This window comes from Acinetobacter sp. WU_MDCI_Abxe161 (assembly GCF_025514355.1).
Taxonomy (GTDB): Bacteria; Pseudomonadota; Gammaproteobacteria; order Pseudomonadales; family Moraxellaceae; genus Acinetobacter; species Acinetobacter pittii_E.
The window spans coordinates 1-52,287 of sequence record NZ_JAHPTU010000018.1 but is presented as its reverse complement, the minus strand read 5'-3'; the positions used below and the strand labels follow the sequence as shown (position 1 = coordinate 52,287).

Here is a 52,287-nt window from a genome sequence, read left to right as displayed (position 1 = left end):
CAACCCATTGCAGATTTTAAGACTGGTCAATGGTGAGATGACCAAAGCAGCGATCTAAAAATGAAAAAGAGACCACTCGTTGGTCTCTTTTTTACTTCTACATTTAAGGTTTTGTAGGGAGCAAATTCCCCAAATTAATCTAGTTTATAATTGATATTTTTTAAAAATAAATCGACCGCATATTCCACCCAAACACTAATTTCATCGGCTGATATTAAATACTCAGGATGAGTCAAACACTTTAGATGGGCATCACTTCTTAACAGTGATAAAAATATATTTGCTGCAACTTCGGAAGAAGAAGTTAATTTAATTTCTCCTTGTTTCACAGACTTTTCAAGATAGCCCGCAATAATATTCGCCAGTCGTTGTGGACCCACTTCAAAGAATTTTTCAGATAACTCGGGAAATCTAACCGCTTCTGCAATACAAACTCTAAAAAAAGCCAATCCTGAATGTGACAATATAAAACAAAGATAAGTTTTTCCAATCTCGGTTAAAGCTGAGCGTAAGTTTTTAGCTTGTGTCTCGACTAAAATAATTTGCTCTTGCATGTTGGTACATTGACGTTCAATGACGGCAGCAAACATCGCTTCTTTATTTTTAAAACAACCATACATGGTTGCTTTGGAAACCCCTGCTTCCTTTTGAATCATGTCTGTGGTTGTACCACTAAAACCGTGAATCAAAAAAAACTTTGTTGCTGCATCAAGAATTTTTTGATCTTTCTCATTCGTTTTAGTGCAATCAGACATACGAACCTACAAACATATTTAGCAATTTCATTCTTAGTGTAACTCATCGGAAAGTTCAAAATCGAGAATTGACGTAAATTTAATAAGATAGTACAGTACCGATCGGTACAGTTGAGTTCAATAACTGCTATTGCAGTAAGCTCATTTTAAAATTTAAGGTAAAAGATGAATATACGACCACTCATCGGTTTGGCAGGTGCAATATTCGCAGCAATGACTGTTGAATTTAACAACCGAATCACCAGCATTACCTTGGTCGATATTCGTGGCGCGATGGGAATTAGTGTCGACTCTGGTTATTGGGTCAGCAGTATTTACGCAAGTGCCATGATTATTGGCATGATCCTATCTACCAGTTGGGCCGTTATTTTTTCTATGCGCAGAGTTCTTCTTTTTGCGATAGGACTTTGCCTCTTCTCTAGCGTTTTAATTCCTTTTAGCCTTAACATCGAAATATTTTATATATTGCGTGGCCTGCAAGGGCTCTCTAATGGTTTAACCATTCCTTTACTCATGGCCTGTGCACTTAGATTTTTAGGACCTGACATTCGGCTATGGGGCCTCGCTTGCTATGCGTTAACTGCGACTTTTTTTCCGAACTTAAGTGCCGCGCTCTCTGCCTTTTATTTAGATGTGATTGGCTGGAAAATGATATTTTTCCAAACCATTCCCTTTTGTGCGCTGAGCGCTGCTCTGGTTTATTTTGGTATTCCACAAGACCCATTAAATTATTCAAGAATAAAAACTTACGATTGGACTGGCGCCATTTTAGCGATTATTAGCTTAGCGAGCCTGAGCACCATGTTATTGCATGGCAATCATTTAGACTGGTTCCATTCTCAATTAATTTGTGTATTGGCCTTAATTAGTGCAATTACTTTACCTTGGTTTTTTATACATGAATGGCGTTATCCGTCACCCTTAATTAAGCCGCAAATGCTCGAAATACGAAATTTTGCATATGCTGTTTTCGCTCTCTTTTGCTTTGTCATTATTGGTATGTCCACCAGCACATTGCCACTAAATTACCTGAGTGCTGTGCATGGCTATAAACCGACCCAGACCATGTGGATTGGCTTACAAATTGCGGCATTGCAATTTATCTATATTCCTATTGTTGTGAAGCTTTTAAATCAAGCTTGGGTGGATAGTCGCTATGTACACGGTTTTGGTTTACTTCTGGTCATCGCTGGTTGCCTAGGTGCAAGTCAACTTGATACCACATGGAATCAAGACCAATTTTATTTTTGGCATGCAATCTCATGTTTGGGGCAAACCTGTGTAGTGCTCTCGCTCTTAATGATGGGTACAAACAGTGTTCACCCCACCATGGCAATTTATGCATCACCGATGATTAACACTCCGCGTGCGATTAGCGGTGTACTGGGTGTTTGTATTTTAGACTGGATCAATCGAGTACGCGGTGAATACCATTCAACACGGCTGATTGAAAATACCGCCCAACATGTTTTCCAAAATATTCAAGGTCCTGTTATTAATCCACTTACTCCACCAGTGCTCACTGCAAATGGCGCAGATCGTGTTTCAGGTGGTTTATCTGCTCTAAATTCTGCGATTCAAGCGCAACAATCTGTTTTAGTCATTAGCGATCAATATCTTATCTTAGCTGGTCTTACCGCTATTTTATTCATTGTAATGTTGATTTTGCCAGTTCGAACTTATCCGCCACGTATTGCTCTCATTAAGTTAATGAATAGTCATAACTCAGGAAAATCTTTATGAGTACTCTCGAAGCCCAAGATACCACTAACATCGAACCACCCAAGTTAACAAAGGTGCAACATCTCAAAAAGCATTGGGTTATGGTTATTGCATTCATTATTGTCTTAGCATCTATTTTATGGGTTTTAAAACTTATATTTTTACCCTCTTCAGTTGTTAAAACTGACGATGCACGGGTAGATGTCGAGTACTCAACCATTGCCCCTAAAGTATCTGGCAATATTGAAGAGATTTATATTAAAGATCATCAGACCGTAAAAAAAGGCCAACTTTTAGCGCGAATTGATGCACGTGATTATCAAGCTGCTTTGGCAGAAGCTGAATCTAATTATGCAAAAGCACAAGCAGATCTGAATGAAGCAATGCTGGCGGTAGAAAGACAACCGACAGTTATTAGAGAAACTGAAGCACAGCTTAGAAAAGTAGAAGCCGGAATTAAACTTACCAAAGACAACACGGCGCGTTATGAGCAATTGCAGGCACTTGGTGCTGAATCTAGATTGATTACGCAACAGTCAAAAACCACATTGACTGAACAATATGCTGACTTAGATAGCAGTAAAGAAAAAGTGATCGATGCACAGTATCAGCTCAACCAATATAAGATTCAGGTGCAAGCCAAACAAGCTGCTTTGAAACAAGCTCAAGCAGCACTTGATAAAGCAAAACTGAATCTGAGCTATACAGAAGTTCGTGCCCCTATTGATGGCATGATTGGTCAAAAATCTGCAAACGTGGGTAACTTTGTAGGTGCTGGGAATCCTTTAATGGTAATTGTGCCTTTAGACCAAGTCTATGTAGAAGCAAACTTCCGTGAAATTGAGTTAAAACAAATTAAAATCGGACAACCTGTTACTGTCTATGTAGATGCTTATAACGTTGAATTAAAAGGTGTGGTAGATAGTTTTTCACCATCGACTGGTGCATTTTTCTCTCCAATCTCTGCAACCAATGCGACTGGTAATTTTACCAAGATTGTTCAGCGTCTTCCTTTACGAATTAAGCTTATTGAAAATCAAAAAGACGTTAAATTATTGCGTCCCGGCTTATCCGTTTTAGTATCTATTGATACGACTCAGAAATAGATCGTTTAAATCTTGGGACATGCGAGAAAAAGAGACCATTTACGGTCTCTTTTTTAATTTAATCTAGATTCATGGCAACCGCTCTGGTTGCTTTACGCTTTCGCGTGACGAACAACCCACAAACAATCACAAGCGAAGTTACCCCTAAAGATAAAGTAGTTTCATAACTGTATGCTGGCGAGAAGAACATATAAGCCAATACACTTAGAATAATAATAATCACAAACCAAGTGAGCCATGGAAATAGCCACATTTTAAATGGAATTTCTGCTCCTGCAGCTTCCAGTTTATGTCGTAAACGCAGTTGAGAGAATGCAATGACTAAATACACAAGCAAAGCAATTGACCCTGTACTTGAGAGCAATAACCCAAATACTTTTCCCGGGAATACGTAATTGATAATACAACAAATCAAACCAATAAAAGTTGAAGAGAACACCGCAATTGCAGGTACGCCTGCATAATTGACTTTAGTTACTGCTTGAGGTGCTTCACTACGGGTACCCAAACGGAATAACATTCGAGATGATGTATAAATTGCGGCATTCATACAACTTGCCACAGCAATGAACACGACTGTATCAATGATGAGTTTAGTACCTGGTACGTTCAAGCTCATTAAAACGTATTGGAATGTTCCGTATTTTTGTAGGTCTGGCGAACGCCAATCAACAAGTGAAACGGCAATAAACATTGAGACCACAAAGAAAAGAATAATGCGGTACAACACGAGGTTCGTTGCCCGTCTAATTTTCTGTTTAGGGTTTGATGACTCTGCTGCTGCAATCGAGACAATTTCTACGCCAAAAAATGAGAATGCAGTAATTAAAATTGCCGATAAAATTCCTCCCATACCGTGTGGCATAAAACCGGCATTATTGTATAAATTGGCAACCCCACTTACATTTTTAGCTAATGGCCAAAAACCTGAAATTGCTAAAATACCAATAATAATGAAGCCAATAATGGCTACCACTTTGACTAAGGAAAACCAGAACTCAAACTCACCAAAACTTTTGGTACTAAAAAAATTAGCTAAGCTTAGAAATACAATAAAACAAAATGCGTAGATAGAAACAGAAACGTTCGGAAACCATGAATGTAAAATTTCAGCACCTGCAATAGCTTCTACCGGAATTGCGAGCACCCAAAACCACCAATATAACCAACCTATTGTGAAACCTGCCCACGGGCCAATTGCTTTACGGGCATAAGTAGAAAATGAACCAGTGTCCGGCTCTAAAACGGCCATTTCACCCAACATTCGCATCACCAGAAATACCATAATACTGGTAATTAAATAAGCGAGAATAACCGCTGGGCCTGCCTTGGCAATGGCAGAAGATGAACCGACAAATAAACCTGCGCCAATAACACCGCCAATACTAATCATTGTGATATGGCGATTTGAAAGTCCTTCGCCTAATTTTTTTGTTCTATCATTATTCATATTTCAATCCTTAAAAATATATCCATATAAAAATCTATTACATGTTTGAAAATCCTACGGTAATGAAAAAGGGAAAACTAATGTCTTCCCCTTATTGCAATAATTAATTTAGAGTTGGCATTGAAAATTGTTTTGCTTCACGGACTTGCGCAGATGGCCAGCGTTGCGTAATGGTTTTACGGCGTGTGTAAAAACGGACACCATCTGGACCATACGCATGTAAATCACCAAACAATGAACGTTTCCAACCACCAAAGCTATGGTAAGCAACAGGCACAGGTAAAGGAACATTAATACCCACCATACCGACTTGAATGTGACTGCTAAAATAGCGTGCTGCCTCACCGTCACGGGTATAAATGCAAGTACCGTTGCCATATTCATGGTCATTAATCAGTTGCATGGCTTCTTGCATAGTATTTACACGCATAACTTGCAGTACAGGTCCAAAAATCTCTTGTTGGTAACTGGTCATAGCTGGTGTGACTTGGTCAATTAAAGTAGGCCCAACAAAGAAACCTTTTTCGTAGCCTGCCGGTTTTGCATCACGGCCATCTACCACAATTTTTGCGCCTTGTTGTTCTGCACTTTGAATATAAGCCTGCACTTTGTCTTTATGTGCTTGGGTAATGAGTGGACCAAAGTCGTTGCTTGCATCTGCATAATTGCCGAACTTCAATTTTTTCATTTCTTGAGTCAGCTTATCAATCACGACATCGGCAACTTCATCTCCAATAGCAACCGCAACCGAAAGTGCCATACAACGCTCGCCTGAAGAACCAAACGCTGCGCCTAGCAATGAAGTTACTACGTTATCAATATCAGCATCCGGCATAATAATCGCGTGGTTTTTCGCACCGCCTAATGCTTGGCAACGTTTACCCGTTGAAGTTGCTGTACGGTAAATATATTCAGCAATTGGTGTTGACCCCACAAAGCTGACTGCCTGAATGCGCGGATGATGCAATAAGGCATCTACCGCTTCTTTATCCCCATTCACCACATTAAATACGCCGTCGGGTAAACCTGCCTGTTTTAATAGTTCTGCAAGGTATAAAACCACAGAAGGTGCTTTTTCAGAAGGTTTTAGAATAAAGCAGTTACCGCAGACTAAGGCCATTGGGAACATCCACAACGCCACCATGGCTGGGAAGTTAAATGGTGTAATACCAGCCACAACACCTAGTGGTTGGAACTCGCTCCATGAATCGATATCAGGGCCGACATTTTTTGAATATTCCCCTTTTAAAAGCTCTGGCGCGCCGCAAGCATATTCAACGTTTTCAATACCGCGTTGAAGTTCACCTTGAGCATCATGAGAAATTTTACCATGCTCTTGTCCAATCAAAGCACAAATCTTTTCGGCATTTTGTTCTAATAATTGTTTGAACTTAAACATGACACGTGCACGTTTAATGACCGGCGTATCTCGCCATGCAGGAAATGCTTGTTCGGCTGCCTGAACAGCTTCATTTACCGTCTGTGCATCTGCAATTTCGACTTCTTTACTAATTTCACCCGTCGCAGGATTGTAAACTGGCTGTCTTCTTGCCGTTTTAGATACAATTCTTCCTTGAATGAAATGCCCTAGCACTTTTTTGGCTTGTTCGCTATGCGTACTATTTTCAGTTGAAACTTCGTCATAGCTAAAATTTTCTAGGCCATTTGTCATTGTTGTTACTCCTTACTACAATTGGTTTTCATATCAAACTGTATTTTTGATTTGGTTTTTAAAGAGCATCTATAGAACCTACCGATGCTCATAAATGGTCTATAAGCCTTAATTCACTTGGTGCAGTGCATCGCCCACAGCATTCATTAAGCGGTCAATATCAGCCTCAGTGCTGTTAAACATTGGCCCGAACTGAAGGGTGTCGCCTCCAAAGCGAACATAGAACCCTTCTTTCCAGAGTTTCATACCGAGTTCGAAGCCTCGAATGGTGGCATCACCATCACGCGGAGCTAACTGTAGGGCACCAATCAAACCACAGTTACGAATATCTAAAATGTGCGGTGCGCCTTTTAAGCCATGTAGCATTTTTTCAAAACTTGGTGCCAACGCTGCAGATTGAGCGAATAGGTTTTTCTTTTCTAAAATTTCAAGCGCAGCTAAGGCGGCAGCACAAGCAACAGGATGTGCCGAATAGGTATAGCCGTGGGTAAATTCAATGGCATGTTCCGGTAAGTCTTGCTGCATAAAGGCAGAGTAAATTTCATGGCTTGCTACCACCCCACCTAAAGGAATGGCACCATTGGTTACTTGTTTCGCAAAGTTCAAAATATCAGGTGTAACCCCAAAATATTCTGCTGCGGTCCAAGTTCCTAAACGGCCAAAACCTGTAATTACCTCATCAAAAATTAACAAGATGTCATGCTGATCACAGATTTCTCTTAAACGCTGTAAATAGCCAGTTGGCGGTACAATACAACCTGCTGATCCGGAAATAGGTTCAATAATCACGGCGGCAATATTTGAAGCATCATGTAGTTCAATTAACTTAAGCATTTCATTGGCAAGCTCTACCCCACCTGTTTCTGCACAGCCTTTGGTAAAAGTTAAATTTGGCTGCAAGGTATGCGGCAAATGGTCTACATCCATAAGTTGACCAAACATTTTACGGTTGCCGCCAATCCCACCTAGACTTGTTCCCGCAACGTTTACGCCATGGTAGCCACGGGCACGACCAATCAATTTGGTTTTACTTGGTTTACCTTTAATACGCCAATACGCACGTGCCATTTTGATAGCGGTATCTGCCGACTCTGAACCTGAGTTGGTAAAGAAAACGTGTTGTAGTTTTTCAGGCATATGCTGAACAATTTTATCTGCCAGTTTAAAAGACAACGGATGGCCGAACTGAAAAGCTGGTGAGTAGTCGAGTTGACCTAACTGAGCACTTACCGCTTGCTGAATTTCAGGCAAGGTATGACCTGCACCACAAGTCCATAGCCCTGAGAGTGAATCGAATATTTCACGGCCGGAATCATCAATCAGGTACGATCCTTTTGCGCCCACAATCATGCGCGGGTCTTTAGCAAAGTTACGATTTGCAGAGAAAGGCATCCAGTGTGCCTGATAATTTATATGCATATTATTATTGGCTTGAATCGCTTCCGAAGTATGCTCAGAGCCGCTGAATTTATCCGTATCAAACATAACCATTCCTGTTTATTTTCAAATTATGGTTTGAGTGTACATAGCGTGATAAGTTTGATAAATTCAAATTATCTTGAGTTTAGATTTAAAAAAACAAAACTAAATGAAACCGAAAAAATTAAATCAAGTTACTGATTTTGATATAAAACTTCTTAAAATTTTTAAAACAGTTTGTGACTGTCATAGCTTTACATCTGCCGAAAGCATTCTTGGTATTAGCCGCTCTGCAATTAGTTTGCATATGAGTGATTTAGAAAATCGTTTGGGTATTCGGCTATGCCAACGTGGTCGCGCTGGCTTTGCCCTCACCGATGAAGGACGGGAAATTTTAGAATATATCGAAGTTCTCACTGCTTCTATCGAAGATTTTCGCTCTAAAGTTAATCAAATGCACAACCGCCTTAAGGGCGAGTTTAATATTGGGATTATTAATAACCTTGTAACGATGCCAAGAGGCTATATCACCAACACGTTGACACAACTCGCCGAAGAACATTCTGAAGTAATTATTAACATTAGTATGAGTACTCTGTCAGATATTGAGTGCCGTGTGCTCGATAACCGTTTGCATGCAGGCGTTATTCCCCTTGTTACGCCTTTGTCCGGTTTGGACTATTTTGATTTATATAGTGAAAGTTCGTTTTTATATTGCGGCAAAAACCATCCCTTGTTTGGCAAATGTAGCAAGATGGATTTAGATGAATTAAAAAAATGGCAAGCTGTACTCCCTAATTATGCGATTACATCGGAAGCGGCAAAGTTGCACCAGCTTTTAGACTGTAAAGCGACAGCAAGCGACCGTGAAGGAATTGCGTTTCTAATTTTAACAGGAAAATTCTTAGGTTTTTTACCCGACCACTATGCAAAGAAATGGGTTGAAGATGGTTTTATGCAAGCTGTTTCAAAGGAAAAAATGCATTACAGCACACCCATTTGCTTAATTACTCATAAAGGCAAAAACCACAATAATATTTTAAAAACTTTTATGGAGATGCTTGAGAAACGGATCGTTGGGAGTTAAAAAAAGAGACCATTAAATGGTCTCTTTTTTTAGTCTATTACTAAACAACTTAATAAATAAAGGTATTTGAAACTATTAAGTTCTCTAAGGTATCATGCTTATCAGTAAGCAAAATTAATTCTTGCGAATGATACGTAGATTGACTAGCCCCATCTCTATCAACTGAAATAATTAGCCCCGCCTCAGTATCTTTTACCGAAATATAATCTTGAAGATTTCCACTTTCATTTATAAGCAATTGAGACAAATCAATTTTATCATCCTCTACGAGATTAAAATCAGTCCACTCACTCTTAACATTTCCACCTAAATTATCTGTATTATCGAGAATATTAAAAACCACAGTATCTGCACCATCTCCGAGAATATAAGAGAAAGTTTGATTTGCTATGCTTGTCTCAATTACGTCATTACCAGTTGTACCCAGTACAGTTTTGGCAATATATTGCTCAATTTGTGCCTTATCCCAGACTGTTCCATCGTCAAATACAATAGATGATAATTGTCCCTCACCAAAATGAATGCTGGCAGTTGAATCATTGAACGTAATAACTCTATCCGCACTAGCCTGTTTTAAAATAATTTCATCAGCTGAAACTGATTTTAAATAAAGTATATTTTGTTCATTGTTATTATCTAGGATATGAACATAACTTAATGACCCTAGTAATGCTTTATCTACAATATAGGTATCATTACCAGCTTCGCCAATTAATCCTGTATATACATTCGCGGAATTGCCACCATAAATGAGTGTATCATTCCCTGAACCACCGTATAGATGATCAGAACCCGTATTCGATATTAATGTGTCATCGCCACTACTACCATACAGATAGTCATTCTGCACACCACCTTGGATCGTATCATTGCCTTCTAAACCATAAATTACGGAATAATTAGCATCTGCCTGTAAACGATCATCAGCCTCTGTACCCAATAATTTACCAATAATATTGGCTTCAATTTGTGCCTTATCCCAGACTGTTCCATCGTCAAATATAATAGATGATAATTGTCCCTCACCAAAATGAATGCTGGCAGTTGAATCATTGAACGTAATAACTCTATCCGCACTAGCCTGTTTTAAAATAATTTCATCAGCTGAAACTGATTTTAAATAAAGTATATTTTGTTCATTGTTATTATCTAGGATATGAACATAACTTAATGACCCTAGTAATGCTTTATCTACAATATAGGTATCATTACCAGTTTCACCAATTAATCCTGTATATACATTCGCGGAATTGCCACCATAAATGAGTGTATCATTCCCTGAACCACCGTATAAATGATCAGAACCCGTATTCGATATTAATGTGTCATCGCCACTACCACCATATAGATAGTCATTTCCTGTAGATCCTTTAATAATTTGAGTAAATGTAGGGTCTGTTGGCTTGTAAGTTCCTGATACAGTATTAATTATAGTAGTTAGTGGTTGAGAACTATTCCCAGCTTGATCTGTAGCAGTTACCCTATATTCTACATTTAACCAATCGAATTTTTCCTCAATATTTACGTGAACCCAAGCACCATTAATTTTTTGCTCAACAGCATAACTATCACTTGGCGCATTAAAAATAATTTTATCTGTACTCACATCATAATTAAACAAATTAGCCAATATAGGTGCCGTAGTATCGGGTGCATTTATATTAATTGAACTTTCATTACCTTTAGCATCCGCAGCAATTACTTTTAATACTTCACCATCTTCGTAAACTATATTCAAAATTACATTGTAATACCCAGATGCATCAGCTATTGCCGAACCGATTACATCACCTGCAGTATTTTTAACAATTATTGTGGCATTTGCTTCAGTTGTACCTTGTACTGATTGCCCTTCAGCCCATCCACCTTGAATAGTTGGTTGATGCAAAATTGGTGGCGTACTATCTGGTGCAATAACCTCTTTCGCTTCAGTTTTATTATCCGATTGATCTGCTGCCGTTACGCTTAAGCTTTCGCCATTTAAGTAAGCTTTATCAAGAGTAATAGAATAATTTCCTGCCTCATCTGCATTAGCTGTGCCTACAACTTTTGTTTCGTAATGGTCTACTTCTAAAATAGTTTTTGGCACTTCTTGCGTTACATTTACATTTATAACGGGGACCATTGAACTAGAATAATTTACTGTCAAAGTATAGGTTCCAGATGCTAATACTGAACCTTGTGCTAGATCAATACTGTAATTTCCGTTTCCAGCTTGAGAGATACTACCAGTTAGACTTGTATTTAAACTCGCACCAGAAAGAGTTGAGCTATAACTACCAGAAAGTGAATTAGTCGAAGAGCTCAAATTTAAAGAAACATGTGCATTTGTACCTGTAACTTCGAAAGAATATGTTTTCGATAAATAATTTGACTGTACTGTCTCATTCAAAACAGATTGGGTTTCTAAAACAGTTACTTCTTTATAAATAGCAGTTACTTGTTCTACTGTCACTCTTGCACCTACTTCGGTCACACCCGCAACCACTTTACCTGCAGCATCTATAATTGCAGTTAAACTTGATGGTGCCGTGGTATCCAGTGCATTAATGGTTTTCGGCGCTGTAGCATTACCAGATTGATCTGATGCTGTAGCACTTAAGCTTTCTCCATTTAAATATGCTTTATCTAGGGTAACTGAATATTTACCTGTGGAATCAGCAGTAGCTGTACCGATTATGGTTCCTGCAGTATTTTTAATTGTTACAACAGCATTCGCTTCGGTCACACCCGTAACCACTTTACCTGCTGTATCAATCGTTGCAGTTAAGCTTGAAGGTGCCGTGGTATCTGGTGCAACAATGGTTTTCGGCGCTGTAGCATTACCAGATTTGTCCGCAGCCATTGCACTTAAGCTTTCACCATTTACATAAGCCTTATCTAGGGTAATCGAGTATTTACCTGTGGCATCTGCAGTAGCTGTACCAACGACAGTTCCTACAGCATTCTTAACTGTTACAACAGCATTCGCTTCAGTTACACCTGCAACCACTTTACCTGCAGTATCAATCGTTGCAGTCAGACTTGAAGGTGCTGTAGTGTCTGGTGCAACTATTGTTTTTGGTGCGGTAGCATTACCAGATTTGTCCGCAGCCGTTGCACTTAAGCTTTCACCATTTACATAAGCCTTATCTAGCGTAATTGAGTATTTACCTGTGGCATCTGCAGTACCTGTACCAACGACAGTTCCTACAGCATTCTTAACTGTTACAACAGTATTCGCTTCGGTCACACCTGCAACCACTTTACCTGCTGTATCAATCGTTGCAGTTAAGCTTGAAGGTGCCGTGGTATCTGGTGCAACAATGGTTTTCGGCGCTGTAGCATTACCAGATTTGTCCGCAGCCATTGCACTTAAGCTTTCACCATTTACATAAGCCTTATCTAGGGTAATCGAGTATTTACCTGTGGCATCAGCTGTGCCTGTACCAACGACAGCTCCTACAGCATTCTTAACTGTTACAACAGCATTGGCTTCAGTTACACCTGCAACCACTTTACCTGCCGTATCAATCGTTGCAGTTAAGCTTGAAGGTGCAGTAGTGTCTGGTGCAACAATGGTTTTCGGCGCTGTGGCATTACCAGATTTGTCCGCAGCCGTTGCACTTAAGCTTTCACCATTTAAATATGCTTTATCTAGGGTAACTGAATATTTACCTGTGGCATCAGCAGTAGCTGTACCGATTATGGTTCCTACAGCATTCTTAACTGTTACAACAGCATTCGGTTCGGTCACACCCGCAACTACTTTACCGGCAGTATCAATCGTTGCAGTCAGACTTGATGGTGCCGTGGTATCTGGTGCAATAATTATTTTCGCGGCTGTAGCATTACCCGATTTGTCCACTGCAGTGGCACTTAAGCTTTCACCATTTAAATAAGCCTTATCTAGCGTAATTGAATATTTACCAGTGGCATCTGCTGTAGCTGTACCAACGCCAGTTCCTACAGCATTCTTAACTGTTACAACAGCATTTGCTTCAGTTACACCAGCAACAACTTTACCTGCGGTATCAATCGTTGCAGTCAGACTTGATGGTGCAGTTTTATCATCAGCCAAAATTGTTTGAATTGTTGATTTATTACCAGCTAAATCTTCGGCAGAAATAGTAAGTTTTTCACCATTTAAATAAGCTTTATCTAGTATGATTGTATATTTTCCATCATTATCAGACTTTGAAGTTCCAATAATTTTTCCATATGAATCTTTGACGGTGACAGTTGAATTAGCCTCTGTCAAACCTGTAATAGTTTTACCGTTAGAAGAAATAGCATGTACTAAATTAGGGGCTGTAATATCAGAAGCAACAATCTCTTGTTTCAAGGTACTATTGCCAGCAGCATCTTGAGCAGAAACTTTTAGTGTTTCACCATTAATATAGGCTTTATCCAAATTAATTAAGTATGCCCCATCTGCTCCAGCTTTGGCAGAACCGATTACTTTACCAACTGAGTTTTCAACTATAACAGTTGCTCCAGCTTCTGTTAAACCACTTACCGTTTTACCATCTTTAGACAATATTTTAGTTAAACTCGCTGGAGGAGTCTGATCAGAAGGTGTTGAAATATCACTGCTGCTACTTGATGCCGCTACCGCAATACCACCAAGTGCAATCGCAGCACCACCCCATAACATTGCTTGTGAATCCCATAAACTCTTTTCTTTTAGAACCTCTTCCTTTTCAGCTTCCTCATCAGCCTCAGAATTATTTTCTACTTGTTGCCTAGAAACTTGCTCCACAGGTTGAGTATTAGGAGCAACACTATATGATTCAGCTTGAATTACCTCACCACTCTTAAGAGTAATTTCAAAACCATTTCCCGTATCTTTTACGCTTTTAATATTACTTGCATCTAAAGTAATTTTTTGACCATTTTTAATAAAAGTAAGTATATTTTGCATTTTTGTAAAACACCTATTTATAACGCAAAAAATTTACCACAAAAAATAATAAAAACCATAAAAATTCATAATAATAATTTTATTATTTGATATATTTTCTATTAACTCTACAACTATATAGCATACGCTTTTGCTTAATTACTCACAAAGGCAAAAACCACAATATTATTTTAAAAACTTTTATGGAAATGCTTGAGAAGCGGGTGCTTAACAGCTAAAACGATCTGAATTTTATTATCAATTAACTTAAAGACAAAAAACTTCCCGAAGGAAGTTTTAAGAAAAACCTAGTCATGCATGCAATTATTTTAAGTTTTAGCAATTCCCTTTTTTTGCTTGTCCAGGAGGACAGAAACGGCCATGACTACCACCATCATGATAACCACCATCAATCAAGCGACCATCTGGATCGATCACAACGCTTCCTTCACGTGTATGAACAGCTCAAGCTGTTAAATTCAATCCACTTAATACAGTCAAAATCAATAAAATATTTTTCATAATTCACTCCCTTTTCTATTTAAAAATAGAATGGGCTGAAGCTTTTTACAACTAAGGATTTGTTATCAATACCTTATAAATACCAGCAAAGTATAGGCATTCAAGGAATAGCCGATGCTTGATTTATGGAGTAATGACTCGCTTCCTAACGTTAGTGAACCAACTTTTGAAGCTTAATGGGGAAATCTCTATTAAGCTGCATAAAAAATTAATTAATTGTTATTTCATAATGAAAATTATCGGCTAGACCATAAGACTCACGGTATTCGACTGCTACACCTTCAAGATTCTTTGCAATACGGCATACCTTAACTAAAGGGTCTTCAAGATTATTATTTAGATAGCTGTCTTTAATATTTTTCTCAAAAGTTAACCGTTCTGTCGCAGAAGAAACAAACTGACCGCAGTGCTGATAATAAAATGGATAAAGCAAGTTACCAAAATCAGCGATTGGAATTTCTTCCAGATTTTTAAATAAGCGTTCAGGCAGCCAGATTCTCTCGCTTAAAACAACGACTTCTTCATGTTTTCGGACACGCTCGATATAAAGTAACTTTTCAGTAAGCCCAAGTCCCAGCTCGGCATTTACTTCCGATATTGCATCACACACTTCTACTTTTTTGATTTGGCCTTGAGGCTGAATGAACTCGCCTTTTTTATTGCGTAATCTAAAAAAACGAATAAGCGAATTTTCAAAATTAGGTTGTTTTAGGAAAGTTCCTTTTCCTTGCTGTTTAACTAATAAGCCGTCTTCAACCAGTCCTTCAACCGCCTTTCTAACGGTTCCTACCGATACGCTATACATTTGCGCAAGTTCTTGTTCACTTGGAATAGGCTCTTCAACTGTCCATTTTGACTGAATCAGTAGTTTTTGAAGTTCCCAACGGACCTTTTCATATCTTGGCAATTTAAAATTTTTAAATGCAGTCTCATCAAGCATTTGTGTTAAACATTATGAAATCGATTTGACAATATTAGCATAGTTCTGTGTAATACAAAAAACCAAACATATACATGTTTAGATGTTTATATATTTATCAAGGAAGATAATATGACTGCATTGATGCTAATGGCTTTAGCCGTATCGATAGGTTTAGGTTATAAAACGAAAATTAATATCGGATTTTTTACGATAGCGTTTGCCTACCTGATTGGTTGCTTTGGCATGGGACTTAAACCGTCCGAAGTTATTGAATTATGGCCTGTCAAAATTTTCTTTATTATTTTATCTGTCACTCTGTTTTATAACTTTGCTTTGGCAAATGGCGCATTAGAAAAGCTTGCCAGCCATCTTTTATATAAGTGCCGTAAGTTTCCTCAGTTTTTACCTCTAGCAATTTTTTTCGCAGCAACCATTATTGCAGGCCTCGGCGCAGGTTTTTATACGGTGCTTGCTTTTATGGCACCGATTACCCTGCTGCTGTGTAAAAAAACCAATATGAATATGATTATTGGTGGGATGGCTGCAAATTACGGCGCTTTAGCGGGCGCAAATTTTATGACATCGCAGAGTGGCATTATTTTTCGAAGCTTAATGGAAAATACAGGCATTAGCTCACAAACAGCTTTTTCATATAGCAGTGGCATTTTTATTTTAACTTTAATTATTCCAATTGCAGTGTTGGGCATTTATACCCTCTGGAATAGAAAAAGTAATTCTATTGTGATTGAAGATCAAAAGCCTGAGCCATTCGACAAAAAACAGAAACAATCTATCTTCCTTATTATTTTAATGATGTCGATTGTTTTAGTTTTTCCAATCTTGCACCTTGTATTTCCAGATGTAAAAACCATCAGCTTTTTAAACTCCAAAATTGATATTGCCTTCCTTGCTATTACCTTCTCGCTCATTAGTTTACTTATGAAACTTGCTGATGAGAAAAAGGTCATCGCACTTGTGCCTTGGGGAACACTGATCATGATTTGCGGTGTTGGCATGCTCATCGCATTAGGTGTGAAACTTGGCATTATTACGACCCTATCTGAATGGTTAGCAAACAATGTTCCTGTGTGGGTCATTCCAGTATTGTTATGTCTGATCAGTGCCATTATGTCTGTATTTTCAAGCACTCTAGGCGTAGTTGCTCCTACCTTATTCCCAATTGTTCCAGCACTTGCACTTACATCTGGGCTAAATCCGCTAGTGCTGTTTATTTGTATTGTGGTTGGCGCTCAGTCTACGGCGATTTCACCTTTCTCGTCTGGCGGTAGTCTCATTATGGCTTCAGCGCCAGCAGATATCGACAAAACCAAATTCTTTAATCAACTGTTATTTAAAGCAATTCCTGTAGGAGTCATTGCTGCTTTAATCGCTATTTTCGCTTTAAAATTCGTAATGTGAGATGAAAATGAACTGTATAGATACACATGCACATGTTTTTTCGACTCAGGACCACAGTATCGAAACAGCACGGTACGCACCTGATTACGATGCAACTGTACAAAGCTTTGTCTCTCATCTTGATCAACACAATTTCACGCATGGCGTTTTAGTCCAACCCAGCTTTTTGGGTACAAATAACCAAACAATGTTAAATGCAATTCAGCAATACCCTGACCGTTTAAAAGGGATCGCCGTTGTTCAACATACGACGACTTTTGATGAGCTATTGCAACTTAAAGAACAAGGCATCGTCGGTATTCGCTTAAATCTATTCGGTCTTAACCCACCTTCGCTAAATATGCCTGAATGGCAAAAGTTTTTACGAAATGTGGAAAGTCTCAACTGGCAAGTTGAATTGCACGCTCCACCAAAATATCTGGTCCAGCTTTTACCACAACTGGGTGACTATAGTTTTAATGTCGTGATTGACCATTTTGGCCGGGTTGACCCAGTTAAAGGGATTGAAGATCCAGATTATCAGAAGTTTCTAAGCTTACTTAACGTAAAACAGCATTGGATTAAGGTGTCTGGTTTCTACCGTTTAGGTACTACGCCTAACAACATAAATATAGCCCAGAAGGCATATAACATTTTCAAAGAAAAAGGTTTTTTACAAAAACTCATTTGGGGAAGCGATTGGCCGCATACCCAACATGAATCTTCAATAACTTATGAGGACGCATTTAAAACTTTTAAACAGATTGTGTTTGATAAACACGAGCAATGTTTAATTTTAAATCAGAACCCGACCGAGCTGTTTGATTTCTCACGTACATAAGGAGTATGTATGAAAAATGATATATCTATATCGGAAGTAGAAAAGTCAACGATCCGTAAACTTTCTTTTCGTATTCTTCCCTTTCTCATTCTTTGTTATTTCATCGCTTATATTGATCGGGTGAATATTGGATTCGCCGCTTTAACCATGAACCAAGAAATTGGTTTAACTGCTACCGCGTTTGGCTTTGGTGCGACATTATTCTTTATTGCCTACGTTATATTTGAAATTCCCAGCAACATGGCAATGGAAAAGCTGGGGGCACGTATCTGGATTGCCAGAATCATGATTACTTGGGGAATTGTAGGTTGCTGTACAGCCTTTATTACCGGCCCCATTTCTTATTCAATTTCACGCTTTTTACTCGGCGCTGCCGAAGCTGGTTTTTTCCCAGGCGTATTACTATATTTAACGCTCTGGTTCCCTAAACGATATATGGCACGAATTGTTGCCGTATTTATGGTTGCCATTCCTTTATCTAACTTTATTGGTTCGCCTTTATCTGCTTTATTGTTAGGTTTACATGGTTTACTGGGTTTAAGTGGATGGCAAGTGCTTTTAATTCTTGAAGCATTACCGGCAATTCTTCTTGGTTTGTTGTGTCTCGTATGGCTACCTAACAATGCAAATAATGTTAAATGGTTAAGTAAAGAAGAAAAGGAATGGCTCTCAAACACCTTAACTTTTGAAAAAAACCAGTTGTTAAATTCTGAAAAACAAGACAGTGCTGAGCAGAAAAAGAGTAAGTTTAAGCTTCTTATTACCAATAAATATTTATGGTTCTTCGCAATTATTTATGCAGGAAGCTCAGCAACCAGCAATATTTTATCGTTATGGATGCCTCAAATTTTAAAAGCCTTCCATCTAACTGCCATGGAAACAGGACTCTTAAATATGATTCCTTTTGGCTTAGCTGCAGTGTTCATGATTGTTTGGGGCGTACATGCCGATAAAAGTGGCAATAAGAGCTTGAATACAGCGATTCCATTATTTGTAACCAGTTTTGGTTTACTCCTTACTATTTTTACATCGTCTTTAACCTTGAGTTTAGTTTTATTCTCTATCGTTTTGATGGGTAACTACGCAATCAAAGGGCCTTTCTGGGCGTTAGTTTCTGAACGCTTACCACCGACTCTGGTTGCTGTAGGCATTGCAGCGGTCAACACCATTGCACATATTGGTACGGGCCTCATGAACTCTATTATGGGCATTGTGAAAGATTATTCAGGTAGCTTCCCTATTTCTCTTTTACCGTTATGTATGCTGACATTTACAGGTGCCATGATCGCGCTGTATTTGGGAAGAAAACCATCGTTACCAAAAGCACAGAAGGTTCAAAATGTGATTTAAGCTTTAAGAGTTAGAAACGCACTAGCTCATATAGCGAAAAAGAGACCAGTTCACTGGTCTTTTTTTATTTATAACACCCATATTGAAAATCGCTCATTAAAAAACCCACCGAAGTGAGTCATTTATATTCTATATAATAGCTGTTGCCATCGGAACTATTGAAAACCATATTTAAAGTAGGATAAATAAATTCACCTTTTACCAAAATATATTCAACGGTAGCTCTCTGAACTTTAGATGAATGATTGATTTTATTAGTCTTTACTTCTGTATAGTTTGCCTGTGCTCTTATTTCTTTTCCTTGAAAATCAATAATTGTAATGTCTTTTAGCATTAAAATGCTCCAATTTAATCGGACATATTATGCGTAACGAAACTTTTATACTATCAATATTTTGTAGGCAATTAGATCGAATTAATTTTTAAAAATTTATGCATTCTGAGAAGAATGATCAACCTGATCTTAACAACAAATAATTTATTATTAACAATACCTTGGAAGTTAATTTTTACGACTCTGCTATTACTAAGAATAAATTAAAAAAGAGCACCTCAGTGCTCTCTCATCCTTATTGATTTTTATATAAGGCAAAATTTATGGCCCTATCATATGCCTGTTCCTGTAACTCCGTATATACATAGAAATGCTGTTCTGCCTTGGTAACAGGATTAATAAGTTTCATTGGTTCATAACTATGAGTATTTAAATCATTGGGATCAACATCAAAAGCTTCTAATTGCTGCTCTCTCCACTCTCCACTTAGTACACCACCTACACAAAGCCATTTCGTTGTATTGTCTGACATATCTAATCCTTATTTTTGGAGGTGTTCACATACCATATCACGCCGACCTTTAAGCCGTATTATTTTTTTCATGACAAAAATTGGTCACCTAATTTTGCGACTTCACTCTGTGGTTAATTCCCATGTTGTTCAGGGTCCTAAATGATTTAGCTCTATTTGAAGCTAAAAAATTAAATTAAAAAACCGCACCAGAGGCGGTTGCTGTAATATTTTCAGCAGTATATAGAAGTATGATGCACACACTTCCATATGCTTCTCATGAAGATATTTTTGTTTTTTTAAGGTAATCCTCAGATTTAAAATAATTTATTATCATTTCAACACTTTCTTCTTTTTGTGGGGTGGTTGGTACAGATTTAATATCTTTATTAAATTCAAAACCTTTTGGTATCATCTGAGATATAGGAGGAAGTTTTGGCTTTCCACCGATTGTTATTCTTTCAATAAAGCCTGCTAGCCACAAAATGAACTCATCTTCATTTTGAAACCTAGGCATAATAGACAGATCAATTTTGACTTCACACTCAGCTAATGGTTTTGAGAGGCACTCTTCAAAATTGATAAAATTATGTTTAAGTTTAAACTCAGTACCTTTAATAGCTTTACGGATTTCACTGATTAGACAATTTAAATTCTCAACTGTATTTTCAGTATATAACTTATCATTTTTTATTTTTTTATATACTTTATCTGCGATAGCTAAATACCTTGGCATCTCCATCTCCTTATCGTTATGAGATTCAAAAGTCTTTTTACGCTCAGATCCCTCTTTATGAAATTATGATAAATTTAACGTCAAAAAATGAAACAATAATATGATCAAATGTAAACACTATAATTGCTATGTAAATATAGCTTTTAATACCCTTTGAGAATTAAGGTTTTTTATAATTGACTAACAATATAGTTGGTGAAGATCTAATCTCAACTCTTCAATGAAGATTCTATTTGAATTTTACGCTTAATATCTTTCTCCTCATCCGTATAGGTTAGTGTTTGTTCATCCCTTTTTTTCCTTAATTTTCCAATTTCTGAGTCAATCTTTGCGGTAATTAAAGATTCTTCTTCATCTTCCTCATTAGGAATGTAGCCAATTCTTGTTTTCATACTTTGACACTCCTGTTTTAATGCATTGTTAGTTCAGTACAACTAAATAAACAAGTGTCTTAAGGTGTCTTTTCTAAAAAGAAATTCTAAAATCCATAACAACAAAAAAGCCCATCTTCCGATGAGCTTCTTATTTAATTAAGATTATTAAATGCATTAGGCTTTAAATTCAGCTAATACAAAGTTTTTTACTATTTCATCGAAGTTTGGGTTCAGAAGAGTTGGCTTGCTATTTTTTATAGTTTTATACCAATAACTCGCTGCAACTCCCATGCTAATCAAAGCTAACAATTTCATTGCTCACCTCACTTATTGGGAAGAGTGGATTTTAAATTATCATCCACATTTGTAGCGTTCCAACTCGTTTTAGAGAGGTTTCTGTATATATTTTAAGCAATGTGTAATAAAAAAGGCCCATATCTTGGTGAGCTTTTTCTGATGCCAATAGTGCAATTTACTTATACTTCATCCAATTAAAATCACCCATTAAAAAACCCACCGAAGTGGGTTATTTGTACTCTATATAATAGCTTAAGATAAATTAACACCCGTTAGTATTAAAAAAAACCGCCCCAGAAGGCGGTCGCTGAACTTAAGTCAGCTAGATATAGAAGTAAAGTGGTCAATTACTTCTATATTTCCTAATAGGATAATTTATTATTTTTAAGATAATCATTTGATTTAAAATAACTTACTATTAATTGAGCATTATAATCCAGTAAATATACTTGAGGGTTTGACAGCGACTTCTTTCCTCTAGGGATTTTAAAGTTTGAAAATATAAAATTGGAAAATGGTGGAAATTTAGGTTTTCCCCCTACTGTAATTCTTTCTATAAAACTTGCTAGCCACAAAATATATTCACCTTTATTTTCATAGGCAGGCATAAGGCTAATATCTAGCTTAACTACACATTGCTGTGAAGGTTTAGTTAAACATTCTTCGAAGTCAATGAAATTATATTTAAGTTTACAGGGTGTATCTTTTATCTCGGCACGTATCATACTCATCAAGCAATTCAAATGCTCTAAAGGGTCCTTAGAGAATAATTTGCCTATCTCAAGCTTTCTATAGATTTTCTCAGCAAGGGTTAGAAATAATGACATTTTTACTCTCCTTTTTTGATTTGTTTAACTTACTTCGTTAATCAAATCATTAAGAAAGTATGAAGGATAAGTTATTGCAATAGGCAAGACTCTTGTGGTTGAAAAGTAACCAATAAGTGACTTGTGAAACTTTTCCCTATAAATATCTACATTTATTCATAAATAATTAAATTTATTAATTTTTTTAATAGAACTACGAAATACTTTGAAATAGTTTCTGGAAAAATATAATTTCTTATTAAGGGTCTGACTGGTCCTGAAGATTTTCAGCACTGTCATTTATTTGGTTACATGCTACGGCTGCATGTACTAAGGGAGCCAACTTATTTAACAATTCAATTAAGCTAGGCATGTTATCAGCAACAAAATAATCAACCTTAGCCCCTACCGGACAATATTCGATTAAATATCTTGGAAGTTTAGAAGCATTCTGCAATTCATACACTTCAATTGGATTCCCAAGTATTGAATCATCTATTTGATAGACGCCATACCTTCCGGCATATCCCAGTGCTTCTATAGCCGTAGCGACTTCCTTCTCATTATGTAAAGTAATATATTCTGCAAGGAAGTTATACTCTTGAGTCCATCCCTTTTTAAAGTGATATCCCCATATTTCATTCATCTCAAACCTCATAAACTTAAAAAAGTTATAATGACCGAGAAGATAAAATTTAGCAGAGTTTACTGTGATATTCAGTTGCGAGATAGTGTAGTTTTATTAGCATATAAAAATCTCCTATTTTTGTGATGCTTTTCCTAATATCAATAATAATCAATATTCAATAAATTCATGTAAAGCATTAGCAGAATATTTGAAGTGGTTTTTTAAATATTTTTAATGCCTCATGTCTAGTTTTTTGTGTATATTTTTTTGGCATGCCTGCTATTTCTTTAAGCATTAAGATTATTTCATCAGAAATATACTCGGATTTTTTACTCAATAGGTTTAGAGCTAATATTGTCCAATATTCTGAAGTACTATCAGATAGAGCAAAAATAAGTATTTCTCTAATTTGTTCAAGAGAATAGACTTCAACTATATTCTCAACTTCTTTATTTTCAAGTATTAATAAACCTTCCCTCACATCTTGCATTAAAATCCTCTCAATTATTTGTTTAGTTTTCATGGTCTACAGTTATAACTTTAAATTAATCTCTAACTTTTAATTAGTAAAATTTAGAATTAAGCATTATCAAATGTTACCCCAAAAAACCTCTCCACCACCACATCCCTTTCCTCCAAACTGTTTGAGCTTAAAATCTGAAACATCAAGCCATCAATAAGATTTAAAATCATGTCCGCATTTGGTTTTAATGCATGAGTTTCCAAACTAAAAACCAGATCAAAAAGTTCTCGGAGCAGCCATTTTCTATACTCAATTGCCATACGGTAGGCCTGCGGGTAAATCTGTTTAATTTCAAAAATGGCTTTCAGTAATAGATGGTACAGGCTATTAAAATTGACATGTAAAACAATAATCTCTTTGAGCTTATCGCTTGAAGTTCGGTAACGGCTTGAGTAGATAATTGCCAGCACTTCTTCTTTAAGTTTGCTTTTTTGAAAGGATATGCACGTTTCAATAAGGCGTTCTTTTGAATGAAAGTAGTTATAAAAAGTACCTTTAGGTATTTTGGATTTTTTAGCAATGAGGTCCACGCCCGCATTGTGAAATCCATAAAGATTGAACAGCTCTATTGCAGTATGAATAACCTGTAATTTTTTGGAAGATTTTTCTAAAGTTGGCATCGTTTTACCGTTATAAATAAATTCTTGTTGTATATAAATGAGATACTTTTTTGGGAGAAAAAAAGGCACAGCAAAGCCGTAAAGACTGTGCTTGGCACATCTCAAGTTTTATTGTTGCTAAGTTTTTAATCGAAATGATTTAAAGCCTAAAAAGCCTAACGGCGATCGAGCTGCTTTAAAGTGATTTAAGTTGTGTCGTTATAGACCTTGGCAATGTCTGCCAATAAATAATGAATGTGCATAGCCAACTCCTTCTTTTGGGAGTTCTGCCGAAACATTATAAATTATGGTGGCAGAACGGAAGCAGGTTGACGGACTGGTTCAACTCCAGCACACTCGAAAGTGTCCCACTCCCGTCCTACCGCTACGGGAGGGAACGAGATGTGCACACAAAACTATTCCTCAGAAGAAATAATCCTGATGTGGTTGAATTACGGTCCGTCAAAACCGACTGGCAATGTAGGCCAGCCCGCAAATGGTGATCTGCAATATTTAAGGTGTCAATGTGAAATTGGCTAGAAAACATTTAATTAATTATTGTTTTTCATTTAATTACATATTTAAGGGAAATCTTAAGTGTAAGTTGTACTAATTTATAGATTTATACTAATTGTGAAACAAAACCGTTCTATAGCCGTAAAGGAAACGGCTATAGATAATATTAAAACACTCACATTCCTCTCATTTTCATGACTTGATTTTACAGTTGCGAACCTTGTTCAGAAATATCCATATTCACCATCATATTTTTTAAAATTTTTTTAAAAATTAAGTGGTCACTTTCACTAAGACTCGCCTGAAATTTTTGATCAAATTCAGTTACCATTTTCCATACTTGCTCAAATGTCTCTTGGGATTGTGACGTCACTCTTAAATATAAAGCACGTTTATCATCAGGCGCGGGAAAACGCTCGACCCAACCACGTTGAACAAGCTGATTTATTGTTCGCCCTAACGCTGTTCTATCCGTTTGCGAATGGGCAATTAACTCACCCATCGGAACATCACCTTTAAAACTGTACAAAATACGTAGAGCACGCCACTCATGTAAAGTAATACCCTTCTGATTTAATAACGTACTCAAACGTTTCTCACGATAACGCACAATTTCTGTCATTAAATATAATGAGTCTTGGGGTAAACCAAGCCCTTGACTCATTTTTTGTTTAACGTTCGCGTCAGTAGCCATAACTCTCCCAATGCTCTACAACTTTATCTTTGATATGTTGAGGATATGAATATTTAAAAGAAGCTGTCTCGGCTCTGATTTGTCCCTTGAATTGTTCAGGGAAAAGACAATTAATCACTGCTTTGCCGCCACATCCCTTCTTTTTATCTTCCGCCGATAGATAAGGAACCATCGGAAATTCTCTCACATTAGGGAAAATAAAATGATCATTTTTAGGATGAGATCGAGTAGCAAGTGCCCAAACTACCTCATTAATATTGGTAATATCAATATCATTACTTACAAGTATTAACTTAGGAATTAAGTATCCTGGATGTGAATTAAAAACCACATTAGCAATGAGTTCTACAAAATCGGTAGCGTTTGTCTCCATTAAAGCCAATTTAGCAGTGTCTATTGAAATTACAGCCCAACATGTCGCTGCCTCATATGAGCACCATACGAAATCGACTGGTAAGCCTGCCTTCTGAGTGATTTCCAGCAGTTGTGCAGAGATCATTGTCCCCCAAATTGTATGATTTTCTTCAGGCGGTGTTCCAGCCACGCAAATGGGTAATATCGGATTATTACGGAAAGTAACAGCTTTAACATGGAAGATAGGTTGTTCATTTCCTTGATGGTGCTGGTAGCCATGATATTCCCCCATAGGACCTTCTAATGCTTTTTCTGTAAGGCTTATTTCTCCTTCTAAAATGATTTCTGCATGAGCAGGCACCCAAAGATTATTGGTCTCTGTTTTAATTAAAGGAATGCTTTTACCTAGCAAAGCACCAATATAGTCCGGCTCACTTACGCCAGCTGGTAAAGGCATTCCAGCGACAGCGACCGCAGCCGGTGGTGCACCTAAAACCATTGCCCACGGCGTTGGCTTACCTTGTTGCCGCCACATTTCACGGACGATTCCAATATGCTGAGTTGAAATTGCAGGACCCGTTAAGCGGTTTCGATCAACTAACATTAAGCGTCCAATGCCCCAACTGTTCCACTTTCCATCTGGTGATTGGACAACATGAAAACCATAGGTCCCAAAATATTTTCCGCCATCCTTTTCATGCAATAAAGGAACTGGAAACTGTTCTAGGTCAACTTCATCACCCAACCAAATATTTTCTTTAACTGGTCCAGTCGTACAATATTCAGGCTCTACAGGATCCGCTTTCACTGCGGCACGAATTTTATTAACAATATCTTTAGGAGTGCTATCCGAAGGTAAGCCAAAGTGTAAAGCAAGACGGGAGTATTCTTTACCGGGTGTTGCAACCATGCCGGCTGGCGCACCTAAAATCTTTGCTCCTGCCATTCCTTCACGAATATTACAAAATAACGGAGCTGGTAATTTTTCTTCATACACTCGACGAGTAATAGCAGCAACTTCTAAATGTGCAGATACTTCATGGTGAATTTCAACAAGATCTTTGCGTAGGGCTAATTCTTCTAAAAATTTTCGAAAATCTAATGCTGCTTCAAGTAAGTTCATGATTCAATTCCTTTTTCAATATTTTGTTTTTTATCTAACCCTTCCCAACGTTTTAATGAAGGATCATCAATATCAAACATATCTAATATTCTGCCCACGCCCTGATTAATGACATCGTCTAAGGTATAAGGCTGATGATAAAAAGCTGGCATTGCAGGAAAAATAATTGCTCCCGCCTTTGCAACAGTCAGCATATTTTCAAGATGAATGATACTAAGCGGAGTTTCACGAACCATAAGTACGAGCTTACGACGCTCTTTTAAAGCGACATCTGCTGTTCTTGTAATTAAGTTCTCAGCATAACCACTACTAATTCCTGCTAAAGTTTTCATACTACAAGGGGCTATCACGACCCCATCATAACGGTAAGATCCACTCGCTATTGGAGCCGACTGATCTGTATCTGAATAAATATAAGTTGCTAACTTTTGCAGATCTTTTAATGAATAATCAGTTTCTTGTTTTATTGTTACTTTTGCCCATTTACTCATCACTAAATGAGTTTCGATATTTAATTCAGCTAACTTTTCTAAAAGCCTAATACCGTAAACGACTCCAGTGGCGCCTGTAATACAAATTACTATACGTTTCATAAACCACCAAAATATATGCATGTGCACACATATTAATATAGCGGAGCCCTATGTCAATTTATTTATGTGCATGCGCACACAAATAATTATTAAATTTATATTTATCAATATGATAAAAAAATTTAGAGACACAGAAATATGAGATCTAACAAGTTGACTGATGTAATAAAGGGTAAAAGATATCGCGTAGATAGCTTTTACCCTACATTTTTTATTAGATTAAGTGCTTTATAAGCTTAATTATATTAAGCAACAGAGGCTGGAATCTGTTGGGTAATACAATGAATATTCCCCCCGCCTAATAAAATTTCACGGGCTTCAACACCTGTAATTAAATAGTCTGGGTACATCTGTTGCAATATTGCTTTTGCTTGATCGTCTGTACGCTCATCTAGTAATGGAAAAATAATCTGTTTATTACTAATGAGATAATTTACATATGAACCCGCTAGACGATTACCTTCAATCCGTTCAATTGCATTTCCTTTTTCGACATCAATCGTTTCATCTTCACTCGCATATAGTGGGCCTGGTGCTGGTAGTTTCCAAACTTTTAACTGACGCCCTAAAGCATCACGACTATTTTCTAATACTTTTAAGGCAGCAAGAGAACGCGGATACTGTGGATCATTAACATCATCTGTCCAATGTAAAGCAACCTCACTAGGACGTACAAAACAGCACATGTTATCGACATGTCCATCTGTTTCATCGTTATATACCCCAAGCGGCAACCAAATAAATGTTGAAACACCTAAACATTCTTTTAAAACGTTTTCAATTTCAGCTTGAGTTAGGTGTGAATTTCTATTTTCATTTAACAAGCATTCTGCAGTGGTTAGTAATGTTCCCTCACCATCCACATGAATTGCACCACCTTCTAAAATAAGAGGGGTTGAATAAGTTTTAATATCATGAAACTTTGAAACTTTTTTGGCAATAAGCTGGTCTTGGTCCCACGGGAAATATAAACCGCCCTTTTCCCCTCCCCATGCATTAAATACCCAGTCAATTCCGATTCGTTCACCCTTACTATTTTTCACAATACTTGGGCCTGTATCTCTCATCCAAGCATCATCACTTTCCATTTCTACTAAAGTAATATTTTCAGGCATAACTTGTTGAGCATTACTCATTTCCGCTTTGGGTACAGCCATAAATACTGGAGTTGTTTGGGAAATCGCTGCGGCAACCTGCGCAAATGCCTGTTGTGCAGGTCGACCATTCGCACGCCAATTATCTGTACGATAAGGCCAAATCATCCAGACCGCCTCTTGAGGTGCCCATTCACCCGGCATAACAAAACCTTCTTGCTTAGGTGATTTTATAGTGTGTTCCATATGACTATCTCTATTTACAACTACTTCTAAAAGACTCATGTTTAAATGTTTCCCTAATTCATTCATTTTTACTTTGAGTATTACTTTCCTAATTCTTGAGTCGCTATATTTAGCGAGGCAGGCTGTTTTTTAATTTTCCTGTACAGCAATAACAAACCTCCTGATAGAAGCCATATACCACCAAAGACAAGAGCTGATTTTTCTAGGTGTATCCATAAACCTAAAAGGACTACTCCAGAAGCCAGTGGTAAAAGTAAATTAAGAAAAATATTTTTAAAGCCATTACGCTGTTTAAGAATGACGTAAAATTTCATAAATACAGAGAAATTCACCATTGTAAAAGCGATCAAAGCTCCGAAACTGACAAGGCTAACCACCATTGCTAAATCAACAAAAATAGCGAGTAATGAAATTAAGCCTACGAAAAAGATAGAGTAGAGAGGCGTTCCTAATTTGGAGTTTACTGAACCAAATATTTTTTTATGAAAGACACCATCACGACCCATGATATATAGTAATCTTGACGCACTTGCATGGGATGCTAGACCAGAAGCAAAGGCATTCATAATCTGAACTGTTAATAAAATAGATTGAAATAACGCGCCACCTACATAGAGTGCAATTTCTGGCAATGCTTCATTAGGATTTTTAAACTGATCAAGCGATGGAAAAGATAACTGTACAAACCACGATACGGTGATAAAGATTGCCCCGCCCAACAATGTGGTTAGCATAATTGCTTTGGGTATCGTGTTCGTAGGATCTTGGCTTTCATGCGCTAGTGTAGAAACAGCATCAAAACCTAAATAAGAAAAACATACTAAAGATATGCCCGTGAGTAAGGTTAAGTATTCTGTATTTCCATTTAAAAGGGGGCGCATGGTTAATAAATTGCTATAACCTTGTGAATTACCTATGCCCGTCACCACAAGAATAATAAATATCATCATCATCGCTATCGTGGCAGTAATCAGTATTGAGCTAAAGTTCGCCAAAATATTGATATGAAAGCTATTTATTAGGGTAATTATACTCACCATAATGATGACCCAAACGGTATATGAAACGTCTGGCATTAAGGCATGTAAATAAAAAGAGGCTAATAAAACATTTACCAGTGGTATGAGTAAATAATCAATTAATGAGCACCATCCCACAAAAAAGCCTGCCGTTTTACCGCAAGTTTCTGTGGTATAGGTATAGGCAGAACCTGATTTTGGCGACTGCTTGCTAAATCGAGCATAGCTAAAAGCTGTCAGTAACATAGCAAATAGCGCCAATACATAGGCAAGTGGTACTCGACCTTGTGTGACCTGAGAGATAATTCCAAAAGTATCAAATACGGTAGCTGGCGCCATATAAGCGACCCCAATGACAACAACTTGCCATAAGGTCAGCCCTTTGCGATTTTTTTCGCCTTCCATGCTTATTTCTCCTGCATCTATGCAAGCACTTTTTTCAGTGCGTCAATTCCTTAACTCAATAGAGCCTAGATTGAAAAATGACGTCCCTTTCTTATTTCAATAGTTATGTAAGAGCTATTAGATAGTGATTACATTTTCCTCAAGATAACTTCGTATACCTGACTCACCGAGCTCACGGCCAAGACCACTTTTTTTAAAACCGCCCCATAAGGAATCAGGTTGAATCATCTGGAATGAATTAATCCAGATATGTCCCGAACGAAGCCTTTTCGCGATTTGTTTACCTTGTAAAACTGAACCCGTCATAATTGTTGCAGCGAGGCCAAACTCAGAATCATTTGCTAAAGCGATTGCTTCCTCTTCATTTTTAAATGTTCGGCAGCATAAAACCGGGCCAAAAATTTCCTCTCTCCAGAGTCGACTTGTGGTAGGAACATCAACAAAAACATGGGGTTTTATAAAGAAGCCCTGTTCTGGTAATGAAATTTTTGTTAAATCAACAAGCGAATTTAATTGTTCTTGTTGGGCAACCTCTAAATATTCATGAACTTTATTAAATTGTTTTTTTGTCGTAATAGGACCAATAGTAAAGTCATCTACCTGCTCTTGACCGATAATGATTGACTCAACTGACTTTTTTAGTTTTTCATAGAAAGACTCAGCTATAGATTCATGTACTAATAACCGTGACGTTGCTGAGCACATTTGTCCGCAGTTATAAAACATTCCAGAAACTGCCTTCTCTACAGCATCATCCAAATCTGCATCAGCCATAATTAAAATCGGAGATTTTCCGCCTAACTCTAAAGTCACTCGCTTCACAGAGTTAGCTGCTTCTTGCATGACTTGTATGCCAATTTCAGTACTGCCTGTAAATGAGACTTTTTGCACGTCTTTATGAGCCACTAAATGTTGAGCAGCAACAGCATCTCCTAATATCAAATTAAATACTCCTGCTGGAAAATTAATTTGATCAAGCAGCTTCGTAAATTCAACTTCAGGAAGAGGTACAAGTTCAGACGGCTTAAAAACGATACAGCAACCTGCTGCAAGTGCGGGTGCGATTTTCCATGCACTCGTGATTAAAGGAAAATTCCAAGGCGTAATAAGTGCAACCACGCCGACAGGGCTTTGATGGTGTGTTAATTCCACTCCATCTTCACAATCTGTAATTTTGCTAAAAGCAAATTTTTTAACCAGATCGGCATAGTAGCGATAGCATTTAATACTATTATCGACATCAACTTTAGCTTGATTACGTGATTTACCATTATTCGCATGAGAAAGTTCGATTAAAACTTCTCTTGAAGATTCAAGTACATCTGCAATTTTATTTAACCAGCTGGCTCTTTCGTCGGGTTCAGTATTGCTCCACGAAGTGAGCGCCTGATGTGCAGCCATCACTGCAGCATCTACATCTTCTACAGAAGCTGTAATATAAGAGTCCAGCACCTCTTCAGTACGCGGATTAATAATTACAACTTGTGATTTACCAGTAGTGGATTTCCATTTTCCATTAATATAATTATTCATTTAATGATCGCCTTTTCTTAACTACTTTGACTTATTTCCATAGGGCCTTAATTACTTTTATGCAGGTCTGATCAACCCGGCCAAATAAGACTAGGTTGATGTTAAAAGTAATAGGAATGTGAACTCTAAAATTTAGAGATGGCCTTCAGCCTTAAGCTCCTGAATCGTGCTCAGAATTGCCTGTCTTAAAGTCGTTACAGCAAAATCGACATTTTCTTTAGTTAGAATTAAAGGTGGAGATAAAACATTCATATGTCCAACTGGTCGTACAATAAGACCAAGTTTTTGACAGTGGTTAGCAATACGCTTACCCACTCCTACAGCGCCATCAAAAAGCTCTTTCGTTTCTTTATTACGTAGGTTTTCAATACACATCATGAATTTTTTGCCGCGTACTTCGCCTACTATTTCTAAATCAGAAAGAGTTTTTAATTGTTCTTCAAAATAAACGCCCATTTCTTGTACATGCGCACAAATATTTTCTTTTTCAATGATTTCAATATTTTTTAGTGCAGCTACACAGCTAACAGGATGTCCAGAATAAGTAAATCCATGCGTTAATAAACCGCCGTTATGATGTGGTTTACTAATAGCTTCATAAATTTCGTCTGAAATAATTGTTGCCCCTAAAGGTAAATATCCTGAAGATAACCCCTTAGCACAAGTAATAATGTCTGGCACAATGCCAAAGACAGCTTCAGATGCAAACATATGTCCTAATCGGCCAAAGGCTGTTACGACTTCATCAGAAACGTATAAAACATTGTATTTCTTACAAACTGCTAGGGTTTTAGCATGATATCCTTCTGGTGGAACAATGACGCCGCCTGCTCCCATAATTGGTTCTGCAAAGAAAGCCGCAACATTATCTGGGCCAAGCTTCAAGATCGTATCTTCTAGTTCTTGAACTTTCTCATTACAGAAATCTTCCATTGATTGAGAAGCTGGCTTACGGTAAGGATTTGGGCAAGAAATATGATGAACTAACTCATTGTGAATCTCAAAACCAATATGATCGGCTTCAATTCCGGTTAGTGTCATACTGATATAGGTACTACCATGGTATGCATCTTTACGTGATATGAGTTTTTTCTTGCTAGGTTTACCAATTTGATGAAAATAATGATGAATTAAACGTACAGCTGTATCGTTTGCTACAGAACCACCACAGCCAAAAAATACATGATTCAGATTTCCTGGTGCGAGCTCTGCCAATTTAGCTGCCAATCTTGCTGCAGGTGCAGTTGTTTGATGGCCAAAAGGTGAAAAATAAGGTAATTGCATGATCTGTTCTGCAACCGCCTCTGCAATTTCTTTACGCCCATATCCAACATTCACGCACCATAGACCACCAATGCCATCTAAATATTTATTACCTTGGGCATCGTAAACATATACATTTTCGCCTTTAGACATGATCAACGACCCTTCGTCTTTAAAAGTCGTAAAATCTGTCCAAGGGTGAATCACATGATCTTTATCTTTTTGCCAAATATCTTGAATTTCAGCGTTTACAGCAATTTTAGAGTTCATACTATTTCCATCCTCATTTATTACAATACTCCGCTCCGGAAGCTTGTATTTTTTTCAGTTAATTAATTTTTAAACGGCTAATGAATGTTGTTTAATATTTTTTTGCGCTTGCATAGCGTCATAATTCAAAATTGCATTGAGTAAAACATCGGCACCTTGTGCGGCGTCTTGTAAATAAATATCTTCAGCTTCGTTATGACTTAATCCGTTAATACAAGGGATAAAAATCATGGTAGTTGGACAATGCTTAGCAAGATTAATAGCGTCGTGCCCTGCACCACTTACGATTTGTTGATTTGAATAACCCAATTTATCAACGGCTGTTTGTACTGTTTCAACACAAGCTTCATCGAAATAAGTAGCTGGACTTAACCAATGCTGAGAAATCGATATTTCTAAAGATTTTTCTGAGGCTATTAATTGCAAAGTTTTTCGAACTTCAGTTTCCATTTCTGCTAATAAAGCATCGTTAGGATGACGTAAATCAATTGTCCAATTTATTTCGGCAGGAATAGTATTGCGTGAAGAATTTTCTACTTGTAATTCACCAAAAGTAATTAAACCTTCAGGAAATTTTTCTAAAATGAGTTGTTCAAGTGTAGCGATCATAGTTGCAACACCGACCATCGTATCTTTACGAACATTCATAGGTGTAGTGCCCGCATGAGCCGCTTTACCTTTGGTTTGAATATCTAACCAAAGAATTGCTTGCCCACCCGTGACAACTCCAATAGCAACTTGGTTTGTCTCTAATACAGGACCTTGTTCTATATGAACTTCATAGTAGCCTTGAAACGGGCGTGCTAAAGATAACTCTCCGAGCTGACCAGTACGCACTAATTCAGAATAGACAGAAATATCCTGCTTATCTTTATTTTCATACGCTACTTGCTTTGCCAAAGTGCCTGTAAATACAGCAGACCCCATCATAGCTGGAGTAAATCGTGCACCCTCTTCATTCATCCATACGATGAGTTCTAAGGGATGGTAAGTTGTTACCTGCTCTTCAGCTAAACGATGTAACACTTCCATTCCAGCCAATACACCATAGATCCCATCAAAACGACCACCTTTAGGTTGAGTATCTAAATGGCTTCCCATAACAATAGGTAAAGCTGTTTCATTACGGCCTGAACGACGCAAAATTAAGTTACCAATCTCATCATAATGACAAGAAAGATTAATGTTTTTTGCCCATTCTATTAATAGTGCTCGACCAGCGACATCCTCATCTGTAAGAGCTAACCGTGTATTACCACCTTTATCAGTTGCGCCAATCTTTGCCATTTCCATTAACATTTGCCACAACCGCTCTGCATTTACTTTCTTCATCTTTTTAACTTCCATTTATAAATATATTTTTTGTGCAGCTTTTATACACTCTAATTTGATAAATTTCTTTATTAAAAACGAGTGCCAATTTTAAAACTTTCAAAGGTGCCAATTTAAAATTAACTAAAATAAAAATACAACCCAAAAAATCAAATTAATAAAAAGTAAAATATAAAAATATCAATTATTAAAACCACACAATAGGCAAATTTAAATATGTGCGCCATTAAACATTTTTTGTTTTGCCTGTAAAACTTCAACCTTTTGTGATTATATTTTCTTTATTAAAAACCCAATAAATTCAGCAATTAAAATAATTAGATAAATTTAATTAAACCAAATTTATTGAGTCAATCCAATATATTTATAATTATTAATATTTTTAAAAGTTTTTCGTTAAGCTAAAAACAATAGTCGGATCAGCTTCTAGTAGCTCTTTATTAACTTTCGATGAGACATAATATAAATCAAAAATAAGCCCCTGAAAGGTTAAATTTCCTCCTAATTTATAATCATAGAAACCATCTTTACGATCTGTCCCCCAAAGTAAATCATAGGCAGTTTTGCTAGAAAATTGGTTATAAGCCAACTGTGCAACAATATTCCAATAATTATTAATAGGATAGATGTAACCAAGTTCATAGCGCAACATTGTCCCAGTTTGCATTGAATACTCTGGTGAATAGTAAATAGAAAAATTTAGTTCATCATTACTTTTCAAAATTTGGTTATTTATGATGCTAAATGAATACTCTTCAAAGTTAACATTCGGTAACGACTTATCCGCTCCGGGATAGTTTACGTCTAGATACTGAATATTTATTTTCGAATAATCATTTAATAAATAATTGTAGCCAATATAATAATCAAGCTCTAGAGAACTACCAATTTCTAAATCTATATTTGAGGCAAAAGCTTGTGCATACAAACCACTCTCATGATCTAACCTTAATATTCCTTGTAGAGCAGGATTTCCTTTAGTCTGTGACACTCCTCTCCAATAATAGTCTGTTAAAAAAGTAAGTGACCCACTTATTAAAAATGGATTAGTTGCTGAGTCATCTTTATTTATTTCTGCATGCACAGGCATTGCTGCAGAATAAATTATTAATGCAGCCATTAACAACTTATTTAATTTCATATATTAACCTATCATTCCATGATCTTATCTTGTATTTTTTATAAATAGAAATTAACTTGTCTAAAATACAAGACCTATTTATTTATGTGTTTTTATATAATTAGATAAATAAAAAAACCTTTCGGCTTTTTTATTTATCTCTTTGTGTTATTGGTGATTAATTTTCTGGTCGTATACTTTCTTTCCAGAGAACCATGTTTGGATAACTTTCCAATCTTTAATATTTTTGTTTAATGGAGTCCGCATGGTATCTTGCAAAATAATAAAATCTGCCCATTTTCCGACACTTATACTTCCAATTTCATTACCCCAGCCCGCTACATTTGCTGGTGCCTGAGTATAGGCATATAAAGCTTCATCTAAATTTAGGGCATTATCGCTATAGCGTGTTTTACCCTTGTATTCCCTAAATACAGCATCACTTAACTGAAGCATTGGATTCTCTGGTGCAGTAGGCCAATCACTGCCTAAAACCAACGTAGCGCCACTACTCAATAAAGATTGCCAAGCATAACTATAAGGTAATCGTTTTTCCCCTAAACGTGACTCTTGGTAATTACCAGAGATCGCATGATCAGGCTGCATCGAAGCAACCACACCTATTTGTGCAAAACGAGGCATGGCCTCTTTACTCATAACCTCGATATGTTCAATACGATTTAATAGCTTTTTATGACTAGGACTATTCTCAATAGCGTTAAGGGCCATATCTACACTTCTATCACCAATTGCATGAATGGCGACAGGAAAGCCTACATCATTTGCTTTTTTTACTAAGCTATTAAGCTGAGCTTGGTTAGCTACTGGTTCTACATTAAAGTTATGTCGATCTGCATAAGGAGCATTTAAAGCTGCCGTATAATTCAACAAAGTTCCATCAACAAAATATTTAATGTAGCCAAATCGGAATTGTGGTCCCTGATGCCATTGTTGCTCTTTTTGTTGAAAACGTTGGTTTAGCGTATTGCGCTGATTTGAATAAGCTTGGAATTGAGCTTCAGTCGCTAGCCCTTCTCTTGTTTCAGCCATAAGACCGAAATTTACTCTAATTGGCAATGGTTGATTAGAGTTTAAAATAGAAGGATAAACGTCTGACAGTTCGTTCCACATATCATGAACAGAGGTAATTCCTAAACTATTGAAATGAGCTACCACTTTCTTTAATGTGGCTAGCGCAGCTTCACCTGAAGGTAAAGCTTTAATATATTTTGGATTATTTAAAATTAATTGAGTCGCTGCTGTTTCTTTAAAAATTCCTGTTAATTTTCCTGTTTTAGGATCTTTAATAATTTCTCCACCTTGTGGAACTGGCGTATTTTCATCAATACCCAATAATTGTAGAGTTTTACTATTTACCCAGACAGTATGGAAATCAATATCTTGTAGAACAACGGGACGATCTGGAATGATTGCATCAAGTTCCTGTTTTGTCGGCATAGCTGAATCTTTTAAAATACTGGTATCCCATCGACCACCAGTTAACCATGCTCCTTTAGGCAACTCTTTGTCTCGTTTAGCAATTAATTTGAACCATTGCTGACGATCAGTAATTCCATATAAATCTACGCCTTCCCATAGTTCTAAACCACCTAATAAATGAGTATGAGCATCTGTTAAACCAGGCAATATAGTCTTACCTTTTGCATCAACCACTTGGGTCTCTTTGCTGGCCATATTCTTTATGAACGTATTATTTCCTACAGCAAAAAACTTACCATCCTTGATTGCAAATGCTTGTGCTTTAGGTTGGGCTGGATTCGAAGTACGAATATCCGCATTCAAGACAATCATATCTGCTTGTTGAGACTGTGCGAATGTTTCTACTGATACTATTGAGATTGCTAGATATAAAGCCGTTTTCAATACTGTTTTCATAATATCCTTCTTGTTTAGTTGTATTAAGTTTAAGCGGCTTCCCAGCCGTAATAAGATATACAATGGATATATCTTTAGGCTTCAATGTGTACTTTTTAAACTGAATAAACGAGGGCCATTTCTTGATCAATCGAAGGAGCCAATTTTTATACTTTTTATAAATATATTATACAATTTCAATAGATTATTAGACTTAAATCCACTTTAACTCTCATCGCTAAAGCACTTAATGAATGGAGAAATAAGTATATTTTTTAGTAAAAATATCTTCTGATTAATACCCATGTTTCTTTTTACCTTCACAAAATCTTTCTTGTGCTTTAACTATTTTTATGTATGATTGAGTAATCACTCAATTAATATGTTTGTATATGGCTCGTCCCCGTAGTGAAGATAAACGTAATGCAATTTTAAGCGCTGCTATTGAAATATTAGCTGAGCTTGGCGAGCGTGCGTCTACCTCAAAAATTGCTAAAGTTGCTGGCGTGGCAGAAGGCACTTTATTTACCTATTTTAGTAATAAAGAAGAATTGCTTAACCAATTATATCTTTCACTAAAGGCCGAACTGCGTCAGGTCATGATGCTTGGTTATCCTGCTGACTCCGACCTACAAACACAAATGTCGCATATCTGGCAAAGCTATTTGGACTGGAGTCTAGAAGCTCCGCTTAAACGTAAAGTGATGGCACAGCTTTCCACATCAGAACAAATTACCGAGCAAAGCAAACAAATTGGTATGCAAACCTTTTGTGACCTCACTCAAAACATTCAAGAAAGAATTAACGATGGCAAATTAAGAGATTATCCACCGTTATTTATTGCTTCAATTTTAGGTGCGCTTGCCGAAGTTACACTCAACTTTATTGCCCAAGACCCTTCTCAAGCCGAGCGTTATCGCAAATCTGGTTTTGAAGTGTTTTGGCATGCTGTTTCAATATAGATAAAAGAATAAGGATGCACGGCGTCCTTATTTTCAACCCAATTAATGAGTGAGTAAATACTCATTTAAATAAATTAAAATAAGCACTTAGCCCAAGTTCTTATTGGTACATATAGGTTTGTTCCTATAAGGAAAAACAAGATGACGATTTCAAACACAACAGACTTGCCCTCTCCTTTAATGCCATCTCAGCAATATAATGGCAAATTTAGAAATACACGTCCGAACCAACACAAGCCTTCTTTTGGCAAAACACTCCAGCTCATGTGGAAGTTTCTGTTTAATAAACCGAAGTACACTGTACCTAACCGAGATATTCCTGTTTTAAGTTTGTCAAAAGCACAACTTTTAAGTGCACCCGACCGCTCTCTATTTCGTTTGGGGCATTCAACGATTTTGTTAAAACTGCAAAACGAGTTTTGGTTAACTGACCCTGTTTTTTCGAAGCGTGCTTCACCTTTCAAGTGGATTGGCCCAAAACGTTTTCATCAACCACCGATTAACATTGCTGACTTACCACCTATTAAAGGCGTGATTTTATCGCATAACCACTACGATCACCTCGACTACCACGCAGTGATGCAACTTAACGATAAAGTCGAGCATTTCTTAACACCGCTTGGCGTGGGTGACACACTCATTAAATGGGGAATTCCAGCAGAAAAAGTTCAGCAACTCGACTGGTGGGATACCACACATGTAGATGGGCTTGAACTGGTTGCTACCCCTGCCCATCATTTTTCAGGTCGAGGTATGGGCGATAGCAATGCAACACTTTGGGCCTCGTGGGTGATTATCGATAATGACTTACGTGTATTTTTTAGCGGTGACACGGGATATTTTGATGGGTTTAAAGAGATTGGACATCGATATGGCCCCTTCGATCTCACCATGTTAGAAACAGGTGCTTATGACCCTGAATGGCCCGATGTTCATATGCAACCCGAGCAAACGCTGCAAGCACACCTCGATTTAAAAGGACGTCATTTGTTGCCTATACACAATGGTACTTTTGACTTGGCACTTCATGCTTGGGACGACCCGTTTGAACGTATCGTCGCTTTGGCTCAACAAAACGAGTTAGCGATTAGTACACCTCAAATGGGTGAACTCTTAAACTTAAACGAACCAAATGTCGAAAATTATTGGTGGCGTTCGTAAGTTTGAAGAAATTATTTGGAGAGTAAAAGAATGCTTTTACTCTCCACTCTTAAAATTTTAACTTGTCTTATGTGCCTTCCAAGGGAACTTAATTGTGCACAAAACAAAAACCAGAAATAAAAATTGGGAAATATACATATAGTTGAGCAAGTCTCGGCCCACTTTTAATGTAATCCAAGTGTTGTGAATGACATCACTAAATATAATAAGAAAAGTTAGAATTAAGCCAATACGTGGCCTATAAAATAAAAGAATTGCTGCGATTGGATCAATAAACGTTAAAGATGTCCAATAAATACAGGTAAATAGTGGTGCATTGTTATAATCCCAAAACAAACCGTGCATTAGAACTGTTTGTAAATGGTTGAACCCTGCACCTGTAAGACAAAACGCATAAATACATCTAATAATAAATTCAGTTTTCAAAACAACTCTCTTATTCATTCATCAGGCTATGTAAAAAAATATTTTTATTCAGATAAAGCTATTCAATATTTTAATTGAAACATTCTATATAAATATAATTAAAAAAACTCTATAAATAAATGATAAATGCCTATCCCCCTTTCATCTCTCTTACTTATAAGTTGTGAACTATCTCATTAAAAATCTATTAGACGTTTTTACGCTCAAGAGAAATAAATAAATTTTTATAAATTATTAAAATCTTTTTATTTTATTAAAATTTAAATTATTCAAATGGATAGAATCATAAATAACACTTTAATAAAGCCCACTTAAAACTAAGACTAACTTTGTCTTAGTTTTATTATTGACTTAAAACACAGACTACATTAGTCTGTGTTTGTAATTGATCAATTATGAAATTAAATGGCTTATATCACTAGTAGCGTCGAGTATGCGATTCACTGTCTTCTTTTCCTTGTGAACAATGAAGATAAACCTTTGAGTAGTAAGGATCTTGCCGAATTACAAGGAGTCTCTCCGAGTTTTATGGCCAAGATTTTTCCTAAACTTGAAAAGGCAGGTCTGGTTGTTGCTCAAGAAGGTGTTCGCGGCGGCTATTTACTGGCTCGATCTGCCCACGAAATCAGTTTTTTAGATATCGTAAATGCAATCGAAGGTGAAAAACCGCTTTTTGAGTGCCAAGAAGTGCGTGGTAAATGTGCAGTCTTTAACAATGTCCCGCCAGATTGGGCAACCAGTGGTGTGTGTGCCGTACATGCTGTCATGCTACAGGCCGAAAAAGCCATGCGAGACGCTTTAGGTGCTCATACACTTGGCGATATTGCAGACCGTTTTGGCCGTTATGCCCCCGACATATTTTTTAGTGATGTAAATGGTTGGATCAACGAGCGCATTGAAGGAAGAACAGCAAAAATGCGGAAAAGTAAAATATCGCGGGATACCCCCGACTAATGAGCTAATAAGCCTCAAATACTAAAGTAAAACATTCCTAATCCGTTTTAAACGCTTCTCAGATTTTTTCGGACAATCAGAGAATGGATTCGCTCACCCTAAATTTTGTGATGAGCTGGAACGTGTTGTCCGAAAAATCGATCAAAAGGATAATCAAATGAATAAACGTATTATTATTGCAGGTTCTGGCTTTGCTGGTTTATGGGCTGCACTTGCTGCACAACGGGCAATTCACTTAGCTTCGCAAGAACAAAACATTGAAGTGGTAATGGTTTCCCCTAGTCCAAATGTGGATATTCGTCCTCGTCTTTATGAAGCTGTACTTGAAAATATGTACCCTGATATTTCAGAACTATTAAGCGTAGTTGATGTTAAATATGTAGCTGGCTGGGTAAATGAAATTGATGCTGCTGCCCAAAATCTTGTGATTACCACAACTCAGGGCGATAAACAGACTTTAAGCTATGACCGTTTTATTCTGGCCACTGGAAGCACCACGTTTATGCCACCAATACCAGGTCTTACCGAGTATGGATTTAGCGTAAGCACATTAGAAGATGCGGAGAAATTAGACCAGCATCTTAAAAACTTAGCCCATAAACCTGCAAATGCAGCTCGTAATACTGTAGTTGTTGCTGGTGGCGGTCTGACTGGGCTTGAAACAGTGACTGAAATGCCTGAGCGTCTGCGTAGCATTTTAGATGAAACTGATATTCGTGTGGTTTTAGTCGATTCATCTACAGAAATTGGTGCAGCGTTGGGTGACGAAGCTGCGGCTGTCATTCGTGAAGCTCTCGAGGAACTTGGTGTTGAAGGTAAAGCTGGGCTACGCGTTACTGCACTTGATGCTTCTGGTGTAACCCTTTCTAACGGCGAAAGAATTGAAGCAGAAACTGTCATTTGGACTGCGGGCATGCGAGCGAACTCGCTTACCTCTCAAATTGCAGGTGAAAAAGATAATTTAGGCCGTATTTTAGGGGATGCTTATTTACATGCACCTGAAGCAAAAAATATTTTTGTGACGGGTGATACGGTAAAAGTTCCAACCGACGATTTAGGTAATTTTAACGTGATGTCATGTCAGCACGCGATGAGCCTAGGTCGTGTAGCTGGTTACAATGCTGCCGCAGAATTGGTTGACTTACCACTACATGCCTATAGCCAACCAAAGTATGTGACTTGTGTCGACTTAGGCCCATGGGGCGCACTTTATACTGAAGGATGGGATCGAAAAGTTCAGTTTGTGCGTGAAGAGGCGAAAAAAATTAAACAAGAAATTAATACGGTCTGGATTTATCCGCCGGTTGCAGATCGCGAAACAATTTTTGCAATCGCAAACCCTGATTTTGTGATTGTTCCTTAATATTCGTTTTTCTAGAACAAACTACTTTATTTAGATACCCTAAAAGCAAAGCCGTCGCTGATTTTGCTTTTAGGGTTTATTTTTGAGTCATTAAATTATGACTTTTCTAGCTCTTCTATTATCGCTAAAGCCGTTTTTTTAGCAGAAAACGGGTTTTGTCCTGTAATTAAATTGCCATCTTGAACTACATGCGGTGCAAATGGAATAAAGGCCTTATCATAATGTGCACCATATTCTTTAGCTAACTCTTCGGCATTATATGGAACTTTTTTTGCAACACCCGCCAAAACTTCCTCACTCCATGCAAAGCCCGTTAACTTTTTGTCTTTTATCAGTCGTTCGCCATTTGAAAGCCGTACATTGAGCAAGCCGCAATACCCATGACAAACACTCGAAACAATGCCACCCTTTTCATAAATATTTTTGGTGATTTCTTGCAGTTCAGGATTATCTAAAAAATCCCACATAACACCGTGACCGCCTGTGTAATAAATCACGTCATAATCTTGCCAATTAATATCGGAAGGTTTAAAAGTATTGGCCAATAAAGTCATAAAAGCTTGATCATCTTCCCTTACTTTTACAGATTTGTCAGAAACCAAAGCTCCTAGTGATTTTGGTTCAATCGGTGTTTTTCCGCCATTGGGACTAACAATATCTTGTACATAACCTTGCTTTTCAAATTCGTCATAGGCATGGGTAAGCTCGCCTAGCCACAGCCCTGTTGGTTCATCGATATCTTTATAGCGTGAAACATTGGTCACGACGTGTAATATACGTTTAGCCATTTCCTCACCTCATTTTTCATATTTATAATTTTATCTTTCATCTATCAAAACATAGAAAGCTGTTACTGAAAGTGTGTGCTTGGTAAAGTTATGAACCTTGCTTTTACATGACTATAAGTCTAAAGTTAACTTGAATATTAACTATGCCAATCTTATTTTTTAAATAAAATTTATATGACTCTGTACTTGATATACTTTTAATTTTTCGTTTCTTTAAAGTTTAAATTAGCAAAATCCTGCCAAATAATATTCAAGCAATCTCTTCCGTTCATCTGGTTTGTTCGGATCTAAAAGCTGAACCATTGCTCCATCAATCACAAACAAAAACATGTGGGCATCTTGTTTTGAAGCATTTTTGTTGGTGGTTAAAAGTAATTTATAGATTTCGTTAATGAGCCAGTTTCGGTAGTCAATTACAAGTTGATAAGCCTTTGGATTGGTCTTCGCAATTTCAAAAATGGCTTTAAATGGCAAATGATAAAGCCCGTCTAAGTCAGCATGTAAAAAGTAAATCTTGCGGAGTTTTTCAATCACGGTTAATTGTTTTTCAACGTAGATAATTGAAATGACCGCATGTCTAAGCCCATCTTTTTGAAAAGTTAAACTCATTTCAATAAGTCGTTCTTTTGAGTGAAAGTAGTTATAAAACGTGGCTTTTGGAATGTTTGCCGACTCAACAATTCGGTCTACACCGACTTTATGAAAACCATATTTATTAAATAAAAACCTTGAAGTGTGAAGCACGCTTAAAGTACGGAATGGGAGATCTATATGTGGCATAGTTTTACCGTTATAAAAAATTATTGTTGTATATAAATGAGATATAAAAACTGCTACCTTTTTGGGAGAGAAAAAAGGCATAGCAAAGCCGTAAGACTGTGCCCAGCACATCTCAAGTTTTAATTGTTGCTAAGTTTTAAGTAATAACGAGTTAAAGCCTAAAAGCCTTACGGCAATCAAGCTGCTTTAAATTTTTAAGCTGTGTTGTTATAGCTTTTGGCAATGGCTGCCAAGAAATGATGAATATGCAAAGCCAACTCCTTAGATATGGAGTTCTGCCAAAACATTAGAATTATGGTGGCAGAACGAAAGAGGGTTCGCAGACTTGGTAATACACAAGCACACCCGAAGGTGTCCCTCTCCCGTCCTACCGCTACGGGAGGGAACGAGAGGTACACATAAAACTATCCCTCAGAAAGGAATAAGTCTGATGCGGTATTACATGCGGTCTGCGACAACCGACTGGCAATGTAGGCCAGCATGCAAATGGTAATCTTCAATATTTGAAGTGTCAATGTGAAATTGGCTAGAAAATATTTAAATAATTATTATTTTTCATTCAATTACATATTTAAGGATAATCTTAAATGTTGGCTTAACAATATAAAATAAACCTATAATATTTTAAAATTCTGGGCTTATTCAGAAAATTCACTTTCCTTATAAAAAATTTATAACCTAGTAACCTATACTATTTAATAAATTAGCCCTCTTAAGAGGGCTTTTACATAAAGATGGCTTAATCAGAATTTTAAGTCTTGGGTAGCTTATCAAGAATACAAAAATCCTCAATAAGACTATCAAAGGAAATTTTAGTTTCACCTTCAATTAATATAGTGTTGCCATTAAATATAAATCGTCTAAATCCTATATATTTACCATGGCTATTTTTTATATTAAATTCTCCACATGAATAGCTATTTCCATCTTTTCCAAAATAACTTTTGATATTTTTATACTGTAGAGAGTTAGGTGTTTTTGTATTATTTTTAAAATATTGCTTAGCTTGCCAAACAAGCATACTGTCCGGTTTTATGTCAGATTTTATGGAGGAAGAATCACTGAGACTGTTCTGTGGCCTGTATTCTGTTAATGATACAATCTTTCTCCCCTGCTCTTTTAAACAATTAATATCTACTTTTCCACAAATCAAAAAACAAATTACAATCCCTACCAAAATAGCTAAAAAAAACTTTATAAAAAATTTGTAAATCAAATTACTTGGCCCTTCATAAAAACTGCATTATTAATGCAAAAAAATTACCCACTGTCTAAAATTTAGTGTGAACACATTTACTTTAAAGTTTTATTTTTCAAATAGTTTGTTTAAATAAGCACAAGCTTTATTTTTATTAAAATACCTATGCAAAGGCTGCATATTCCTAGAAAATTTCAAACTTAGGAACAACTGTAAATTTTTATAATTTTAATCAACTCTATATTTAAACCAATACTCAAAAAATATAACAATCATGATAAAATAATATTAAATTTTACCATTCGTTATAATTTTAACAAATTTTTAGCAAATTGTCATTTCACAATTTTAGTTATTCTAAAAAATCTCTTAGACAAGTGATTTTTTTCAAGCATTCAATATGCCTTCCAAATTTTTCATATTTATAATTCTGACTTTCATTTATCAAAACATAGAAAGCTGTTACTGAAAGTATGCGCTTGATAAATTTATGAGCCTTGCTTTTACACGACTATAAGTCTAAAGTTAACTTGAATGTCGATAGAGTATGTGGCTATGAATATTAGCGAGTTATCTAAACTAAGCGGTTTAAGTACCCCTACAATTCGTTACTACGAGCAAATCAAACTCTTGCCTAAAGCCAAAAGAAAATCAAATGGCTACCGCGAGTATACCGACAACGATTTAAAGCAACTTTCTTTAATTCAGCAAGCCCAGCAAGTTGGATTTTCTTTAGCAGAAATTAAAGCCTTTCTTCCTTCAAAAGTGAGTAGTTGGAACCATGACGCACTCATCCAAACACTTGAATCAAAAATTCAAGAAATTGAACTTTTAGAACAAAAACTAAAAGTGAGTAAGCAAAATTTACGAACCATGGTTGAAGCGATTAATAACAAACCAGATGAAATTACTTGCGAAGAAAATGCAGAACGACTCATGAACCTCTATTACGACAAAGCAAAAACACCGTAATTTTTTAAAGAACTATTGACCTTAAAGTACACTTCAAACATACGATGGATCACAGGTGATAGATGAGGAACCTGTGATGTTTAAAGTTTGGGATTTTCAGCGTTGGTTAACCATTATTTTTGCTATTTTTTTGACTGCCAATGTGACACATGCTGCAGAGTTAGATAAAACTCAAAGCCTTAGCAAAGCAAATGGAAAAATTTTAGTCGTGATGACCAATCACTCGGCTTACCCTTCCCGTTCGGATAAAACAGGACTTTGGCTGACCGAGCTCACTCATTTTTATGATGTCGCTTTGGCTGCTGGCTATGATATGGATTTTGTAAGTCCTTTAGGCGGTCAGGTTCCTCTAGATGAACGTAGCTTAAAGTCTATTTATTTAGACAAATCAGCACGAGATCATTTAGCTGACCCAGCGTTTATGCAGCGGTTAAAAACAACGTTAGCTCCGAGTGTGATTAATCCTTCGCAGTACAAAGCCATTTACTATACCGGTGGTCATGGCACCATGTGGGATTTCCCAACCAATAAAGCTTTGCAGAACATTAGTGAACAGATCTATCGCCAAGGTGGAATTGTTTCAGCAGTATGTCACGGCGTAGGTGGTCTATTACCTTTACAGGATGAAAATGGCAAACCTTTAATTGCAGATAGAACCGTTACGGGTTTCGCAAATATTGAAGAAACGCTGTCGGGTATTAAGTCTCAAGTTCCGTTTTCTCTACAAAATGGGCTCATTGAACGTGGAGCAAAATATAAACAAGCATTTGTTCCATTTACGTCGTATGTAGTTTCGGACGACAGAATTATTACGGGACAAAATCCGCAGTCGAGTAAAGAAATAGCCGAGGCAGTTGTTAAGCGTTTAAGTAGCATTCAATAAATCTAAAAAGACGAATTACAGCCCTATTCTGTAATTCGTCTTTTTCATATAAATACTATAAAAAATCAGCCAATCTTTTGATAGTGAAGGCCTATTGCACCTGAAGCAAACGTTTTATTTTCAATAAGTTTAAGATTAGTCTTTTCTTGAATACCTTGGAATAGTGGCAAGCCACTACCAATCAGCACAGGTGAAACCGTAATTTTGTATTCATCAATTAAACCAAGTTGCATCAGATAATGCGCAAAGCGAGGACTCCCCAGAATTACCATATCCTTGCCCTGCTTCTGTTTAAGTTTATTAATTTCTTCTTCGACATGGTCTTTCACCAGTCTGGAATTATTCCATTCAACTGTATCTAAAGCAGTTGAAAAAACGATTTTTTCTGTCTTTTCAATCCACTCAGCATGATTTCGTTCGTGCTCCGAAGCTTCTGGGTTTGAAAGCATAGATGGCCAGTAATTATGCATCATTTGGTAAGTTGCACGCCCCCAAATCACTGTATCGACAGTACTCAAAACTTCTTTGGCATGATTTGCTAAATCGGCGTCGTAAGCAATCCAACCTATGTCCATTGCCCCATTTGGACCTTCCACAAATCTATCTAGCGATGCATGTAGAAATAGTATGAGTTTTCTCATTATTCTCATTCCTTTGTTATGAAAAATATTTATCGCTTTTTAGTATATTCAATTTGAATTATTTCTTATGGAGTGTTTTCTTTGCTGTTTTTCTTTCATCTATATAAAGCTGTATTTAATTGAAATATTTAAAAATAACCCGAACAAGAATGACTCCTTGTTCGGGACTATTTATAAACATGCTGTTTTAATAAAGGCTTTTAATTAATGACCAGCGGACCAGAACCCGGCAGCTCGGTCACTAGCTTATAACCCATCAGTTTTGCTGGAGTATATGTACCGCCTTTAACGGTATTTTTGAGTAAATAATTCACCACAGTCAGTGAGCCATTTACGGTAAGGCTATACGCATTTTCCGTTTGGATACGGGCAGTTTTGATTTCCCCACGGGAGTTTCTCGCTTCACCCCAAACATAGGTCGGCACTTTTGCACGAAGTTCCTCATTTGGTCCCACAACCGTTTTTTCAATACGCGACTTAATAAACTTTTGCACGGCATTGAGTTTTAATACAGGGCGGAAGCAGTTCATCATTTTCGCACCAAAAATCATTTTGGGAGGCGCAGGAACAAATACTTCAATGTTTGGAATACCTGTTGTATAGAACGCTGTAGATACGTCTCCCCACGGAACACTCATGGCACTTTTTTTACCGTCACCAAAATCAATAGTTCGGACGTAATGCGCTAATGGAACGGTGGTAATTTTTCCGTTTTTACGAATTTTGCCGCCTTCGGCCATACCTTCTGTACTTGTTTTAGCTGTACCCGGTGAAAGCCCTGTTCTAGAGTCAAAACCAAGTGCTAAATGGTTCGCATCTGGCAATGCTTCTTTGAGCGCTGCAGCAACACAATCTGTCGGAATCACATCAAAACCAACACCCGGGCAAAGTACAATATCGGCTTTTTCAGCTTGGCTGTTAAGTGATTGTGCCAATTCAAATACAGCGATTTCACCCGTAATATCTAAATAGTGAGCACCGGCATTTATACACGCTTCCATCATGGGTTTTGATGTTGCTGAAAATGGCCCTGCACAGTGCATGACCAGTTTAAAACCTTGGAGTTGCTCACTAACTGCATCTACGTTATCAAGCCCAAAAGCTTTATAGTCGAGTCCCAACTCTTGAGCGAGTGTTTCAACCTTAGCTTTGTTACGACCAGCCAAAGTTGGTTTTAGACCTTGGCGTACAGCTTCCCGAGCGATTAACTCGCCCGTGTAGCCATTTGCTCCATAAATTATCCAGTTTGAATCGGTAGGATTTGTCATAACACAACTCACTTATTAAGAAGCAAATGTATAGTCACGCATGCCTTTTTTGTATTGGCGGGTACGGCATGACATCGCTGATTGTTGCAAAATTAAAGCCCAAGCTGGTGAAACATTTGATTTTGTTTTTTTACCAGAACTTAAATTACGTAACTGGAATTTGACCACAGCCATATTGGCAAGTGAAGCAAGTGTTTTGTTTTTCCAAGTAATTGGTTTTAACTCTGGTGAGACATTTTGGCCTTGTTTCCAAGCATTTGGCAAATTAGGTTCAATCGCTAAAGCCGTAGCAATACCAACTATATCTACACCACTTTCAACCACTTGCTCTGCTACCTGCTTACGGCGTATACCACCTGTTACCATAACAGGCATTTTGGCAACTTTACGAATTTCTTGAGCAAACTCTAAAAAATAAGCTTCGCGAGCAAGTGTACGGCCATCACGTGCTTGACCTTGCATTGCAGGTGCTTCATAACTACCACCTGAAAGTTCAACTAAATCGACTGCATGCTCATTTAACATTTTAACCACTTGTTGAGCGTCTTCAGCGCTAAACCCACCACGTTGGAAATCGGCTGAATTGAGTTTTATCGCTACAGTAAACTGAGGCGAAACCACTTTACGAACTGCTTCCACAATCTCAATTAATATACGAGCACGGTTTTCTAAAGAACCACCCCAACGATCTTGGCGTTTATTGCTGAGTGGAGAAAGAAATTGGCTTAACAAATAACCATGCGCCGCATGAATTTCTACACCCGTAAACCCTGCTTTTTCCCCTAAACGCGCCGTGTTTGCAAAACGCTGAATCACTTCTGCAATCATAGATTCATTCATTTCAATTGGCGTGTTGAAGCGATTTGACATTTTGCCAAGATCAAGTGAAATAGCTGATGGTGCCCACGTCTGCTGACCAAGATTGGCTTGCATTTGGCGACCCGGATGGTTAATTTGAAGCCACATCTGAGCGCCTTTTGAGCGCCCAATTTGTGCCCATTTTTTAAAAGTATCTAGATGCTTATCATCTTCAAGCACGACACCGCCCGGTCCAGTCATCGCTCGGCGGTCTACCATTACATTTCCGGTAATGATTAGACCTACGCCACCATTTGCCCAAGCCTGATATAAACGCATTAATTCTTCTGATGGTGCATGATTTAAATCAGCCATGTTTTCTTCCATTGCTGCTTTAGCAATACGGTTAGGAACATATGAGCCATTTGGGAATACTAATTTTTCGAACACTTTCATTGGAATGACCTCATTCAGTATGGCTTTACTTTAAGGTTAAAGCTAACTTTAATGTCAATACCTTTTATTATTCCTCTCTTTATTACTTTTAATTTCATTGGGTTATAAATAAAAAAGAGGCACTTAATATGCCTCTTTTTTTAGAGTTTAAAGCTTTAAATTATTCGCGAATAAAGGCCAATAAATCAGCATTAATCACTTCATGGTTTACGGTTAACATACCGTGAGAAAAACCTGGGTAGATTTTGAGTTGGCTATTTTGAAGTAATTCAGCAGATTTTACGCCAGAAGTTTTATACGGCACGATCTGGTCGTCGTCACCATGCAACACCAAAACAGGAACCGTGATTTTCTTTAAATCTTCGGTGAAGTCAGTTTGTGAGAATGCCACAATACCATCGTAATGTGCTTTTGCACTACCCGTCATACCCTGACGCCACCAGTTCGAAAGGATACCTTCAGATGGTTTCGCATCTGGTCGGTTAAAACCATAGAACGGGCCAGATGGAAGATCACGGAAAAATTGCGCACGGTTTGTGAGTACTTGATTTTGAAGGTCATCAAAAACTTCTTTTGGTAAACCTTCGAGATTATTTTCAGTTTTAACCATTAGTGGAGGAACTGCACTCACAAGGACTGCTTTGTTAACATTTTCCTGACCATGACGTGCAATATAGCGGACTACCTCGCCACCACCAGTTGAGTGTCCAATATGAATTGCATTTTTAATGTTCAGATGTTTAACCACTTCTGCAACGTCATCTGCATAGTGGTCCATATCATGACCATCCCACACTTGACTTGAGCGCCCGTGCCCACGTCTGTCATGAGCAACTACGCGGAAACCTTCTTTAAGGAAAAAAAGCAATTGTGTGTCCCAATCATCTGAACTTAAAGGCCAACCGTGATGAAAAAATAAAACTTGGGCATCGCGTGGCCCCCAGTCTTTATAGAAAATGTCTACGCCATCTTTTGTGGTTACATATCCCATCTTTGTACTCCTGCTGAAAATCTGCTTCTAGATTCGTTATAAAGGTATGAATATTTATCGTAAGATTAAAGTTAGCTTTAAGGTCAATAGCCTCAATCTTATTGTTAAAATAAAATTTATATGAAGACTCTACTGTACTCTGTATCTTTTTAATCTTTAATTGTTTTTTATTTTATTTCTTTTAAATGTCAAAGACTTTACAGCTAGAAATTAAAGTCTTGACTTTAAAGTGAACTTTAACCTTATAGTGCCGACATTGGCTATAAATTAACACGTCTTGATAAAGACAACGGTAGCTACGCGGTCAATTAATGTAAAGGTGAACTCCAATGAATATAAAACAACAATTTACTGAGGTTGAATTTGGACAACAAAAAATCAAAGTACCCAAAGGTGGTTATTATGACCGTTTTAGAATGAATCCCGATTTAGATGAAGTCGCTCAAGACCCTGCTGCTGGCAATATCGACTTTTTCCGTCATATTCCTAAAAAATTAGTTGAATCAAGAGTTGGACCTGTTTGGGCACCGAACTTTTATTATCGTAGTGCAAATGTTCAGCTATTAATGCTTGCTCCCATTAAACAGATTAAGGCAAAACTTCCTGATGCTTTAACGCCCTTACAACCATTTCCTGATTATGGGTTAGTCGCCGTCACTTTTTTCTCTTATTCGGTTTGTGACAATGACCCGTATAACGAGGTGTCGATTGCGATTGTTGTACGTAAACCCAAGGCTCGTGGGCCTCACATCGCAGAGTTAATGAAATCGATGCGTCAACGCCACTTTCATGCACATGTTTTAGCTTTGCCTGTAGATACAGAAATTGCTAGAGTCCGTGGTGTATATGGTTACCAGTTACCAAAATGGTTAACTAAAATTGACGTCAACATTAGTTCAAAAGAGGTTCAAGCTAAAATTTTCGATGTTAATGGAAAATTAGATTTAAGCTTGAAAACCTTAGTACCGAATTTAAAACATGTCGCTTCTGAAACACATATCAACAAAGCCACTATGTTACATGTTGTTGATGGGAAATGGCATCGAACAGAAGTTCAGTCCAATATTCTTTCTTTCGCTCAAAAACTTTTCCCAAAGAATGTTCAACTCGAGAAAAATGAAGGGCCTTTAACTACATTGCTAAATGAGCTAGGTGCCTCAAGAATTCTCCGCTTAGATGTTATTGAAGATGCTCAAGTCGTGCTTAATTTGCCTACTCCGCTATAGATTTATTTTTAGGATATGAAAAGAGACCAACTAGTGGTCTCTTTTTCATTTTTAGATCGCTGCTTTGGTCATCTCACCATTGACCAGTCTTAAAATCTGCAATGGGTTG

46 protein-coding genes and 2 pseudogenes are annotated in these 52,287 nt (G+C 37.2%); 14 read left to right on the top strand and 34 right to left on the bottom strand.

The window, feature by feature from the left end:
- Positions 1–134: 134 nt before the first annotated feature.
- The gene (locus tag KTI78_RS16015; protein WP_262446710.1) at positions 135–755 is read right to left on the bottom strand and encodes a TetR/AcrR family transcriptional regulator; all 621 of its coding nucleotides are present in this window, start codon (positions 753–755) and stop codon (positions 135–137) included.
- Positions 756–920: 165 nt separating this feature from the next.
- On the opposite strand from KTI78_RS16015, the gene KTI78_RS16010 reads away from it, so the two are divergent.
- Both KTI78_RS16010 and KTI78_RS16005 read left to right on the top strand, forming a co-directional pair.
- A complete protein-coding gene (locus KTI78_RS16010) occupies positions 921–2,498 on the top strand; it encodes an MFS transporter (protein WP_262446709.1) in 1,578 nt (525 codons plus the stop codon).
- Complete coding sequence (locus tag KTI78_RS16005) at positions 2,495–3,583, top strand: HlyD family secretion protein (protein WP_239975876.1); 1,089 nt, start codon at positions 2,495–2,497, stop codon at positions 3,581–3,583. The genes KTI78_RS16010 and KTI78_RS16005 overlap by 4 nt, the downstream gene beginning before the upstream one ends.
- A 58-nt stretch (positions 3,584–3,641) precedes the next feature.
- Here KTI78_RS16005 and KTI78_RS16000 read toward each other — a convergent pair whose 3' ends face one another.
- The 3 genes from KTI78_RS16000 to KTI78_RS15990 form a co-directional block, all read right to left on the bottom strand.
- A complete protein-coding gene (locus KTI78_RS16000) occupies positions 3,642–5,033 on the bottom strand; it encodes an amino acid permease (RefSeq protein ID WP_016140939.1) in 1,392 nt (463 codons plus the stop codon).
- Positions 5,034–5,136: 103 nt separating this feature from the next.
- On the bottom strand, positions 5,137–6,705 hold the full coding sequence (locus tag KTI78_RS15995; protein ID WP_016140938.1) for a CoA-acylating methylmalonate-semialdehyde dehydrogenase: 1,569 nt from the start codon (positions 6,703–6,705) through the stop codon (positions 5,137–5,139).
- A gap of 108 nt (positions 6,706–6,813) precedes the next feature.
- A complete protein-coding gene (locus tag KTI78_RS15990) occupies positions 6,814–8,196 on the bottom strand; it encodes an aspartate aminotransferase family protein (protein WP_262446707.1) in 1,383 nt (460 codons plus the stop codon).
- A 97-nt stretch (positions 8,197–8,293) separates the two neighbouring features.
- Between KTI78_RS15990 and KTI78_RS15985 the strand changes: the two genes are divergently transcribed.
- Entirely contained in the window at positions 8,294–9,211 is a 918-nt protein-coding gene (locus KTI78_RS15985; RefSeq protein ID WP_262446706.1) for a LysR family transcriptional regulator, read from the top strand.
- A gap of 49 nt (positions 9,212–9,260) precedes the next feature.
- Here KTI78_RS15985 and KTI78_RS15980 read toward each other — a convergent pair whose 3' ends face one another.
- On the bottom strand, positions 9,261–14,114 hold the full coding sequence (locus tag KTI78_RS15980; RefSeq protein ID WP_262446705.1) for an Ig-like domain-containing protein: 4,854 nt from the start codon (positions 14,112–14,114) through the stop codon (positions 9,261–9,263).
- Positions 14,115–14,230: 116 nt separating this feature from the next.
- On the opposite strand from KTI78_RS15980, the pseudogene KTI78_RS15975 reads away from it, so the two are divergent.
- A pseudogene (locus KTI78_RS15975) lies at positions 14,231–14,332 on the top strand (LuxR family transcriptional regulator); the annotation flags it as partial.
- A gap of 97 nt (positions 14,333–14,429) precedes the next feature.
- Here KTI78_RS15975 and KTI78_RS15970 read toward each other — a convergent pair.
- Both KTI78_RS15970 and KTI78_RS15965 read right to left on the bottom strand, forming a co-directional pair.
- Positions 14,430–14,615 (bottom strand): annotated as a pseudogene (locus KTI78_RS15970) (hypothetical protein).
- A 208-nt stretch (positions 14,616–14,823) separates the two neighbouring features.
- Positions 14,824–15,555, bottom strand: a complete 732-nt coding sequence (locus tag KTI78_RS15965) for a GntR family transcriptional regulator (protein ID WP_224991969.1) — start codon at positions 15,553–15,555, stop codon at positions 14,824–14,826.
- A gap of 111 nt (positions 15,556–15,666) precedes the next feature.
- Here KTI78_RS15965 and KTI78_RS15960 point away from each other — a divergent pair, with 111 nt between their 5' ends.
- From KTI78_RS15960 to KTI78_RS15950, 3 genes are read left to right on the top strand one after another with little or no spacing between them, the layout of a single operon-like run.
- Positions 15,667–16,956 (top strand): SLC13 family permease, encoded by a 1,290-nt coding sequence (locus tag KTI78_RS15960; protein WP_000126038.1) that lies wholly within the window; start codon positions 15,667–15,669, stop codon positions 16,954–16,956.
- 7 nt (positions 16,957–16,963) lie between these two features.
- Complete coding sequence (locus KTI78_RS15955; protein WP_262446704.1) at positions 16,964–17,776, top strand: amidohydrolase family protein; 813 nt, start codon at positions 16,964–16,966, stop codon at positions 17,774–17,776.
- Between the two features lie 9 nt (positions 17,777–17,785).
- Positions 17,786–19,126 (top strand): MFS transporter, encoded by a 1,341-nt coding sequence (locus tag KTI78_RS15950; RefSeq protein ID WP_262446703.1) that lies wholly within the window; start codon positions 17,786–17,788, stop codon positions 19,124–19,126.
- Positions 19,127–19,244: 118 nt separating this feature from the next.
- On the opposite strand, the gene KTI78_RS15945 is transcribed toward KTI78_RS15950, so the two are convergent.
- From KTI78_RS15945 to KTI78_RS15855, 19 genes are all read right to left on the bottom strand, one after another.
- The gene (locus KTI78_RS15945; protein WP_262446702.1) at positions 19,245–19,460 is read right to left on the bottom strand and encodes a hypothetical protein; all 216 of its coding nucleotides are present in this window, start codon (positions 19,458–19,460) and stop codon (positions 19,245–19,247) included.
- Between the two features lie 235 nt (positions 19,461–19,695).
- Entirely contained in the window at positions 19,696–19,932 is a 237-nt protein-coding gene (locus KTI78_RS15940; RefSeq protein ID WP_061875132.1) for a hypothetical protein, read from the bottom strand.
- A gap of 256 nt (positions 19,933–20,188) precedes the next feature.
- Positions 20,189–20,647 (bottom strand): hypothetical protein, encoded by a 459-nt coding sequence (locus KTI78_RS15935; RefSeq protein ID WP_262446701.1) that lies wholly within the window; start codon positions 20,645–20,647, stop codon positions 20,189–20,191.
- A 209-nt stretch (positions 20,648–20,856) separates the two neighbouring features.
- Positions 20,857–21,039, bottom strand: coding sequence for a hypothetical protein (locus tag KTI78_RS15930; RefSeq protein ID WP_262446700.1), 183 nt, complete (start codon positions 21,037–21,039; stop codon positions 20,857–20,859).
- 156 nt (positions 21,040–21,195) lie between these two features.
- On the bottom strand, positions 21,196–21,336 hold the full coding sequence (locus tag KTI78_RS15925; protein ID WP_016145365.1) for a hypothetical protein: 141 nt from the start codon (positions 21,334–21,336) through the stop codon (positions 21,196–21,198).
- 344 nt (positions 21,337–21,680) lie between these two features.
- Positions 21,681–22,145 carry a hypothetical protein gene (locus tag KTI78_RS15920; RefSeq protein WP_262446699.1) on the bottom strand — a complete coding sequence of 155 codons (465 nt, stop codon included), beginning with the start codon at positions 22,143–22,145 and terminating at the stop codon, positions 21,681–21,683.
- A 238-nt stretch (positions 22,146–22,383) separates the two neighbouring features.
- Positions 22,384–22,770 carry a hypothetical protein gene (locus KTI78_RS15915; RefSeq protein ID WP_262446698.1) on the bottom strand — a complete coding sequence of 129 codons (387 nt, stop codon included), beginning with the start codon at positions 22,768–22,770 and terminating at the stop codon, positions 22,384–22,386.
- A gap of 178 nt (positions 22,771–22,948) precedes the next feature.
- The gene (locus KTI78_RS15910) at positions 22,949–23,275 is read right to left on the bottom strand and encodes a hypothetical protein (RefSeq protein ID WP_262446697.1); all 327 of its coding nucleotides are present in this window, start codon (positions 23,273–23,275) and stop codon (positions 22,949–22,951) included.
- Between the two features lie 56 nt (positions 23,276–23,331).
- Entirely contained in the window at positions 23,332–23,895 is a 564-nt protein-coding gene (locus KTI78_RS15905) for a TetR/AcrR family transcriptional regulator (protein ID WP_262446696.1), read from the bottom strand.
- 700 nt (positions 23,896–24,595) lie between these two features.
- Positions 24,596–25,084: a MarR family winged helix-turn-helix transcriptional regulator gene (locus KTI78_RS15900; protein WP_262446695.1), complete on the bottom strand. Its 489-nt coding sequence runs from the start codon at positions 25,082–25,084 to the stop codon at positions 24,596–24,598.
- The gene (locus KTI78_RS15895) at positions 25,074–26,561 is read right to left on the bottom strand and encodes a UbiD family decarboxylase (protein WP_262446694.1); all 1,488 of its coding nucleotides are present in this window, start codon (positions 26,559–26,561) and stop codon (positions 25,074–25,076) included. The genes KTI78_RS15900 and KTI78_RS15895 overlap by 11 nt, the downstream gene beginning before the upstream one ends.
- Positions 26,558–27,154, bottom strand: a complete 597-nt coding sequence (locus KTI78_RS15890; RefSeq protein ID WP_262446693.1) for a UbiX family flavin prenyltransferase — start codon at positions 27,152–27,154, stop codon at positions 26,558–26,560. Before KTI78_RS15890 ends, KTI78_RS15895 begins: the two co-directional genes overlap by 4 nt.
- Positions 27,155–27,399: 245 nt before the next feature.
- Positions 27,400–28,494 carry an agmatine deiminase gene (aguA, locus tag KTI78_RS15885; RefSeq protein ID WP_262446712.1) on the bottom strand — a complete coding sequence of 365 codons (1,095 nt, stop codon included), beginning with the start codon at positions 28,492–28,494 and terminating at the stop codon, positions 27,400–27,402.
- Between the two features lie 80 nt (positions 28,495–28,574).
- Positions 28,575–29,918: an APC family permease gene (locus tag KTI78_RS15880; protein ID WP_016140915.1), complete on the bottom strand. Its 1,344-nt coding sequence runs from the start codon at positions 29,916–29,918 to the stop codon at positions 28,575–28,577.
- Between the two features lie 117 nt (positions 29,919–30,035).
- Positions 30,036–31,451 carry an aldehyde dehydrogenase family protein gene (locus tag KTI78_RS15875; RefSeq protein ID WP_262446692.1) on the bottom strand — a complete coding sequence of 472 codons (1,416 nt, stop codon included), beginning with the start codon at positions 31,449–31,451 and terminating at the stop codon, positions 30,036–30,038.
- Between the two features lie 132 nt (positions 31,452–31,583).
- The gene (locus KTI78_RS15870; protein ID WP_262446691.1) at positions 31,584–32,984 is read right to left on the bottom strand and encodes an aminotransferase; all 1,401 of its coding nucleotides are present in this window, start codon (positions 32,982–32,984) and stop codon (positions 31,584–31,586) included.
- A 69-nt stretch (positions 32,985–33,053) separates the two neighbouring features.
- Entirely contained in the window at positions 33,054–34,316 is a 1,263-nt protein-coding gene (locus KTI78_RS15865) for a Zn-dependent hydrolase (protein WP_262446690.1), read from the bottom strand.
- Positions 34,317–34,698: 382 nt separating this feature from the next.
- Positions 34,699–35,457: a TorF family putative porin gene (locus KTI78_RS15860; protein ID WP_262446689.1), complete on the bottom strand. Its 759-nt coding sequence runs from the start codon at positions 35,455–35,457 to the stop codon at positions 34,699–34,701.
- 147 nt (positions 35,458–35,604) lie between these two features.
- Positions 35,605–37,332, bottom strand: a complete 1,728-nt coding sequence (locus tag KTI78_RS15855) for an amidohydrolase (RefSeq protein WP_016140910.1) — start codon at positions 37,330–37,332, stop codon at positions 35,605–35,607.
- 371 nt (positions 37,333–37,703) lie between these two features.
- On the opposite strand from KTI78_RS15855, the gene KTI78_RS15850 reads away from it, so the two are divergent.
- The gene (locus tag KTI78_RS15850; protein WP_262446687.1) at positions 37,704–38,273 is read left to right on the top strand and encodes a TetR/AcrR family transcriptional regulator; all 570 of its coding nucleotides are present in this window, start codon (positions 37,704–37,706) and stop codon (positions 38,271–38,273) included.
- Between the two features lie 141 nt (positions 38,274–38,414).
- Entirely contained in the window at positions 38,415–39,434 is a 1,020-nt protein-coding gene (locus KTI78_RS15845) for an MBL fold metallo-hydrolase (RefSeq protein WP_262446684.1), read from the top strand.
- A gap of 57 nt (positions 39,435–39,491) precedes the next feature.
- On the opposite strand, the gene KTI78_RS15840 is transcribed toward KTI78_RS15845, so the two are convergent.
- On the bottom strand, positions 39,492–39,860 hold the full coding sequence (locus KTI78_RS15840) for a hypothetical protein (protein WP_262446711.1): 369 nt from the start codon (positions 39,858–39,860) through the stop codon (positions 39,492–39,494).
- Between the two features lie 405 nt (positions 39,861–40,265).
- On the opposite strand from KTI78_RS15840, the gene KTI78_RS15835 reads away from it, so the two are divergent.
- Positions 40,266–40,814, top strand: a complete 549-nt coding sequence (locus tag KTI78_RS15835) for an RrF2 family transcriptional regulator (RefSeq protein ID WP_262446683.1) — start codon at positions 40,266–40,268, stop codon at positions 40,812–40,814.
- Positions 40,815–40,971: 157 nt separating this feature from the next.
- A complete protein-coding gene (locus KTI78_RS15830; protein ID WP_262446682.1) occupies positions 40,972–42,177 on the top strand; it encodes an NAD(P)/FAD-dependent oxidoreductase in 1,206 nt (401 codons plus the stop codon).
- A gap of 95 nt (positions 42,178–42,272) precedes the next feature.
- On the opposite strand, the gene KTI78_RS15825 is transcribed toward KTI78_RS15830, so the two are convergent.
- The 3 genes from KTI78_RS15825 to KTI78_RS15815 all read right to left on the bottom strand — a co-directional run bounded on the left by KTI78_RS15825 (position 42,273) and on the right by KTI78_RS15815 (position 44,961).
- The gene (locus tag KTI78_RS15825) at positions 42,273–42,965 is read right to left on the bottom strand and encodes a type 1 glutamine amidotransferase domain-containing protein (protein ID WP_087088309.1); all 693 of its coding nucleotides are present in this window, start codon (positions 42,963–42,965) and stop codon (positions 42,273–42,275) included.
- Positions 42,966–43,190: 225 nt separating this feature from the next.
- A complete protein-coding gene (locus KTI78_RS15820; protein WP_262446681.1) occupies positions 43,191–43,745 on the bottom strand; it encodes a TetR/AcrR family transcriptional regulator in 555 nt (184 codons plus the stop codon).
- A 751-nt stretch (positions 43,746–44,496) separates the two neighbouring features.
- Entirely contained in the window at positions 44,497–44,961 is a 465-nt protein-coding gene (locus KTI78_RS15815; protein WP_262446680.1) for a hypothetical protein, read from the bottom strand.
- A gap of 537 nt (positions 44,962–45,498) precedes the next feature.
- On the opposite strand from KTI78_RS15815, the gene KTI78_RS15810 reads away from it, so the two are divergent.
- Both KTI78_RS15810 and KTI78_RS15805 read left to right on the top strand, forming a co-directional pair.
- Positions 45,499–45,915: a MerR family transcriptional regulator gene (locus KTI78_RS15810; protein WP_004792109.1), complete on the top strand. Its 417-nt coding sequence runs from the start codon at positions 45,499–45,501 to the stop codon at positions 45,913–45,915.
- A 76-nt stretch (positions 45,916–45,991) separates the two neighbouring features.
- Positions 45,992–46,798, top strand: coding sequence for a type 1 glutamine amidotransferase domain-containing protein (locus KTI78_RS15805; protein ID WP_262446679.1), 807 nt, complete (start codon positions 45,992–45,994; stop codon positions 46,796–46,798).
- A 65-nt stretch (positions 46,799–46,863) separates the two neighbouring features.
- On the opposite strand, the gene KTI78_RS15800 is transcribed toward KTI78_RS15805, so the two are convergent.
- The 4 genes from KTI78_RS15800 to KTI78_RS15785 all read right to left on the bottom strand — a co-directional run bounded on the left by KTI78_RS15800 (position 46,864) and on the right by KTI78_RS15785 (position 50,952).
- Positions 46,864–47,439, bottom strand: a complete 576-nt coding sequence (locus tag KTI78_RS15800; protein ID WP_262446678.1) for a dihydrofolate reductase family protein — start codon at positions 47,437–47,439, stop codon at positions 46,864–46,866.
- Positions 47,440–47,639: 200 nt separating this feature from the next.
- On the bottom strand, positions 47,640–48,707 hold the full coding sequence (locus KTI78_RS15795) for a saccharopine dehydrogenase family protein (RefSeq protein WP_262446677.1): 1,068 nt from the start codon (positions 48,705–48,707) through the stop codon (positions 47,640–47,642).
- A 15-nt stretch (positions 48,708–48,722) separates the two neighbouring features.
- Positions 48,723–49,961 carry an NADH:flavin oxidoreductase/NADH oxidase family protein gene (locus KTI78_RS15790; RefSeq protein ID WP_262446676.1) on the bottom strand — a complete coding sequence of 413 codons (1,239 nt, stop codon included), beginning with the start codon at positions 49,959–49,961 and terminating at the stop codon, positions 48,723–48,725.
- 160 nt (positions 49,962–50,121) lie between these two features.
- The gene (locus KTI78_RS15785) at positions 50,122–50,952 is read right to left on the bottom strand and encodes an alpha/beta fold hydrolase (protein WP_262446675.1); all 831 of its coding nucleotides are present in this window, start codon (positions 50,950–50,952) and stop codon (positions 50,122–50,124) included.
- Positions 50,953–51,281: 329 nt separating this feature from the next.
- On the opposite strand from KTI78_RS15785, the gene KTI78_RS15780 reads away from it, so the two are divergent.
- On the top strand, positions 51,282–52,178 hold the full coding sequence (locus tag KTI78_RS15780) for an acetoacetate decarboxylase (RefSeq protein ID WP_262446674.1): 897 nt from the start codon (positions 51,282–51,284) through the stop codon (positions 52,176–52,178).
- Positions 52,179–52,287: the final 109 nt, after the last annotated feature.

Bases quoted from the DNA above. Each gene is read 5' to 3' on its own strand.
- KTI78_RS15805 (WP_262446679.1), top strand. From the start codon at position 45,992: ATGTTTAAAGTTTGGGATTTTCAGCGTTGGTTAACCATTATTTTTGCT.
- KTI78_RS15845 (WP_262446684.1), top strand. From the start codon at position 38,415: ATGACGATTTCAAACACAACAGACTTGCCCTCTCCTTTAATGCCATCT.
- KTI78_RS15900 (WP_262446695.1), bottom strand. From the start codon at position 25,084: ATGGCTACTGACGCGAACGTTAAACAAAAAATGAGTCAAGGGCTTGGT.
- KTI78_RS15820 (WP_262446681.1), bottom strand. From the start codon at position 43,745: ATGCCACATATAGATCTCCCATTCCGTACTTTAAGCGTGCTTCACACT.
- KTI78_RS15785 (WP_262446675.1), bottom strand. From the start codon at position 50,952: ATGGGATATGTAACCACAAAAGATGGCGTAGACATTTTCTATAAAGAC.
- KTI78_RS15935 (WP_262446701.1), bottom strand. From the start codon at position 20,647: ATGCCAAGGTATTTAGCTATCGCAGATAAAGTATATAAAAAAATAAAA.
- KTI78_RS15830 (WP_262446682.1), top strand. From the start codon at position 40,972: ATGAATAAACGTATTATTATTGCAGGTTCTGGCTTTGCTGGTTTATGG.
- KTI78_RS15955 (WP_262446704.1), top strand. From the start codon at position 16,964: ATGAACTGTATAGATACACATGCACATGTTTTTTCGACTCAGGACCAC.
- KTI78_RS15875 (WP_262446692.1), bottom strand. From the start codon at position 31,451: ATGAATAATTATATTAATGGAAAATGGAAATCCACTACTGGTAAATCA.
- KTI78_RS15915 (WP_262446698.1), bottom strand. From the start codon at position 22,770: ATGAATGAAATATGGGGATATCACTTTAAAAAGGGATGGACTCAAGAG.
- KTI78_RS15870 (WP_262446691.1), bottom strand. From the start codon at position 32,984: ATGAACTCTAAAATTGCTGTAAACGCTGAAATTCAAGATATTTGGCAA.
- KTI78_RS15920 (WP_262446699.1), bottom strand. From the start codon at position 22,145: ATGTCATTATTTCTAACCCTTGCTGAGAAAATCTATAGAAAGCTTGAG.
- aguA (WP_262446712.1), bottom strand. From the start codon at position 28,494: ATGGAACACACTATAAAATCACCTAAGCAAGAAGGTTTTGTTATGCCG.
- KTI78_RS15950 (WP_262446703.1), top strand. From the start codon at position 17,786: ATGAAAAATGATATATCTATATCGGAAGTAGAAAAGTCAACGATCCGT.
- KTI78_RS15925 (WP_016145365.1), bottom strand. From the start codon at position 21,336: ATGAAATTGTTAGCTTTGATTAGCATGGGAGTTGCAGCGAGTTATTGG.
- KTI78_RS15880 (WP_016140915.1), bottom strand. From the start codon at position 29,918: ATGGAAGGCGAAAAAAATCGCAAAGGGCTGACCTTATGGCAAGTTGTT.
- KTI78_RS15960 (WP_000126038.1), top strand. From the start codon at position 15,667: ATGACTGCATTGATGCTAATGGCTTTAGCCGTATCGATAGGTTTAGGT.
- KTI78_RS15930 (WP_262446700.1), bottom strand. From the start codon at position 21,039: ATGAAAACAAGAATTGGCTACATTCCTAATGAGGAAGATGAAGAAGAA.
- KTI78_RS15985 (WP_262446706.1), top strand. From the start codon at position 8,294: ATGAAACCGAAAAAATTAAATCAAGTTACTGATTTTGATATAAAACTT.
- KTI78_RS15980 (WP_262446705.1), bottom strand. From the start codon at position 14,114: ATGCAAAATATACTTACTTTTATTAAAAATGGTCAAAAAATTACTTTA.
- KTI78_RS15990 (WP_262446707.1), bottom strand. From the start codon at position 8,196: ATGGTTATGTTTGATACGGATAAATTCAGCGGCTCTGAGCATACTTCG.
- KTI78_RS15790 (WP_262446676.1), bottom strand. From the start codon at position 49,961: ATGAAAGTGTTCGAAAAATTAGTATTCCCAAATGGCTCATATGTTCCT.
- KTI78_RS15780 (WP_262446674.1), top strand. From the start codon at position 51,282: ATGAATATAAAACAACAATTTACTGAGGTTGAATTTGGACAACAAAAA.
- KTI78_RS15895 (WP_262446694.1), bottom strand. From the start codon at position 26,561: ATGAACTTACTTGAAGCAGCATTAGATTTTCGAAAATTTTTAGAAGAA.
- KTI78_RS15835 (WP_262446683.1), top strand. From the start codon at position 40,266: ATGGCTTATATCACTAGTAGCGTCGAGTATGCGATTCACTGTCTTCTT.
- KTI78_RS15800 (WP_262446678.1), bottom strand. From the start codon at position 47,439: ATGAGAAAACTCATACTATTTCTACATGCATCGCTAGATAGATTTGTG.
- KTI78_RS15795 (WP_262446677.1), bottom strand. From the start codon at position 48,707: ATGACAAATCCTACCGATTCAAACTGGATAATTTATGGAGCAAATGGC.
- KTI78_RS15995 (WP_016140938.1), bottom strand. From the start codon at position 6,705: ATGACAAATGGCCTAGAAAATTTTAGCTATGACGAAGTTTCAACTGAA.
- KTI78_RS15905 (WP_262446696.1), bottom strand. From the start codon at position 23,895: ATGCCAACTTTAGAAAAATCTTCCAAAAAATTACAGGTTATTCATACT.
- KTI78_RS15850 (WP_262446687.1), top strand. From the start codon at position 37,704: ATGGCTCGTCCCCGTAGTGAAGATAAACGTAATGCAATTTTAAGCGCT.
- KTI78_RS15940 (WP_061875132.1), bottom strand. From the start codon at position 19,932: ATGTCAGACAATACAACGAAATGGCTTTGTGTAGGTGGTGTACTAAGT.
- KTI78_RS15945 (WP_262446702.1), bottom strand. From the start codon at position 19,460: ATGCTAAAAGACATTACAATTATTGATTTTCAAGGAAAAGAAATAAGA.
- KTI78_RS16015 (WP_262446710.1), bottom strand. From the start codon at position 755: ATGTCTGATTGCACTAAAACGAATGAGAAAGATCAAAAAATTCTTGAT.
- KTI78_RS15810 (WP_004792109.1), top strand. From the start codon at position 45,499: ATGAATATTAGCGAGTTATCTAAACTAAGCGGTTTAAGTACCCCTACA.
- KTI78_RS16005 (WP_239975876.1), top strand. From the start codon at position 2,495: ATGAGTACTCTCGAAGCCCAAGATACCACTAACATCGAACCACCCAAG.
- KTI78_RS15855 (WP_016140910.1), bottom strand. From the start codon at position 37,332: ATGAAAACAGTATTGAAAACGGCTTTATATCTAGCAATCTCAATAGTA.
- KTI78_RS15860 (WP_262446689.1), bottom strand. From the start codon at position 35,457: ATGAAATTAAATAAGTTGTTAATGGCTGCATTAATAATTTATTCTGCA.
- KTI78_RS16000 (WP_016140939.1), bottom strand. From the start codon at position 5,033: ATGAATAATGATAGAACAAAAAAATTAGGCGAAGGACTTTCAAATCGC.
- KTI78_RS15890 (WP_262446693.1), bottom strand. From the start codon at position 27,154: ATGAAACGTATAGTAATTTGTATTACAGGCGCCACTGGAGTCGTTTAC.
- KTI78_RS16010 (WP_262446709.1), top strand. From the start codon at position 921: ATGAATATACGACCACTCATCGGTTTGGCAGGTGCAATATTCGCAGCA.
- KTI78_RS15825 (WP_087088309.1), bottom strand. From the start codon at position 42,965: ATGGCTAAACGTATATTACACGTCGTGACCAATGTTTCACGCTATAAA.
- KTI78_RS15910 (WP_262446697.1), bottom strand. From the start codon at position 23,275: ATGAAAACTAAACAAATAATTGAGAGGATTTTAATGCAAGATGTGAGG.
- KTI78_RS15865 (WP_262446690.1), bottom strand. From the start codon at position 34,316: ATGAAGAAAGTAAATGCAGAGCGGTTGTGGCAAATGTTAATGGAAATG.
- KTI78_RS15965 (WP_224991969.1), bottom strand. From the start codon at position 15,555: ATGCTTGATGAGACTGCATTTAAAAATTTTAAATTGCCAAGATATGAA.